The 56424-nt window shown below is 67.3% G+C and carries 52 protein-coding genes (1 of these 52 only partly in view); 35 read left to right on the forward strand and 17 right to left on the reverse strand.

Annotated features, from left to right (window positions below):
• Window positions 1-112 precede the first annotated feature (112 nt).
• The 11 genes from PI990_RS17345 (at window position 113) to PI990_RS17395 (ending at window position 13958) form a co-directional block, all read left to right on the forward strand.
• Complete coding sequence (locus PI990_RS17345) at window positions 113-2209, forward strand: hypothetical protein (protein ID WP_271657870.1); 2097 nt, start codon at window positions 113-115, stop codon at window positions 2207-2209.
• Window positions 2210-2273: 64 nt separating this feature from the next.
• Complete coding sequence (locus PI990_RS17350) at window positions 2274-2573, forward strand: hypothetical protein (RefSeq protein WP_265168784.1); 300 nt, start codon at window positions 2274-2276, stop codon at window positions 2571-2573.
• Window positions 2574-2751: 178 nt separating this feature from the next.
• Window positions 2752-4245: a flavin-containing monooxygenase gene (locus PI990_RS17355; protein ID WP_333945550.1), complete on the forward strand. Its 1494-nt coding sequence runs from the start codon at window positions 2752-2754 to the stop codon at window positions 4243-4245.
• A 101-nt stretch (window positions 4246-4346) separates the two neighbouring features.
• On the forward strand, window positions 4347-5183 hold the full coding sequence (locus PI990_RS17360) for a hypothetical protein (protein ID WP_271657871.1): 837 nt from the start codon (window positions 4347-4349) through the stop codon (window positions 5181-5183).
• A 138-nt stretch (window positions 5184-5321) separates the two neighbouring features.
• Window positions 5322-5996, forward strand: coding sequence for a nitroreductase family protein (locus PI990_RS17365; protein ID WP_271657872.1), 675 nt, complete (start codon window positions 5322-5324; stop codon window positions 5994-5996).
• A 73-nt stretch (window positions 5997-6069) separates the two neighbouring features.
• The gene (locus tag PI990_RS17370) at window positions 6070-6792 is read left to right on the forward strand and encodes a response regulator transcription factor (RefSeq protein ID WP_271657873.1); all 723 of its coding nucleotides are present in this window, start codon (window positions 6070-6072) and stop codon (window positions 6790-6792) included.
• A complete protein-coding gene (locus tag PI990_RS17375) occupies window positions 6792-8144 on the forward strand; it encodes a HAMP domain-containing sensor histidine kinase (protein ID WP_271657874.1) in 1353 nt (450 codons plus the stop codon). Before PI990_RS17370 ends, PI990_RS17375 begins: the two co-directional genes overlap by 1 nt.
• 467 nt (window positions 8145-8611) lie before the next feature.
• Entirely contained in the window at window positions 8612-10864 is a 2253-nt protein-coding gene (locus PI990_RS17380) for a TonB-dependent siderophore receptor (RefSeq protein WP_271657875.1), read from the forward strand.
• Window positions 10865-10880: 16 nt separating this feature from the next.
• Entirely contained in the window at window positions 10881-11804 is a 924-nt protein-coding gene (locus PI990_RS17385; RefSeq protein ID WP_271657876.1) for an alpha/beta hydrolase, read from the forward strand.
• A 150-nt stretch (window positions 11805-11954) separates the two neighbouring features.
• Entirely contained in the window at window positions 11955-13019 is a 1065-nt protein-coding gene (locus tag PI990_RS17390; RefSeq protein ID WP_271657877.1) for a PAAR-like domain-containing protein, read from the forward strand.
• A gap of 15 nt (window positions 13020-13034) precedes the next feature.
• Window positions 13035-13958: a hypothetical protein gene (locus tag PI990_RS17395; protein ID WP_271657878.1), complete on the forward strand. Its 924-nt coding sequence runs from the start codon at window positions 13035-13037 to the stop codon at window positions 13956-13958.
• A 124-nt stretch (window positions 13959-14082) separates the two neighbouring features.
• On the opposite strand, the gene PI990_RS17400 is transcribed toward PI990_RS17395, so the two are convergent.
• From PI990_RS17400 to PI990_RS17410, 3 genes are all read right to left on the reverse strand, one after another.
• Window positions 14083-14307: a DUF2188 domain-containing protein gene (locus tag PI990_RS17400; protein WP_021217713.1), complete on the reverse strand. Its 225-nt coding sequence runs from the start codon at window positions 14305-14307 to the stop codon at window positions 14083-14085.
• Between the two features lie 11 nt (window positions 14308-14318).
• The gene (locus PI990_RS17405; protein WP_271657879.1) at window positions 14319-14657 is read right to left on the reverse strand and encodes a hypothetical protein; all 339 of its coding nucleotides are present in this window, start codon (window positions 14655-14657) and stop codon (window positions 14319-14321) included.
• A gap of 211 nt (window positions 14658-14868) precedes the next feature.
• Window positions 14869-16008, reverse strand: a complete 1140-nt coding sequence (locus tag PI990_RS17410) for a hypothetical protein (RefSeq protein ID WP_271657880.1) — start codon at window positions 16006-16008, stop codon at window positions 14869-14871.
• Between the two features lie 908 nt (window positions 16009-16916).
• Between PI990_RS17410 and PI990_RS17415 the strand changes: the two genes are divergently transcribed.
• Window positions 16917-18953, forward strand: a complete 2037-nt coding sequence (locus PI990_RS17415) for a TonB-dependent receptor (protein ID WP_271657881.1) — start codon at window positions 16917-16919, stop codon at window positions 18951-18953.
• Window positions 18954-19002: 49 nt separating this feature from the next.
• Here the strand turns inward: PI990_RS17415 and PI990_RS17420 are convergent, their stop codons facing one another.
• Window positions 19003-19929 carry a LysR family transcriptional regulator gene (locus PI990_RS17420; RefSeq protein ID WP_271657882.1) on the reverse strand — a complete coding sequence of 309 codons (927 nt, stop codon included), beginning with the start codon at window positions 19927-19929 and terminating at the stop codon, window positions 19003-19005.
• A 141-nt stretch (window positions 19930-20070) separates the two neighbouring features.
• On the opposite strand from PI990_RS17420, the gene PI990_RS17425 reads away from it, so the two are divergent.
• The gene (locus PI990_RS17425) at window positions 20071-20475 is read left to right on the forward strand and encodes a RidA family protein (protein WP_184489876.1); all 405 of its coding nucleotides are present in this window, start codon (window positions 20071-20073) and stop codon (window positions 20473-20475) included.
• Window positions 20476-20484: 9 nt separating this feature from the next.
• On the opposite strand, the gene PI990_RS17430 is transcribed toward PI990_RS17425, so the two are convergent.
• Window positions 20485-21465, reverse strand: coding sequence for a DMT family transporter (locus PI990_RS17430; protein WP_271657883.1), 981 nt, complete (start codon window positions 21463-21465; stop codon window positions 20485-20487).
• A 102-nt stretch (window positions 21466-21567) separates the two neighbouring features.
• On the opposite strand from PI990_RS17430, the gene PI990_RS17435 reads away from it, so the two are divergent.
• Window positions 21568-22455 carry a LysR family transcriptional regulator gene (locus PI990_RS17435; RefSeq protein WP_271657884.1) on the forward strand — a complete coding sequence of 296 codons (888 nt, stop codon included), beginning with the start codon at window positions 21568-21570 and terminating at the stop codon, window positions 22453-22455.
• Between the two features lie 21 nt (window positions 22456-22476).
• Here PI990_RS17435 and PI990_RS17440 read toward each other — a convergent pair whose 3' ends face one another.
• Entirely contained in the window at window positions 22477-24330 is a 1854-nt protein-coding gene (locus tag PI990_RS17440; protein ID WP_271657885.1) for a diguanylate cyclase, read from the reverse strand.
• 241 nt (window positions 24331-24571) lie between these two features.
• Between PI990_RS17440 and PI990_RS17445 the strand changes: the two genes are divergently transcribed.
• Window positions 24572-24823 (forward strand): hypothetical protein, encoded by a 252-nt coding sequence (locus PI990_RS17445; RefSeq protein WP_271657886.1) that lies wholly within the window; start codon window positions 24572-24574, stop codon window positions 24821-24823.
• A gap of 464 nt (window positions 24824-25287) precedes the next feature.
• Here the strand turns inward: PI990_RS17445 and PI990_RS17450 are convergent, their stop codons facing one another.
• Entirely contained in the window at window positions 25288-26250 is a 963-nt protein-coding gene (locus PI990_RS17450) for a GlxA family transcriptional regulator (protein ID WP_271657887.1), read from the reverse strand.
• Between the two features lie 114 nt (window positions 26251-26364).
• Between PI990_RS17450 and PI990_RS17455 the strand changes: the two genes are divergently transcribed.
• From PI990_RS17455 to PI990_RS17470, 4 genes are all read left to right on the forward strand, one after another.
• Window positions 26365-27141 carry an MBL fold metallo-hydrolase gene (locus tag PI990_RS17455; RefSeq protein WP_333945563.1) on the forward strand — a complete coding sequence of 259 codons (777 nt, stop codon included), beginning with the start codon at window positions 26365-26367 and terminating at the stop codon, window positions 27139-27141.
• A gap of 193 nt (window positions 27142-27334) precedes the next feature.
• Window positions 27335-28546, forward strand: coding sequence for a serine hydrolase domain-containing protein (locus PI990_RS17460; RefSeq protein ID WP_271657889.1), 1212 nt, complete (start codon window positions 27335-27337; stop codon window positions 28544-28546).
• 17 nt (window positions 28547-28563) lie between these two features.
• A complete protein-coding gene (locus tag PI990_RS17465) occupies window positions 28564-29592 on the forward strand; it encodes a helix-turn-helix transcriptional regulator (protein WP_271657890.1) in 1029 nt (342 codons plus the stop codon).
• Between the two features lie 32 nt (window positions 29593-29624).
• Complete coding sequence (locus tag PI990_RS17470) at window positions 29625-30077, forward strand: GNAT family N-acetyltransferase (RefSeq protein WP_271657891.1); 453 nt, start codon at window positions 29625-29627, stop codon at window positions 30075-30077.
• A 10-nt stretch (window positions 30078-30087) separates the two neighbouring features.
• Here PI990_RS17470 and PI990_RS17475 read toward each other — a convergent pair whose 3' ends face one another.
• The 5 genes from PI990_RS17475 to PI990_RS17495 all read right to left on the reverse strand — a co-directional run bounded on the left by PI990_RS17475 (window position 30088) and on the right by PI990_RS17495 (window position 33262).
• On the reverse strand, window positions 30088-30852 hold the full coding sequence (locus PI990_RS17475; RefSeq protein WP_184489867.1) for a CHAD domain-containing protein: 765 nt from the start codon (window positions 30850-30852) through the stop codon (window positions 30088-30090).
• A gap of 141 nt (window positions 30853-30993) precedes the next feature.
• The gene (locus tag PI990_RS17480) at window positions 30994-31860 is read right to left on the reverse strand and encodes a DMT family transporter (protein ID WP_271657892.1); all 867 of its coding nucleotides are present in this window, start codon (window positions 31858-31860) and stop codon (window positions 30994-30996) included.
• Window positions 31861-31993: 133 nt separating this feature from the next.
• Window positions 31994-32206, reverse strand: a complete 213-nt coding sequence (locus tag PI990_RS17485; protein ID WP_021220251.1) for a DUF3079 domain-containing protein — start codon at window positions 32204-32206, stop codon at window positions 31994-31996.
• A gap of 120 nt (window positions 32207-32326) precedes the next feature.
• Window positions 32327-32644 (reverse strand): DUF7693 family protein, encoded by a 318-nt coding sequence (locus PI990_RS17490; RefSeq protein WP_271657893.1) that lies wholly within the window; start codon window positions 32642-32644, stop codon window positions 32327-32329.
• A gap of 258 nt (window positions 32645-32902) precedes the next feature.
• On the reverse strand, window positions 32903-33262 hold the full coding sequence (locus tag PI990_RS17495; RefSeq protein WP_021220249.1) for a histone-like nucleoid-structuring protein, MvaT/MvaU family: 360 nt from the start codon (window positions 33260-33262) through the stop codon (window positions 32903-32905).
• Window positions 33263-33636: 374 nt separating this feature from the next.
• On the opposite strand from PI990_RS17495, the gene PI990_RS17500 reads away from it, so the two are divergent.
• A complete protein-coding gene (locus PI990_RS17500) occupies window positions 33637-33999 on the forward strand; it encodes a DUF5064 family protein (protein ID WP_184489863.1) in 363 nt (120 codons plus the stop codon).
• Window positions 34000-34062: 63 nt separating this feature from the next.
• Here PI990_RS17500 and PI990_RS17505 read toward each other — a convergent pair whose 3' ends face one another.
• Window positions 34063-34698, reverse strand: coding sequence for a TetR/AcrR family transcriptional regulator (locus PI990_RS17505; protein ID WP_043243951.1), 636 nt, complete (start codon window positions 34696-34698; stop codon window positions 34063-34065).
• Between the two features lie 122 nt (window positions 34699-34820).
• Between PI990_RS17505 and PI990_RS17510 the strand changes: the two genes are divergently transcribed.
• The 13 genes from PI990_RS17510 to PI990_RS17570 all read left to right on the forward strand — a co-directional run bounded on the left by PI990_RS17510 (window position 34821) and on the right by PI990_RS17570 (window position 49580).
• Window positions 34821-35657, forward strand: coding sequence for an enoyl-CoA hydratase-related protein (locus PI990_RS17510; RefSeq protein ID WP_184489862.1), 837 nt, complete (start codon window positions 34821-34823; stop codon window positions 35655-35657).
• A gap of 88 nt (window positions 35658-35745) precedes the next feature.
• The gene (locus PI990_RS17515) at window positions 35746-37266 is read left to right on the forward strand and encodes a phytoene desaturase family protein (RefSeq protein ID WP_271657894.1); all 1521 of its coding nucleotides are present in this window, start codon (window positions 35746-35748) and stop codon (window positions 37264-37266) included.
• Window positions 37259-38422 (forward strand): FAD-binding oxidoreductase, encoded by a 1164-nt coding sequence (locus tag PI990_RS17520; protein ID WP_271657895.1) that lies wholly within the window; start codon window positions 37259-37261, stop codon window positions 38420-38422. Before PI990_RS17515 ends, PI990_RS17520 begins: the two co-directional genes overlap by 8 nt.
• A 50-nt stretch (window positions 38423-38472) precedes the next feature.
• Window positions 38473-40143, forward strand: a complete 1671-nt coding sequence (locus tag PI990_RS17525; protein WP_271657896.1) for an AMP-binding protein — start codon at window positions 38473-38475, stop codon at window positions 40141-40143.
• Between the two features lie 51 nt (window positions 40144-40194).
• Window positions 40195-41304 carry a YheT family hydrolase gene (locus PI990_RS17530; RefSeq protein WP_271657897.1) on the forward strand — a complete coding sequence of 370 codons (1110 nt, stop codon included), beginning with the start codon at window positions 40195-40197 and terminating at the stop codon, window positions 41302-41304.
• A 135-nt stretch (window positions 41305-41439) separates the two neighbouring features.
• Window positions 41440-42360, forward strand: coding sequence for an ABC transporter substrate-binding protein (locus PI990_RS17535; RefSeq protein WP_271657898.1), 921 nt, complete (start codon window positions 41440-41442; stop codon window positions 42358-42360).
• On the forward strand, window positions 42357-43511 hold the full coding sequence (locus PI990_RS17540) for a phosphotransferase enzyme family protein (RefSeq protein WP_271657899.1): 1155 nt from the start codon (window positions 42357-42359) through the stop codon (window positions 43509-43511). Before PI990_RS17535 ends, PI990_RS17540 begins: the two co-directional genes overlap by 4 nt.
• Before the next feature lie 10 nt (window positions 43512-43521).
• On the forward strand, window positions 43522-44412 hold the full coding sequence (locus PI990_RS17545; RefSeq protein ID WP_271657900.1) for a sulfurtransferase: 891 nt from the start codon (window positions 43522-43524) through the stop codon (window positions 44410-44412).
• 110 nt (window positions 44413-44522) lie between these two features.
• The gene (locus PI990_RS17550) at window positions 44523-46691 is read left to right on the forward strand and encodes a TonB-dependent siderophore receptor (protein ID WP_271657901.1); all 2169 of its coding nucleotides are present in this window, start codon (window positions 44523-44525) and stop codon (window positions 46689-46691) included.
• Window positions 46692-46701: 10 nt separating this feature from the next.
• Window positions 46702-47535 carry a 5'-nucleotidase, lipoprotein e(P4) family gene (locus PI990_RS17555; protein ID WP_271657902.1) on the forward strand — a complete coding sequence of 278 codons (834 nt, stop codon included), beginning with the start codon at window positions 46702-46704 and terminating at the stop codon, window positions 47533-47535.
• A gap of 19 nt (window positions 47536-47554) precedes the next feature.
• Entirely contained in the window at window positions 47555-48151 is a 597-nt protein-coding gene (gene pnuC, locus PI990_RS17560; protein WP_184489854.1) for a nicotinamide riboside transporter PnuC, read from the forward strand.
• 65 nt (window positions 48152-48216) lie between these two features.
• On the forward strand, window positions 48217-48942 hold the full coding sequence (locus tag PI990_RS17565; protein ID WP_271661315.1) for a UTRA domain-containing protein: 726 nt from the start codon (window positions 48217-48219) through the stop codon (window positions 48940-48942).
• Window positions 48939-49580 (forward strand): HAD family hydrolase, encoded by a 642-nt coding sequence (locus PI990_RS17570; protein ID WP_271657903.1) that lies wholly within the window; start codon window positions 48939-48941, stop codon window positions 49578-49580. The genes PI990_RS17565 and PI990_RS17570 overlap by 4 nt, the downstream gene beginning before the upstream one ends.
• Here the strand turns inward: PI990_RS17570 and PI990_RS17575 are convergent.
• The 3 genes from PI990_RS17575 to kynU all read right to left on the reverse strand — a co-directional run bounded on the left by PI990_RS17575 (window position 49535) and on the right by kynU (window position 53613).
• On the reverse strand, window positions 49535-50944 hold the full coding sequence (locus tag PI990_RS17575) for an amino acid permease (RefSeq protein WP_184489853.1): 1410 nt from the start codon (window positions 50942-50944) through the stop codon (window positions 49535-49537). The genes PI990_RS17570 and PI990_RS17575 overlap by 46 nt on opposite strands.
• 13 nt (window positions 50945-50957) lie before the next feature.
• Window positions 50958-52268 carry an OprD family porin gene (locus tag PI990_RS17580; protein WP_271657904.1) on the reverse strand — a complete coding sequence of 437 codons (1311 nt, stop codon included), beginning with the start codon at window positions 52266-52268 and terminating at the stop codon, window positions 50958-50960.
• Between the two features lie 94 nt (window positions 52269-52362).
• Window positions 52363-53613: a kynureninase gene (gene kynU, locus PI990_RS17585; protein ID WP_184489851.1), complete on the reverse strand. Its 1251-nt coding sequence runs from the start codon at window positions 53611-53613 to the stop codon at window positions 52363-52365.
• Window positions 53614-53750: 137 nt separating this feature from the next.
• On the opposite strand from kynU, the gene PI990_RS17590 reads away from it, so the two are divergent.
• On the forward strand, window positions 53751-54224 hold the full coding sequence (locus PI990_RS17590) for an Lrp/AsnC family transcriptional regulator (protein ID WP_184489850.1): 474 nt from the start codon (window positions 53751-53753) through the stop codon (window positions 54222-54224).
• Here PI990_RS17590 and PI990_RS17595 read toward each other — a convergent pair.
• Window positions 54214-55218 (reverse strand): AraC family transcriptional regulator, encoded by a 1005-nt coding sequence (locus tag PI990_RS17595; protein WP_021220231.1) that lies wholly within the window; start codon window positions 55216-55218, stop codon window positions 54214-54216. The two genes, PI990_RS17590 and PI990_RS17595, sit on opposite strands and share 11 nt — an antisense overlap.
• Before the next feature lie 182 nt (window positions 55219-55400).
• On the opposite strand from PI990_RS17595, the gene antA reads away from it, so the two are divergent.
• Window positions 55401-56424: the 5' portion of an anthranilate 1,2-dioxygenase large subunit gene (gene antA, locus PI990_RS17600; protein WP_162164731.1), read on the forward strand. The gene runs 371 nt beyond the window's last position; only the first 1024 of its 1395 coding nucleotides appear in the window; the start codon lies at window positions 55401-55403; the stop codon falls past the right edge of the window.

Here is a 56424-nt window from a genome sequence, read left to right on the forward strand (position 1 = left end):
ACACGACCCTAAAAAGGAACCTTCCAGGGGTGTCGTACCGGCGTCATGCAATGGCTCGCGTGGTTCGGAGTACGGGCAGGGTGCGCCCCTTGTTGAATAGGAGTGTTCAACGATGTCCAGCCTCGACAAAACCCCACCCATGCCTGATGTATTGCCGCCCGAGCAGGAAGACGCCCGAACGGCCAGCGCCCTCCCCCCTATCAGCGAACTCCCCAGGCAAGTGCCCGGCCCGATCATCGTGCCGCCGCTGCGCAGCATCCGCCCCGGTTGCTGGCTGCTCAACTACAAGCCCACCGGCGCGCCGCTGGTGTCCTATGACGGCACCCTGCGCGTGGAATCCCACAGCGCCGGCCGCACCGCCAGCGGCGACCTCTACCAGCGGCCAACCCTCTTCCTGCCGCTGCCCATCGCCTCGCCGATCCCGCTGCTCGGCAGCCGCCCGGAAACCAGCCTGAAGCCCATCCTCCTGGCAGGTCCCAATCCCGCCTCGGGCATCCCGATCCTGTCGCGCTCGCGCTACCGCTACTACATCCGCGTCACCTCGCTGCCGGAGAACTTCTACCTGGGCAACAGCTTCAACCTCGGCTTCGAGCTGTGGCGCTTCACCGCCCCCAACAGCTGGGCGCTGGACTCCAAGCTGACCACGCAGATGGTGCGCATGGCAGGGCCGGCGGGCTATCCCTCGCCCTCCGACTACGCCGAGGGTGATGTGAAGAACGCCGCCAACGCGGTGATCGGGCGCATGACCATGGGCTGGCTGTCGAGCTACTACCGCCGTTGCACCGTGGAAATCGACACCGTCTCCGGCTCCGAACAGCCGACCAACAGCGGCCTCGGGCACACCTGGCAAACGGTGATGGACGCCGTGGGCTGGCAGGTGGCGGTAAACCTCAGCGACACCAACGTCGCCGAGGCCAGCGGCAATTCCTGGTCCGACGCCGAGATGCACGCGGCGATGCTGGCGCGGCGTGCGGTGGTCAACCTCGACACCGAATGGCGCTACCACGTGCTGGCGGTGAAGAACATCGATTCCACCCCGCGCGGGATCATGTACGACAACGGCGGCACCGACTCCAACAACGTGCCCCGCGAGGGCATCGGCATCGCCTCCCACTGGACCATCGCAGCCGGCTGGGGAACGGTCAGCGGCAAGCGCTTCGGCACCGCCGCAGCGCCCTACTTCCGCACCGCCGTGCACGAGATCGGCCACGCCATGGGCCTGTACCACAACTCGGCGGACTTCGGCTTCATGTGCACCAGCGACGTGATCGCCGCCGCCGGCACCCCAGCCACGCCCTTCCCCAGCAACATCCAGTGGTCCTTCCACCCGGACAACCTCAAGCAGCTGCGCCATTACCCCGACCCCTTCGTGCGCCCCGGCTCGGTGGCCTTTGGCAGCGCCTCCACGGCGATGCCGAGCATCACCCCGACGGACCTCGAAGCCGAGGTGCTGGGCCTGGACCTGGACGTCACCCCGCTGCTCGGCGAAGTGCCCCTGGGCGCGCCGGTGCGGGTCGGCATCGCCCTGGTCAACCGGGGCGACCAGCCGGTGCGGGTACCGGCCAACCTGAGCCTGAAGAGCGACTTCGTCAGTGGCAGCGTGATCGACCCCGCCGGCACCCCGCGCAGCTACCGCACCCTGGTGCACTGCGTCGAGGACCAGCCCTACGCCCTGCTGCAGCCGGGTGAGCGCATCAGCGAATCCATGACCCTGATGCGCGGCGCCGAAGGCGCGCTGTTCGGCGTCCCCGGCGTGCACGAGGTGAAGGTGGAAGTGCACTGGGAGATCGACGGCATGGTCGCCCATGCCGCCGGCAGCGCCACAGTGATGGTCACCGCGGCGGTCGAGGCACGCCACGCCGAAGCCGCCCACCGCGTGCTCTCGACGCCCGACGCGCACCTGGTGTTAGCCATCGGCGGCGACCACCTCACCGAGGGCCTGGACGCCATCCAGGCGGCGCTGGATTCGCCGGTGCTCAAGCCGCACTTCGCCGCCATCGCGGCCAAGCGGCTGGCCAAGCGTTTCCACAAACGCAAGGCCGATCCGAAGAACGCCAGCGCATTGCTTGACTACGATACGGTGATGAGCGACGCCGAACGCAGCAAGCTGACCACCCTCATCAGCGATGCCGGTGGTGTGCTCAAGGACCTCGGCAAGGCGCCGAAGGCCCGAGCCAGGCCCACCAACCTGGCGGCCGGCGCCAAGTAGGGGCGACAGGACCGGTGCGAGGTGCCCCCCAGGCACCCCGCACCGGCAACCACCGGAGCACGACATGACCGACCTGGAAAACCAACTGCTGGGGCAATGGCGCAAGAGCCAGTCCCCACCCTGCGCCACCAAGTACGCCAGCAGCCTGCGCTTCGACGCCAACGGCCTGTACAGCGGCACCCCCGACGCCCCCGGCGGCTTCACCTGGTGGGACAGCGGCACCTGGCACATCGAGAGCCCCGGCCGCGTCACCCTCTCCACCGCCAACGATGCGCTGGTGAGCTACGGCTACAGCCTCGACGCCGACGGCCTCACCTTCACCGATCCCAGCGGCTGTCGCTTCAGCTACCGACGCGAGCATTGAGCGGCGCCGCATCTTCCTGTAGCCCGGGCTTCAGCCCGGGAACGGCGCCCTGCAAACCCCGGGCTGAAACCCCGGCCTCAACGCGCATGCGGAAAACCCGCCTAAGGGCCGGCGAGCAGCGGCGGCAAAGCCTGCTATGACTTGCACAACACAAGAACAACAAGAAGGAAGGCCGACCTTGAACGACCATCACGACGTGCTGATCATCGGCGCCGGGCTCTCGGGCATCGGCATGGGCTGCCACCTGGTGCGCGAGGCACCGCAGATGGACTTCGCCATCATCGAGCGGCGCCAGGCGGTGGGCGGCACCTGGGACCTGTTCCGCTACCCCGGCATCCGTTCGGACGCCGACATGTTCAGCTTCGGCTTCGCCTTCCGCCCCTGGGACCAGCTCAAGACCCTGGCCGACGGCGACACCATCCGCCAGTACATCGAAGACACCGCCCGCGAGCACGGCGTCGACCGCAGGATCCGCTTCGGCCAGGCCTGCACCGAGGCCTCCTGGTCCAGCCGTGAGCGGCTGTGGACGGTCAAGACCCGTGACGAGGCCAGCGGCGCGCAGCGGGTGTTCACCGGGCGCTTCCTGGTCTCCTGCGTCGGCTACTACGACTACGACCAGGGCTACCAGCCCGACTTCCCCGGCATGCAGCGCTTCCAGGGCCGCCTGATCCACCCGCAGCACTGGCCGGAAGACCTCGACTACAGCGGCAAGCGCGTGGTGGTCATCGGCAGCGGCGCCACCGCCGTGACCCTGGTGCCGGCCATGGCCGAACGCGCCGGCCACGTCACCATGCTGCAACGCTCGCCCAGCTACATCATCAGCGTGCCCGGCAAGGACGTGGTCTCCGCCGCCCTGCGCCGCGTGCTGCCCGAGCGCTGGGTCTACGCCATGGCGCGCACGCGCAACATCTGGCTGCAGCGGGTCATCTACAAGGCCGCGCGGCGCTGGCCGGAGAAGGTCCGCGCCTGGCTGCTGGGCAGCGTGAAAAGGCAGCTCGGCGGCAAGGTCGACATGCGCCACTTCACCCCCAGCTACATGCCCTGGGACGAACGCCTCTGCGCGGTGCCCGACGGCGACCTGTTCGCCGCCCTGCGCCAGGGCCGCGCCTCGGTAGTCACCGACCGCATCGCCACGTTCACCGAGCAGGGCATCGCCCTGGAATCCGGCGCCGAGCTACCGGCGGACATCATCATCAGCGCCACCGGCCTGCAACTGCGGGCCCTGGGTGGCATCGACATGGTGGTGGACGGCCAGCGCAAGAGCCTGTCCGACCGCCTCACCTACAAGGGCGTGCTGGCCCACGGCATCCCCAACATGGGCTCGATATTCGGTTACACCAACGCGCCCTGGACGCTCAAGGCCGATATCGCCTCCAGCTACCTGTGCCGCCTGTTCAACCACATGGGCAAGCACGAGCTGGAGGTGTGCACACCCCGCGCGCCGGAGGGCGAGATGGAGCCGGGCAGCGTCATGGGCGCCCTGCAGTCGGGCTACGTGCAGCGCGGCGGGGACCTGCTGCCGCGCCAGGGCCGCCACCTCCCCTGGCGGGTGCTCAACCACTACGAGCGCGACCGCGAGATGCTGCTGCGCCAGCCCATCGCCGACCCGGCCCTGGAGTTCGAGCCCGCCCGCGAACCGGTCGGCGCGCCCCTGGCCGCCAACGCTGGCTAGGCCTGCAACGGCCAATCGGCAGAAATGCGAACCGGTCAGCCACTCCGCCCCCCGCAGCGGCGGCTAGAATGTCGGCCTTTCCCCCACACGGAACCGTCGACATGGAGCGTTACCGCCGCCTCGCCTCCTGGGCTCCCCGCCTCGCCCTGCTCGCCTGCGCCTGCCTCGCCGGCCAGGCCCAGGCCCAGGCCCGCGACCCGCAACCCTGCCCCGCACCGCTGATCGACGCGCTGGCCAAGCAACTGGGCCAGCACGATTGGGCGATGCCCGACGCCTACAACGAAGGCCCATTGGTGGCCGCCGCCTGCAAACCCTGGCCGGACGACAAGGCCCGCTCGGTGGTCGCCCTCGCCTACGTCCGCCCGGGCGATGAAGGCATCTCCGCCGGCGAACGCAGCCTGGCCCTGCTGGTGGCCAAGGTGGACGGCAAGAGCGGCGCATTCCTGGAACGCTACGACGCGACCCTGGACGAAGACGCCGTCACCGAGGTGAGCGCCGGCAGCCTGTGGCTGGACACCGCCCGCTACCACCTGGCGCCGGGCGTGCGCGCCTTCGGCCTGGTGTTCGACAGCACCGCCCGCGGCGCCAGCTGCCCGGACGGCGGCTCGGACCAAGAGCTGACCCTGTTCGCCCCGGACGGCAAGGCCCTGCGCCCGGTGCTCAGGGCCTACCTCAGCGAATGGACCACCATCAAGGGCACCCTCTGCGTCAACGACCCGGACTTCATGACCGAAAGCGCCAAGGTCACCCTCGACATCGCCAAGACCCGCAGCAACGGCTTCGCCGACCTGGTGCTGGCCGCCAAGGTGACCGGCGACTCGGCCGCCGGGGAGAAGTACCTGCGCACCGAGCGCAAGACCCTCAAGTACGACGGCAAGCAGTACCCCCACGAAACCTTCCCGCGCTTCTGGGAGCAGCCGGCCAGCACCGCGCAGTAACCGGCGCCATCACCCGGGCTGGCGTCCGGGTGATGGTTCTTGGCAGTTCTGCCTGTGGCGTCAAGGACGGGCTTTTCGCTAAGTTCGCCCGGGTCCGCACGGCCCCGGCCGCGCCATCACCCGCCAAGGAGCGCCGTCATGTCCGTAGCCGAAACCCTCAAGCAACGCATCTCCGTCCGCGCCTTCACCGCCGAGCCCATCGACGCCGCCACCCTGCGCGAGCTGCTGGACACCGCGCGCTGGTCGCCCTCCGGCGGCAACCTGCAACCCTGGAAGGTCATCGCCGTGAGCGGCACCGCCAAGGCCGCGGTGGAGCGCGTCGCCCTGGAAACCCTGATGAAGAACCCCGTGGGCGAAGCCGGCGACCACCCCATCTACCCGGAAGGGCTGACCGAGCCCTACCGCACCCGCCGCTACGCCATCGGCGAGGCGCTCTACGCCAAACTCGGCATCCCCCGCGAAGACAAGGCCGCGCGCCTGCGCGCCATGTCGCGCAACTTCCAGTTCTTCGGCGCGCCGGTGGGGCTGTTCTTCGTCATCGACCGCTCCATGGGCCACGGCCAGTGGGCGCACCTGGGCATGTTCATGCAGTCCCTGGCGCTGGTGGCCGAGGAACGCGGCCTCGCCACCTGCATGCAGGAAGCCTGGGGCATGGTGCGCCAGAGCCTGCACGCCCACTTCGAGCTGCCCGAGCACGAGCTGCTCTATTGCGGCATGGCGCTGGGCCACGCCGACCGCTCCGCGCCGATCAACCAGTTGCGCTCCGAGCGCGCCCCGGTGGACGAGTTCGCGGTGCTCAAGGGCTTCGACTGAGGTCGCCGAGCGGTAGCCCCTGCGACCATCGCGCGATTGTCAGGCACCCCCGGGGAATGAGATATTTCCAAATGTGAAATATTCTCAAATCGAATTCCCCGCCTCCTCCCCCCGCCTGCTGCTGGTCGAAGACGACCCCCGGCTGCGCGAGGACCTGGACGCCCACTTCCGCCAGCGCGGCTTCGCCGTCACCACCTGCAGCACCGGCACCCTGGGCCTGGATGCAGCCGAGACCGGCCACTTCGACCTGGTACTGCTGGACATCATGCTGCCCGGCCTCGACGGCCTGCAGCTGCTGGAAGCCCTGCGCAGCCGCCAGGACACCCCGGTGATGCTGATGTCGGCGCTGGGCGCCGAGCAGGACCGCATCACCGGCTTCACCCGCGGCGCCGACGACTACCTGCCCAAGCCCTTCAGCCTTGCCGAACTGGACGCCCGCACCGACGCCCTGCTGCGCCGCGTGCGCCTCGACCGCCGCCAGCCAGTGCAGCGTGCGGAAACCCCGCTGCAGTTCGACGATCAGGCCCAGGACGTCCGGCACCAGGGCCGCAACGCCGGGCTGACGCCCTCCGAGTACCGCCTGCTGGCCACCCTGCAGGCACACCCGGGCGAGGCCCTGAGCAAGCCCTTCCTCTACCGATGCGTGCTACACCGCGCCTACACGCGGCTGGATCGCGGGCTCGACGTGCATGTCTGCAACCTGCGCCGCAAGCTCGCCGATATCGGCCTGCATAGCCTGCAGATCCAGGCCGTGCGCGGCCAGGGTTACCTGCTGGTCGAGACGGACCGCTCCTGATGCGCCGCCATCCCCTGCTGTGGAAGCTGGCGCTTCTGCAGGTCGGCTTCTGCCTGCTGCTCACCTGGCTCATCTACACCTGGGGCCTGTCGGTGGAGCGCAGCACCTACTTCCTGGCCCCGGCCGACCGCGACTACCTGGCCCAGTACGCGCTGCAGGCCGAGCAGGCCTGGGAGAACGAAGGCGCGGCCGGCGTCGCGCGCTTCCGCCAGGACCTGGCCAGCCGCGAAGACACCTGGGTGGCGGTGCTCGGCCCGCGCCTGGAAAGCCTCGACGGCACGCTGCTGAACGCCGAGGAATCCAGCCACCTGACCTTCATGCGCAAGCTCGACTGGCCCATGAGCCGGCGCCTGCAGGACGAGCTGCCCTACGTCAGCATCGAGTTCCCCGAGCACCCGGAGAACGGCCGCCTGGTGCTCCAGCTGCCCGAACGCCTGCTGCCCAGCGGCCTCACGCCCTGGACCCACCTCTTCACCCACGGCGTGGTACCAACGCTGCTGGCGGCCCTGCTCGGCCTGCTGATCTACCGCCACCTCGTGGTGCCGCTGAACCGCTTGCGCGACCGCGCCGATGCCCTGCGCGCCGACGAACTGGACACCGCGCCCCTGGGCACGCCCCTGGCCGACCGCCGCGACGAGCTGGGCGAGCTGGCCGAGGCCCTGGAGCACATGGCCGAGCGCCTGCGCCTGAGCCTGGGCCAGCAGCGCCTGCTGCTGCGCACCCTGTCCCACGAGATGCGCACCCCGCTGGCCCGGCTGCGCATCGCCCACGACAGCGAGCTGCCGCCCGAGCAGCTGCGCCAGCGCCTGGACCGCGAAATCACCGATATGCAACGCCTGCTGGAAGACACCCTCGACCTGGCCTGGATGGACACCGAGCACCCGCAGCTGCCCACCGAAGCGGTGCAGGTGCTTTCGGTCTGGGAAGCCCTGCGCGAGGACGCCTGCTTCGAAAGCGGCTGGGACGCCGCACGCCTGCCCTGCACCCTGGATGCCGACTGCCGCGTGCAGGTGCACCTCGACAGCCTCGCCCAGGCCCTGGAGAACCTGCTGCGCAACGCCATCCGCCACTCCCCTGAAGGCGGCAGGGTAAGCCTCGACGGCGAGCGTGAGGGCGACTGCTGGCACCTGCGCCTGCGCGACCAGGGCCCCGGCGTCGCCGAGGAAGACCTGGAACGCATCTTCCTCCCCTACCAACGCCTGGAAGGCGGCACCGGCGAAGGCTTCGGCCTGGGCCTGGCCATCGCCCGCCGCGCCATCGAACTGCAGGGCGGCCAGCTCTGGGCCAGCAACGCCCACCCGGGCCTGTGCCTGCACCTGCGGCTGCCGGTGGCGCGATGCCCACTCATGTAGCCCGGGCTTCAGCCCGGGAGCGGCGCCGTGCAGAAACCCCTGGGCTGAAGCCCAGGCTACGGAACTGCCGGCCACATGACGCAATAGCCCTACGCTCGACCTGTAGGAGCGAATTCATTCGCGATGCTTTTTCGCGGTTGAAACCGCTCCCACACCCGGCGCCCCGCACGACCCAATCGCGGGTTTCACCCGCCCTACACCTTGAGTCTGCCGGCAGCCCGGTGCTCCCTCATGTAGCCCGGGCTTCAGCCCGGGAGCGGCGCCGTGCAGGAAACCCTGGGCTGAAGCCCAGGCTACGGGGCTCAATCGCAGGTTTTGCACCCCGCCGTAGGAGCGAGCTCTGCTCGCGAATCCCCCCAACACGGACCCTCACGAAGTGTTTAGAAAGTTAATGCGCTTTACTCTCAAATAACAATTAATATCATTCGTGATCTTCGCGCATCCCAAGGCATTACCGGAGATCGTCCATGTCGCCTCGCCCGTCTTCCACCGCCATCCCCTTCCTGCTGCTGTCCAGCTGCCTGCTGTCGTTCGCCGTGCACGCGGCCAACATCGACGCCAGTGCCCCCGGCATCGAGCTGGAAGCCCAGAACGTCATCGCCACCGCCGAGGAAGAGACCAAGCAGGCGCCAGGGGTTTCGGTGATCACCGCCGAAGACATCAAGAAGCGCCCGCCGGCCAACGACCTGTCGCAGATCATCCGCACCATGCCGGGCGTGAACCTCACCGGTAACTCCACCAGCGGCCAGCGTGGCAACAACCGCCAGATCGACATCCGCGGCATGGGCCCGGAGAACACCCTGATCCTGGTGGACGGCAAGCCGGTGAGCAGCCGCAACGCCGTGCGCTACGGCTGGCGTGGCGAGCGTGACAGCCGTGGCGACACCAACTGGGTGCCAGCCGACCAGGTCGAGCGCATCGAGGTCATCCGTGGCCCGGCGGCCGCGCGCTACGGCAACGGCGCGGCAGGCGGCGTGGTCAACATCATCACCAAGAAGGCCGGCGCCAAGACCCACGGCAACGCCACCGTCTACACCTCCTTCCCCACCCACAAGGACGAAGGCGCCAGCCAGCGCCTGAGCTTCGGCCTCAACGGCCCGCTCACCGACACCCTCAGCTACCGCGTCTACGGCAACGTCGCCAAGACCGAGTCGGACGACTGGGACATCAACTCAGGCCACGAATCCGCCCGTACCGGCAACCAGGCCGGCACCCTGCCCGCCGGCCGCGAAGGCGTGCGCAACAAGGACGTCAACGGCCTGCTCAGCTGGAACTTCACCCCCGAGCAGACCCTGGAGCTGGAAACCGGCTTCAGCCGCCAGGGCAACCTCTACACCGGCGACACCCAGAACACCAACAGCAACGCCACCGTGAAGAAGATGCTCGGCCACGAGACCAACCGCACCTTCCGCGAGACCTACGCCCTCACCCACCGTGGCGACTGGGACTTCGGCAGCTCCCTGGCCTACCTGCAGTACGAGAAGACCCGCAACAACCGCATCAACGAAGGCCTGGCCGGCGGCACCGAAGGCATCTTCGCCAACAGCGGCTACTACACCGCCACCCTGCGCAACCTCACCGCCCACGGCGAGCTCAACCTGCCCCTGGATGCCGGCCGCCCGCAGACCCTGACCCTGGGCAGCGAATGGACCCGCCAGCAACTGGACGACCCGAGCTCCAACACCCAGACCACCACCGAAGGCGGCGCCATCGGCGGCCTCACCAACAGCGGCCGCGACACCACCTCCGAGGCGCAGATCTTCTCGCTGTTCGCCGAAGACAACATCGAACTGGCCCCCGGCACCATGCTCACCCCGGGCCTGCGCTTCGACCACCACGACATCGTCGGCAACAACTGGAGCCCGTCGCTCAACCTGTCCCACGCGCTCACCGACACCCTCACCCTGAAGGCCGGTATCGCCCGCGCCTACAAGGCGCCGAACCTGTACCAGCTCAACTCCGACTACCTGCTCTACAGCCGTGGCCAGGGCTGCTACGGCCAGACCACCAGCTGCTACCTGCGCGGCAACGAAAACCTCGACGCCGAAACCAGCGTCAACAAGGAACTGGGCATCGAGTACAAGAACGACGGCCTGGTCGCCGGCCTGACCTGGTTCCGCAACGACTACAAGAACAAGATCGAGTCCGGCATGGCCTCCATCGGCAGCGCCACCGGCGGCCAGGTGGTTGGCGGCGTGAACTACGCCAACGCCCGCATATTCCAGTGGGAGAACGTGCCCAAGGCGCTGGTGGAAGGTATCGAAGGCAACCTCACCCTGCCGCTGACCGAGCAGCTGAGCTGGACCAACAACCTCACCTGGATGCTGCAGTCGAAGAACAAGGAAACCGGCGACACCCTTTCCGTCACCCCGGCCTACACCCTCAACTCCATGCTCGACTGGCAGGCCCGCGAAGACCTGTCCTTCCAGGCCAGCGTCGCCTGGTACGGCAAGCAGAAGCCGAAGAAATACGGCTACCAGGGCAACCGCGTCACCGGCAACGCCAACAACCAGCTCTCCCCCTATGCACTGCTGGGCCTGAGCGGCACCTACGACCTGAGCGAGAACCTCAGCTTCACCGCGGGCGTCGACAACCTGCTGGACAAGCGCCTGTACCGCGAAGGCAACGCCCAGGGCGTGAACAACATCGACGGTGCCGGCGCCGCCACCTACAACGAGCCCGGCCGCACCCTCTACACCAGCATTACCGCCTCGTTCTGACCGTCGAGACCGCCTGATGAGACTGCCCCGCTTCACTTCTGCCCTGGCCTTCACCCTGGCAGTGGCACTTCCCGGAGTCGCGCCCCTGGCGCGACCCGACCCCAACGCCCTGATGGACACGCGCCTGCTGCAGCGCCAGGGCCTGCCCTACGCCTTCAGCAGCCTGAAACTCGACTCCGAGGACGGCCAGCGCCACTACCAGCTGTGGATCGCCAAGCCCAAAAGCCCGGCCCCGGCCGGCGGCTACCCGGTGGTGTGGATGCTCGACGGCAATGCCGCCTTCGGCGTGCTCGACGCGCCCCTGCTGCAGGGCCTGGCCAAGGGCGATGCGCCGCTACTGGTCGCCATCGGCTACCAGACCCCGCAACGCATCGAGCGCAACGCCCGCACCCTGGACTACACGCCCCGGCAGCCCGACAAGCCCGGCCAACGCGACCCGCTCACCGGCCAGCCCAGCGGCGGCGCCGACGCCTTCCTCGACCTGCTGCTGGTGAAGATGCGCCCGGCCGTGGCCGCGCAAGCGCCTTTCGACACCACCCGGCAAACGCTCTGGGGTCACTCCTACGGCGGCCTGCTGGTGTTGCATGCGCTGTTCACCCGGCCCCAGCAGTTCAGCCAGTTCGCCGCCGCCAGCCCGTCGCTCTGGTGGGGGGATGGCGTCATCCTCGGCGAACGCCCGGGGCTGGAGCAGCGCATCGCCGGCCACCCGGCGCGCCTGCTGCTGATGCGCGGCAGCGCGGAACCGGCCAATCCGCGCGGCACCGCCGAGCCCTACCCGGAACGCGCCGCCACCGAACTGGTGGACGACCTCGCCCAGGTTCCCGGCCTCGATGCCCGCTTCCAGTCCTTCGAAGGCCTCGGCCACGGCGAAGCCCTGGGCGAATCCCTGCGCTATCTGCTGCGCGAGCGGTTCGGCGCCAGCACTGCACCTGCGGAGTAATGCCCCACTACGAAGCGGCCTGGTGCCCCCCAGGCTGCTCGCCGAGGCTCTAGGCCGCTACTTCCCCAACCGCCGAGCGGCCCTGGCGCGTCACCGACCCGCTGCTAGATTGAAGCCAGTCCGGGAATGGATGAACGCTCAGGAGGAGAGATGGCTAATCAGGTGTTCGCGAACGGGCTGGAGATTTCCTGCAAGGCGGCCGAGGGGAAGTCCGTCGCCTGCTTCCCCGATGTGTGCTTCACCCCGCCACAAACGCCCGCGACACCACCCGGCGTCCCCATCCCCTACCCCAACACCGGAATGGCCAGCGACACCTCGAACGGGTCGCGCACCGTGAAGATCTCCGGCAAGGAAGTGATGCTCAAGGACAAGAGCTACTTCAAGACCAGCTATGGCGACGAAGCCGGCTGCGCCCCGAAGAAAGGCGTCATCACATCGAAGATCAAGGGCAAGGTGTATTTCACCGCCTGGTCCATGGATGTGAAGTTCGAAGGCCAGAACGTGGATCGCATGTCCGACCTGACGACCCACAACCACGGCTCGCAAGGCAACACCGTCCCCTGGCCCTACCTGGACGAAGTGGCGCTGGCCCTGGATGACCACCCCTGCGCGAAGTCCGGCGATGCCAAGAAGGTCAACGACAATTGCAAGAAACCCATCGCCAGCGACTGTTCCGATGACTGCTGCAAGGCCCGCCGCTGTGTGCTCGTGCCGTTCAGCCCGAACAGCTGCGTGGGCTGTGGAGACAAGACACCGCACCACCCCATTCCCGTCGCCGAGCTTTCCGAACAGCGCAAGGCCGGCGAGGCCCGCGGGCAACCGCGCTACCCCAAGTACTCCGAAGGCGCCGCCCCCTGCGTCTGCGTGGAAGGCAAGGACCATGACTCGCGCAACCCGGTCTCCACCGAGCTGGACGAGCATGGCCGGGTGGGCGCCAAATTTGCCCAGTTGCGCAACGATCGGATTCCCAAAAAGTCCAAACTGGGCGACCCATACGACTTCAGCATCGCCCTGGACTGCGGAGCGCAAGCCGTCTCGTCCGCCATGGGCTGCGACGAGGCCTGCGTACGCAAACAGCTGGAGGCAGGCCACACAAAGCTGGAGGTGAACCCCACCGACAAGGCCTTCAAAAGCAAGCAGAAGGCCAATGTTCCGCTGTTCAAGAAGCCGAAGATCGCCGCCGCGCCCCTGGCGACGCCGGCGCCCCCCAAATAGGACATGGATCGATCGATGACCCGCCAACCCGACTACTTCTTCCTCGATGGCGTGCCGCTGGGCTCGGGCGATGTGGCGCTTGCCGCGCAATACAACGCCTACCCGGATGTGGACGCCTCACGTGTCCTGCTGAAGCTGCAGGGCCAGTGGACCTACATTGATTTCGACGAAGACCTGATCCGCTCCCTGGCGTTCGACCCGGCCAGCGGCACCCTGTACATGCTTGGCAAAAGCGGCGTGATGTACAGCCTGGGCGGCAAGGGGCCCGACTTTTCCCCGGCAGCGATAGCCGGAACCTTTAGCCAGCAGGAGGTCGTCGACCCGGAGGAGCGCGGCGAGCTCTTCAGGGTTCGCGCGCTGGATGGCCGCGTGCTGGTGTGTGGCCTGGGAGGCCAGCTGCTCGAACTGAGGAACGGCAACTGGCTGGACCTGAGCTTTGCGGCCCCGATCGCCGAATCACCGGACTTCGAAGATGTCGGCCTGGATGCCCAGGGCCTGCCCATCGCCGTGGGCTGGGCGGGCGCGGCCTATCGCAGAACGCCTCGAGACTGGCAACGCATCGACTGCCCCACCAACGCGATCCTCTCCACCATCGTCGCCGACGGCCCCGGACGGCACCTGCTGTGCGGGAACAACGGGATCGTGCTGGAGATGGACGACAGCAGTATCTGGGACCTGTCCGTGGACGCGCCCCTGGGCAATCTCTGGTCGGTCACACGCCATGCGGACCTGATCTACGCCTGCGAACCCGGTCGCCTGCTGGTGCGTGACCGGGACAAATGGCAGCCGGAAATCGTCAGCCAGACCATCGCCTCCCCCTCGTTCCATCGCCTCATTTCCACCGGCTCGGAGCTGTGGTCATTCGGCGCCGACCATGTCTTCGTGAAACGAGCGGACGGCACCTGGGAGCAGTTCCCGGTCTTGGGCAACGAGCTGTAGCAGCACGCCTTTGTAGCCCGGGCTTCAGCCCGGGCACAGACCGTAGGTTGGCGCCGAGCGCAGCGAGGCCCAACGCCGCCCGGTGCTACCGGGTGATGAGGCGTTGGGCCTCGCTTATCGCGCGTCAGAGATACCGCAGCGGATCGCCACTGAGCAGCGGGTAGATCCGCTCCTCTTCCAGCGAACCGTCCTCGCCGTGGATCTTCACCGACGATTGCAGGTGCCCGACCTGGGCGGCGGCCATGCAGATGACGTCCGCCTTGCTGTCGGAGCTGAACAGGTTGTCCAGGCTGCCGAAGCGGCGGCACGCCCATTCCTGGTGGTCCTTGACGATAAGGAAGTGTTCCATGGCATGGGCCCTCAGCAATAGGCGCGCGTGGAGCGCGGGTCGTCGCCATGGGCGGTGAGCGCCCGTGCGGCGAAAGGGGAAGCGAGGTCGTGAACCGGCCGTTCACGGGCGAGCCAGCTGGCGCCCTGCCCCGGCTGACGATCACCGCTGGCCTGCACATCGTGCACCAGCTCGCGGATCAGACCGCCGACCTGAGCCCGCGACAGCACGCTCTCGCAATCGATGACCCGGTGGAAGGCCGGCTGGGCCTCGCCGCCGATGGTCAATGACAGGCGACCGTCCGGGCGGGTGGTGAGGGACACTTCCCGACCGGGAAAGGCTTCGATGATTTCTCTGACACAGACATTCATGGGCGTTCTCCTTCTTGTAGCGAGAGAAAGAGCACGCAACATGCCAGCTTGGCCTTTTCGTAAAGGCCCTTTTAAAACAACGAGTTGCCAAACAATCCTGTGACGGGGCGAATTGCAATCTGCAAGATCGCCCCGTACAGCCCTCGGCATTTTGCATTGGCCACCGGGGCCGCCAGGAAAACCCCGGGCCCACCGGCCCGGGGCGCAGCCATCATGTGATGGTTTCGTTCCCCAGACCCAAGGCCAACGCGGCGTTCAGGGCGTCCTGCCCGGCGGTCTGCAGGATCAGGTCGCACAGTTGTGGGTCCTTGCCAGAGAGGGTCTCGGGCTCCCAGACACCGGGGCGGCGGCTCCAGTTGAACCTGAACTGGCAAGCGCCACCACTGCCCTGGGTGGCCGTGGCCCAGACGGAAGCGGCGTTGTTCCTGACGAAATCCTTGTAGACCGCGCTGCCTCCCGACGCACCGTAGAGGCCCTGCATGCAGCGCATGAAGACGCCCTTCCCGGTAGCATAGTCGGCAATGAACTCTCCCAGCGCACCGCTGATCTCGTACTCGTGGAGGATGCCGTCGTTGTCGATCATCCGCTTCAGCACGGCGGCCGCTACCTTGTGGGAAACCTCACTCCCCGACCCCATCGCCAGGACGAATTGCCCCTGGTCGCCAGTCCAATGCCACTCAGGGTTGACCACATTCCCACGAGGCCGCTCCAGCACCAGGTCCTGCGCGGTCCGCAGCGACCCGGGGATACCGAGCCACTTGTCGAACCACTGGAATTCAGCCGTCGCCATCTCCGCATACTTTGGCGCGTCGGGATCGTTCGGGTTCAACAGGGCCAGGCCCCGGGAGAGCAGCAGGAACCCCAGGTTGGTGACGGTATTGCGACCCGACATGGGTTGGTCGGGGTCCTTGAGGTTGAACGTGCCACCCCTGATAGGCGCACTGCCCGCCGCATGATCCTCACCGCCCTCGTTGTAGCTGTCATCCGACCAATGCCCGGCGAGCTTGTCCCAGCAGTGCTTCGTGGCGCTGATGATGCCGTCTCGCAGTTGATCGTCACGGGGGGCTTGGTAGCCCAGCGCTTCCCAGTTGTACAAGGCGATAAGGAATGCATTTCCCCACCAGCCGTAGTCGTCCACCCACCAGTCGACCCTGGCGTTCAGGTCCTGGTAGATGCCATAGGCCTTGCGCAGGATCCCGCCGTCGTCGTGCTGCTTCGAATTGACGAGATAGTCGAGGCAGCAATGCAGCGTGTTGCCGGCGAACCAGAAGTTCCCCGGGAAGACCTCGGGCTGGTAGAGGTTCAGCAGGCTTTTGTAACCGGCCGAAGCGGCCTCGTTGAATGTGGTCATGACGCTTTCCTTGCATGAGATGGGATGGGAGCCGGCGACTCCCGTGCCCTCCAGCGGCGCACCACTCCCCCGCGGGGGAGCACTCCTTGCACTTCGCGGGGCATGGGGGAAATACGACTCGAACGGCGACCAGGCACGGCAGAAAGAAACGAAGACGAGCGCTGCCGCAGGTTGCGGACAGGCGCCTTCCTGCCGGGTACGGGGATCGAAAGAACGTCGAAAGCATCCGCCAGCCTGAGCAGCGTAGATCAGCCGGCCGCCCCGCAAGGGCCGCTTCCGCATAAGCACGGCGGGCGTTATCTCCGGCTCTGTCTGCGTTAAGTGTTGCTAGAGGATTTGAGCCCAGCTGATTGCCGAGTTCTGGTGATGCTTCTGGTTTCGCCCACCCGGGCGAGTCCCTTTTAACAATCGCCTTAAAAGGAACCAAAAGGGCTTGCCCCATCATCCGGCCCCGGCTTCGCCGGGGTTCCCTCACTCCATCGTTGCTCTGGGGGCCGGCGCGATGGGCCATCCATGGCCTGGCGCGCCTCTCGCGGCATCCATGCCGCTCGTCCCCCGGCGCAACGACTGCGTTCGGCCTCCTGGAGGGGCGTTGGCGGCTGCCCCACCTTTCTTCGTCCAGCGCATCACCACAGGTGCGCACAGGCTTTCGTAGGATGGGTCGGGCGGCGTTCCGCGAGCGAAGCGAAACCCATGCGGTGGAGGTGGTACGAACTCTTGGACGCACGGAAAGGGCCTTGCTTGAGCGCTTGCTTTAAAACCACAACAGCTAACGCAGACAGAGCCTTATCTCCGGCCACGCAGAACGCCCCATTCCTACGGAGCGCTCTACACCGGGCTTATAAAACTGTGGCGCATGAATTGTTATGTTGTAACATTACAATTCAACTCCATAGGAACCGCCTCCGATGTCCGCTCGCTTCCTCCGCCTCCACACCCCCATCGCCGCGGCCTTGCTCATGGCGCAGCATGCGTTCGCCGCCCAGCCCATGGTCCTCGAGCAGCAGGTGATCACTGCCAACCCGCTGAAAAGCGAAGCCCTGGCCTCGCCCACCAGCGTGGTGGAAGGCGACGAGCTGAGCCTGCGCAGCGCCGCGCAGCTGGGCGAAACCCTCAACGGCCTGCCCGGCGTCTCCTCCACCTATTTCGGCCCGGCCGCCAGCCGCCCGGTGATCCGCGGCTTCGACGGCGACCGCATCCGCATCCTGCGCAATGGCGTTGGCGCGCTGGACGCCTCCTCGCTCTCCTACGACCACGCCGTGCCCTATGACGCGGCCAACGCCGAGCGCATCGAAGTGGTACGCGGCCCGGCGGCGCTGCTGTACGGCGGCAGCGCCGTGGGCGGCGTGGTCAACACCTTCGACAACCGCATCCCCAGCGAGGCGGTGGATGGCCTGCACGGTGGCGGCGAGCTGCGCTACGGCGGCGCCGACACCACCCGCAGCGCAGCCGGCAAGCTGGAGGCCGGCGACGGTAACTTCGCCCTGCACCTGGACGCCAACTCGCGGCAGTTCAACGACACGCGCATCCCCGGCTACGCCCGCTCCCGCGACCAGCGCGCCCAGGACGGCGACGACAGCAAGCACCGCGTCAACAACAGCGACGGCCGCCAGGACGGCGGCGCGGTGGGCGGTGCCTACCACTGGGACCACGGCTACGTCGGCCTCTCCTACGACGAGTACGACAGCAACTACGGCTCGCCCGCCGAAGACGCCGTGCGCATCGACATGGAGCAGCGCCACTACGCCATGGCCTCGGAGATCCGTGACCTGGAAGGCCCCTTCAGCTCGCTGAAGCTGGACTTCGGCCACACCACCTACGAGCACCGCGAGATCGAGGACGGCGAAGTCGGTACCACCTTCAAGAACGACGGCTACGAGGCCCGCCTCGAAGCCCGTCACGCGCCCATCGGCCCGCTGGAAGGCGTGGTCGGCGTGCAGGTGGCCAGCAGCCGCTTCGAGGCCCTGGGCGAGGAAGCCTTCGTGCCGCAGACCGACACCGACAGCGGCGCCCTCTTCGCCCTGGAAAGCTGGCAGGCCACCGAGCGCCTGGAGCTCACCCTCGGCGGACGCCTGGAACACACCCGCCTGCGCCCGGACGCCGCCGGCAACGAGCGCTTCGAAGGCGCCGACGACAGCCACAGCTTCACCGCCGGCAGCCTGTCGTTCGGCTCCATCTACCGCCTCACCGACATCTGGTCCCTGGCCGGCACCCTCAGCTACACCGAGCGCGCGCCGACCTTCTACGAGCTCTACGCCAACGGCCCCCACGCCGCCACCGGCACCTACGAGGTGGGCGATGCGAATGCCGAAAAAGAGAAATCCTGGTCCACCGACCTGGCCCTGCGCTTCGACGACGGCACCCACAAGGGCAGCGTCGGCGTGTTCTACAGCCGCTTCTCCAACTACATCGGCCTGCTGGGCAGCGGCCGCTACCTCGACGAGGACGGCCAGGAAGTCGCCCCGAGCGACGACGATGCCCTGCCGGAATACCTCTACAGCGGCGTGAAGGCCGACTTCTGGGGCGTTGAGGCGCAGGACCACTGGCGCCTGGCGCAGACCCCGTACGGCGAGTTCGCCCTGCAGAGCTCCGCCGACTACACCCGCGCCAAGAACAAGGAGACCGGCGAACCGCTGCCGCGCATCTCGCCCCTGCGCCTGAACAGCGCCCTGCTGTGGAATTACCAGAGCTGGCAGGCCAGCGTCGGCGTCGAGCACGCCAGTGCCCAGCGCCGGGTCCCGGACGAGGAGCGCGGCACCGACGGCTACACCACCCTCAACGCCAGCCTCGGCTACCGCTTCGACCTGGCGGAAAGCGAGTGGCTGGTGTTCCTCAAGGGCGACAACCTCAACGACCAGACCGTGCGCTACGCCAGCTCGATCCTGCGGGATCAGGTGCCGGCGGCCGGCCGCAGCGTCGAGGCCGGGGTACGGGTCGCATTCTGACCTACAGGCGACGGGGCCGTTGCGGCCCCGTTGTCATGCCTTCATCGCGTCACGCGCCCGAGTGGGTCATCACCGGCGCGTGGCGCTTCATCAGTTCGGCGACCCAGTCGATGAACACCCGCAGCTTGGCGCTGATGTGCCGGTTCGGCGGGAAGGCCACGTACATCGGCATCGGGTCCAGGCGCCAGTCCTCGAACAAGGGCACCAGCGCGCCGCTGGCCCGGCTGGCAAGGGCCATGTATTCCGGCAGCCAGAGCACGCCCAGGCCCGCCAGCCCGGCGGCGAGGTAGGCGTTGCCATCGTCCACCGCCAGCACGTAGCGGCCGTTCACGCGGAGTTCCTCATTGCCTTTGCGCATGGCGTAGGGCACCGGCTTGCCGGTGCGCGCCCAGAGGAAACCGACGATGCGGTGGGGCGAATCCTCCGGCTCGCGCGGGTGCGCCGGCACGCCGAGGCGCGCGAGGTAATCCGGCGCTGCATACACGCCCAGGCGCAGGTCACCGACCCGCCGCGCCATCAGCGACTGGTCGCGCAACTCGCCGCCGCGCACCACGCAATCGACGTTCTCGCCGATCACATCGACGATGCGGTCGCTCACACCCATGTCGATCTGGATGTCCGGGTGCCGCGCGTGGAACTCGGGCAGCGCCGGCACCAGGATCATGCTCGCCAGCGGGCTGGGCACATCCACCCGCAGACGGCCCCGGGGCGAAGCCGAGGCGCTGGAAAGGCTGGTCTCGGCGTCGTCCATATCGGCCAGCAGGCGCACCACCCGCTCGTAATAGGCGGCGCCATCGGCGGTCAGCGCCACCCGCCGCGTGGTGCGGTTGAGCAGCTTCACCCGCAGGCGCGCTTCCAGCTGCTGCACCAGTTGGGTGACGCTGGTCTTGCTCATGTGCAGGGTGTCGGCGGCGCGGGTGAAGCTGCCGGCCTCCACCACCCGGGCGAAGGCCTGCATCGCATCGAAACGGTCCATCGGCGCTCCAGATTCCAGCGGATTGTTTGGGATTCACAAACAGTGAAGGACAAGCTTGCGCGTTTATCGCCCCCGCGCAAGCTCCTACAGTCGCCTCCATCGTTGATCCCGGGTCCCATCGACCCACCTTGGAGGTATCGCATGACCCAGCGCGACGTCGTTTTCCCGCCCGGCCGCCAGGCGCTCTATGAGCGCAACCGCTACTCGCCGGCCATCCGTTCCAATGGCTTCCTGTTCGTCTCCGGGCAGGTGGGCAGCAACCCCGACGGCTCCCCCGAGCCGGACCTCAAGGCCCAGGTGCGCCAGGCCTTCACCAACCTCAACGCGATCCTCGGCGAGGCCGGCTGCAGCTTCGACGACGTGGTCGACGTCACCGTGTTCATGGTCGACCCGCAGGCGAAGTTCGAAGCCATCTGGGAGGTGGTGCCGGAGTTCTGGGGCGCCGCGCCGCACCCGACGCTGACCGCCGTGGGCGTGACCTGGCTCTATGGCTTCGACTTCGAGATCAAGGTGATCGCCCGGTTGCCCCAGGGCGACCCCCGCTGATCATCCGCCTCAGGCCGGCCCGGACCCCACGGGGTTGCGGGCCGGCGCTGCCTCCTCGGCCGCAACGGCCTTGGGCGGCGCCGCCTTGAGCCGCGACACGCCGAACAGCACCAGCACCAGCCCGACCAGCTGGTAGGCCGAGATGGCCTCGTTCAGCAACGCCCAGGACGCCAGGATGGTCAGCACCGGCCCCAGGTTGCCCACGGCGGCGGTGTGGGTGGTACCCAGGCGCTGGATCGCCAACGCCATCCAGTAGATCGGCAGCACGGTGGAGAGCAGCGCCATCAGCGCGGTGTACAGCCACACCGAAGCCGGCAGCGTCGCCAGTTGGGTGAAGTCGGCCGCCACGCCATAGTGCGCCAGCACCATCAGCGCCGAGGCACCCCCGGCCAGGCCGGCCAGGCGCATGGAGCCGATGCGTTTCACCATCACGCCGGTGCCCAGGTAATAGAGCGCATAGGTCACCGCGCTGGCGAACACCCAGGCGGCGCCGATCATCACCTGCGTGCCCATGTCGGTGCTGCCGATGTCGTGCATCAGCGCGACCCCGAGCCCCAGGTAGCACAGGCCCATGGCGAGCAAGGTGCGCCCGCTCGGCCGCTCGCGGAAGATCAGCGCCTGGAACACCAGCACCAGCGTCGGGTAGGTGAACAGGATCAGCCGCTCCAGGCCGGCGCTGATGTATTCCAGCCCGTAGAAGTCGAACAGGCTGGACAGGTAGTAGCCGAACATCCCCAGCAGCAGCACGCGAAACCAGTCGCGGCCGGACAAGGCCACCTCACCGGTACCGCGGCTCAGCCACAGCAACCAGGCGAACAGGGGCAACGCCAGGCCCATGCGCATCGCCAGGAGGGTCACCGCCTCCACGGGCGCAGCCGCATAGGACAGCTTGACGAAGATCGCCTTGAGGCTGAAGCCGGCGGCCGAGAGCACGGCGAAGAGGCTGCCGTTGGCGGCGCTGCGTTTATAGAGGGAGAGCAAGGCGTTCATCAGGTATCCGGTTTGCAAGGTGGCTACCGTTATTCTGAAGCGAAGGCGCCAGCGCTAGAATCGCTTTTTACCGAACGGCCCCTTCGTCAAAGGAGAACGCCCTTGCACTTCGACCTCGCCGACCTGCGCCTGCTCACCGCCATCGCCGCCACCGGCAGCCTGAGCAAGGCCGCCGCCACCTTCCCCGTGGCCGTCTCGGCGGCCAGCGCCCGGCTGCGCCAGTTCGAGGAACGCTGCGGGCTGGCCCTGTTCGTGCGCAAGGCCGATGGCATGAGCCTGACACCCGCGGGGCGGCTGGTGCTGGAAGGCTGCCACGGCGTGCTGCACGAGGCGCAGAAGCTCAAGGACACCCTGCAGGAGCTCGCCGGCCAGCGCCGCATCACCCTGCGCCTGGCGGCCAGCACCGTGGCCAACAGCACCTTCCTGCCCGCCACCCTGGGGCCCTTCCTCGCCGACTACCCGGAAGTGGACCTGCAGCTCACCGAACTGAACAGCCGCGACGTGCTGCGTGGCGTGCAGGCCGGCGAATTCGACATCGGCGTCTACGACGGCAACCTGCCCACCGGTGGGCTGGTCTCCATGCCGTTCCGCGACGACCGCCTGGTGCTGCTGGTGCCCCGGGACCACCCGCTGGCCGGCCGCCGCCAGGCGCACATGCGCGAGGCCCTGGGCTTCGCCTTCGTCTGCCTGCCGCCGGAACGCGCCATGCAGCGCTTCATCGAGGAGATGGCGCTGAACTACGCCGTGCCGCTGAAGGTGCGGGTGCGTGCGCCGAGCTTCGACGCCATCGCCCAGTTGGTGGCCCAGCGCGCCGGCATCGCCATGCTCCCCGAAGCGGGCGCCACACGCCTGGCGCAGGAACTGCCGGTGGCCATCGTCAGCCTGGAGAACACCTGGGCGACACGGGAATTGCGCTTGTGCATCAGGGGCCAGGAGGCGCTGTCATCCCATGCACGGCAGCTGCTCGCCCACCTGGCCACGCCTGCCTAGCAGGCCCGCAGAAGGCGCGCCCTAGATGAAGCGCCCGACGCGGTTGCGCCCGGCCTTCTTCGCCTCGTAGAGCGCCGCATCGGCGCGTTGCAGCAGGGTTTCGGCGGCCTCGCCCTGCCCCGGCACCATGGCGGCGACACCGATGCTGACGGTGACCCGGCCGAAGGTGGAGAGCTCATGGGGCAAGGCCAGCTCCTCGATGGCCTGCACCAGACGCTGGGCGATGCCCTGGGCGCCGGCCGCATCGGTCATGGGCACGAGGAAGACGAACTCCTCGCCGCCATAACGCGCCACCAGGTCGCTGGAACGGCTGAGGGTGCTGGCCAGCACCTGGGCGATGCGTTGCAGGCAGGCGTCGCCCGCCGGGTGGCCATAGTGGTCGTTGTAGCGCTTGAACCAGTCGACATCGAGAATCGCCAGCGCCAGGGGCTCGGCCGTGCGCTGGGCGCGGTGCCATTCCTGCTGCAGCACCTCGTCGAAGTGGCGGCGGTTGGCGATGCCGGTCAGGGCGTCGGTCAGGCTCAGGGTCTCCAGCTTGCTGTTGAGCGCCTGCAGCTCATCGGTACGCTGGGCCACGCGCAGCTCCAGCTCGCGCTCCGAGCCCTGCAGTGTCTCCACCAGCTTTTCCTGGGCCTGCAGCAATGCCTCCTGCACCCGCGCCTTGTCGCGGCGCATCACGTTGAAACGGTCCGCCAGGGCGAAGGCCAGCACGATCATCTCCATGGCCGAGCCCAGCTGGATGCCGTCCACCGTGAACATGTTGGTGGGCACCAGGCCCATGGCCCGCAGCGTGGTCATGGCACCGCCGAACATCAGCAGGGCGAAGGCCGCGAGGAAGAACCAGGCGCTGCGCTGGCGCTTGATCACCCCGGCCAGGGCCACGCCCAACACCACCACGGCCGTGGCCAGGTTGAAGTACACCGCCAGGCGCGAGAACAGCGGCAAGGCGATGGCGTAGAGCAGCGGCGTCGCCAGGTAGAGGGCGACCATCGCCAGCAGCAGCCGGTCCACCCTCGGCATCAGCTGGTCGGTGCGCAGCATGCGCCGGGTGAACAGCAGCATCGCGCTGAGAGCCAGGGACACGCCCGAGTAGTAGGCGACGTTGGAATTCAGCGGCAGCCCGGCGATGGCCCAGTCCGGCGCCAGGCCGTTCTTGATCGCCAGGGTGAAGGCGGTGCAGGAAACGAAGGCCACGTAGAGCAGGTACACCCGGTCCCGCAGCGCCACGAACAGCATCAGGTTGAACAGCACCATGGCGGTGGCGATGCCGAAGTACCAGACCTTGCTCACGTAGTCGTCGCGCTCGTAGGCGTGGAAGGCCTCCACCGGCCACAGCTGCAACGGCACCAGCAGCCCCACGCTGGACGCCACGCGCAGGTAGATCACCTGCTCGGAATGCGCCGGCAGCAGCAGCGGGAAGACGAAGTTGCGGTTGGCGTACGCCTTGCTCGACGGCGCCACGTCACAGCCGGTGGCGGTGGCGTGGTAGACGCCCTGAGCATCCGGGATGTGCGCCTCGACATGGGAGATGCGCGGGTTCTCCACCACCAGCATGCGCCGCAACGGCGTATCACCGGGGTTGTGCAGCACCAGGCGCAGCCAGAAGGCCGAGCGGGTGAAGCCCAGCGCCAGGGCATTGCCGGGCGGCTGGTCACCCTGGAAGCGCGCCGCCAGTGCGGGGGCCTGTACATCGGCCAGGGTGAAGGACCGCTCCGGGTCTTCCAGCAGCGAGACGAAAGGCGTCAGGGATAGCGCGGCCTTGTCCACCGCCGCCGCATCGACCACCCGCTCGCCCGCGCCGGCCGGCAACGCCAGCAGGGTCAGTACGAACAGAAGCCAGGAAAACAGCTGACGGGAAAGGCGGATGGCATGCATGCGGCCAGGTACCAGCAGAGCCCAGGGGAGCCAAGGATGGCGGCCGCATCGAACGCAGACCGTCGCACCGTGACAGGGAGGAAGTCTACAAGACAACCCTCGAACCCGGCGAGTACCGGGCCGGAGCCGCCTCCCCTCCACGAATGTGCAGGGGGTCTCAGCGCGGTATCACGGAGGCGCGGCGCCTGGTCCCGAGCCTGTATGTTCGCTGGCAGAACCACCTTGGAACGGAGAAGAACCCATGAAGGAACTGGAAGCCTGCCCTGCCTGCTCGGCGCTCTTCACGGCGCGCAAGGCGCTCGTCGCCAGTGGCGTGGGCGTCTACCAGAACGCCTTCGCCGCCAGGATGCAGGTGCGCTGCCCCGAGTGCCGGCACGTGTTCACCGCCCGCACCCTGCGCCTGTTCGGCTTCCTCTCGCCCAACGGCCTGCGCTGGGTGGTGCTGGGGCTCGTGGTGACCTGCGTGGTGTTGGCGAAGGTGCTGCCTCACTGACCCCTTCCCGGACTGAAGTCCGGGCTACGGCACCCCCTACCCGGTAGCCCGGGCTTCAGCCCAGGGGGTAGTGACCGGTAGCCAACGCTGCACTCACTTGAGGTGCGCACGGCACACCCTACGACCGAGCCGCGTGCATCGGGCCGAGCCCGTGCATCAATGTGCGTTGCAATGCACACGGTCGAGCCTCGTGCGCCGATCTGTTCTTGTAGGGTGTGCTGCGCGCACCGGTCCCGAGCTCGGTACTTCCGGCGAGCTCCGAAAGGCTCCGTGCCACTCCCACCTTTGAGGTGCGCACACGGCACACCCTACGGCACGCGCTCACCCCGGTCCTTCTCCCGCGGTGTCGGCTCCGCCTCCCGCCGCTCACGGTTCAGCTCATCCATCACCTGCGGGAAGATCGGGTCCTGTTCGGTGCAGGCCGGGTCTCCATGGCATAGCGCACCTCATCCGCATCGCCTTCTTCATCCCTGCACCCGCCCGAAGCGCTGCCGGTATTGCGCAGGCGTCAGCTCGGTCAGCTCCTTGAACATGCGCGTGAGGTTCGAATCGCTGCTGAAGCCCAACTCGTCGCTGATGGTCTTCAGCGGGGCGGAGGTCAGGGTCAGGCGCTCGCTGACCTGGCTCAGCTTGATGCGCCGCGCATAGGTGGCCGCAGCGACACCGGTCTCATCGCGCACCTTGCGGGCCAGGGTGCGCTCCGACATGCCCAGTTCGGCCGCCAGCTTCTGCACCGTGATCTGCTCGGCCGGCAGCCCCTGCACCAGGCCATGCAGGCGGCGCAGCAACGGGCTGGGCTGCTCGATCAGGCTGAGGGACTGGAAGGCATCGTGTACCTGGGCCGGGCGTGGCAACACCATCAAACGATCGAGGTCGTGGAACACGCTCTGGCTCACCTGCCGCTCGATCAGGGCCTGGGCCAGCGGCAGGTAACCGTTGACACCACTGGCGGTGGCGCTGCGCGCGTTGAAGATGCAATTGCTCTCGCTTTGCCAGCGCACCTTGGGGTAGCGCTTGAGCAATGCATCCGCCAGCCACCAGGTCACGGTGGCGGGCTGCCCGTCGAGGCGGCCACTGGCGGCGACCAGGCACACGCCCGTGCAATAACTCCACAGCTGGCAGCGCTTGTGCAGCCGAGCCAGGGCGCCCAGCAATGCGCCGTTGCCGGCCAGCATCGCCTCGACCTGTTGCGGAGACTCCGCCCAGAAGCCCGGAATCAGCACGGCATCCAGCTCGCCCTCGGCGATGCCCTGGCTCGCCGCCAACACCAGCCCATGGGCGCACTCCACCGGGCCGCCGTGCATACCCACGAAACAGGTTTCGAACAACTCTCCCCCGGCCAGGCGGTTGGCGGCGTGGAGCATGTCGCCAAAAGCCAGCAGCCCGGCGGGCATGCAACCGGGAAACAACAGCAGGCCGATCTTCATAGGGCACCCGGGGGAAATGAGATGACTGGAAATGAATGGATTATGTCCATTCCCGCCATTATCGCCAGCCCCGGACCTCGGCACCATGGCGCCATACCCGAGGAGGGACACATGATGAAGATCCAGCAACTCCGCAACGCAACGATCATTCTCGACCTGGGCCAGCAGTGCATCCTGGTGGACCCCATGCTGGCGCGCAAAGGTACCCTGCCCTCGCTGCGCATCTTCGCCGGGCGGCAGCGCAACCCCACGGTCGAGCTGCCCGAATCGGCCCCGCAGGCGCTGGAGTCCGTCACCCATTGCCTGATCACCCACTGCCAGAAAGGCCACTTCGACCACCTGGACCGCGCCGGTACGCGCTGGCTGCGGGAACGGCAGATCCCGGTCATCTGCACCCCGCACGACGCGCCCTACCTGATGCGGCTGGGTTTGAACGTGCAGCCGCTGCCGGAGGGGCACGCGGAGCCGGTGCCCTTTTTCGGCGGGACCCTCCGCACCGTGCGCTGTACCCACGGCAGGGGCCTGGTCGGGCGCCTGATGGAGCACGGCGTCGGCTACCTGATCGAACTGCCCGGCGAACCCAGCCTGTACCTGGCCGGCGACACCATCCTCACGCCCGGGGTGCGCGACTTCGTGCTGCGCCATCAGCCCCAGGTGTGCGTGGTACCGGCCGGTGGCGCGCGCTTCGATATCGGCGACGACATCATCATGGGCCTGGACGAGGTGCTCGAATTCACCCGCCTCAGCCGGGGCATCGTGGTCGCCAACCACCTGCAGGCCATCAACCACTGCCCGGTCACCCGCGAGGAGCTCGCGGAGGCAGCGCACGCCAGCGGCCTGGCCCAGCGCCTGCTGATTCCCGCCGACGGCCAGGTGCTGGAGCTGGCCTGAGGCAGCAAGCCTGTCCGATTTCCATCGTTTTTTGTCCGGAGCGCTTCTCGCGCTCCACGCCTGGCGGCTGGTTCACTGCACCCCGGTGAAACACCTTCCACCCGGCAGAGAAAACAATGAGAAGAACCGCTGCGTATCGCCCCACCTTCATCTACATCCCCGACTGCCAATCGCTAGATGCCGAGGTCGCCCGATGAGCCGCCTCTCGGTAAAACGCCTGCTGCTGGCAGCCGCCCTGCTGGTGGGCGGCATCGTCCTGGTGCTCGCCACGCAACTGGGCATGCGCCTGTGGCACTTCCACACCCTGTTCGACCCCGAGCGGATCACCCAGAACTTCCGCTCCATGCCGACGATCTTCCAGGCGCGCCCGATCCCCAAGGGCCCCGTGAGCGTCCCCCTGCAGACGGCACCCAAGGCGCTGGTGGAGCGCTTCCACTTCCAGGGCCGGGACCAGGCCCTGGGGGACTGGCTGGTGACCTCGGGCACCACCGGCATGCTGGTCATGGCGGCCGACCGGGTCGTCTTCGAGCAGTACTTCCGGGGCAACCGCGAGGATTCCCGGGCCATCTCCTGGTCGGTGGGCAAGTCCTTCGTTTCCGCCCTGGTGGGCATCGCCCTGAAGGAAGGTGCGATCCGCGATATCCGCGACCCGGTCAGCGACTACGCGCCCGCGCTCAAGGGCAGCGGCTACGACGGCGTGCCGCTGCAGGACGTGCTGGAAATGGCCTCCGGCATCGCCTTCAACGAGGACTACGCCGACCCCGAGGCGGGCATCAACCAGCTGGGCCAGACCATCGCCCTCGGCGGCTCGGTGGACGCCTGGGTGGCGCAGCTCAAAAGCGCCGGCGCCTCCGGCACCGAGCACCACTACGTGAGCGTGGACACCCAGGTGCTGGGCATGGTGCTCAAGGGCGCCACCGGCCGCGACCTGGCCGACTACATGGCCGAGAAGCTGTGGTCGCCCCTCGGCGCCGAGTGCGACGGCCAGTGGCTGACCGACAACGACGGCGCGGAGATCGCCTTCGGCGGCCTCAACCTGTGCCTGCGCGACTACGCCCGCTTCGGCCTGCTGTACCTGCACGAGGGCCGCAACCTGGCGGGCGAGCAGATCGTGCCGCGGCAGTGGGTGCAGCAATCGGTCACCCCCGCGAAGGATTTCCTCCGCCCCGGGCGCTATAAGGAGCAGGGCCAGCCGAACCTCGGCTACGGCTACCAGTGGTGGGTGCCGCAGGGCGACGAGGGCGAGTACATGGCCGTGGGCGTCTATGGCCAGTTCATCTACGTCAACCCGACGCGCCGCGTGGTGATCGCCAAGACCTCCGCCTATGCACGCTATAACGAGGACGGCACGCGCATGGAATACGAATCGCTCGAAGCCTTCCGCGCCATCGCGCGCAACCTGTGATCCCTGAGGAGCCCGGCATGCCGCCGTCAGCGCTGACCTTCGACTTCGAGTGGCGACCGCTGCAGAACTACCTGCACGGCCGGGGCCTGGAGGCGCCGCAACTGCTGCTCGCCGACAGCCCCGACGAGCAGCCACCCAGCCACGCCCTGTACGACTGGATCGTGCGCAACCACGGCGACGCCATCGACGGCCTGAGCCTGGGCGAGCACTACCGCGCCACCGATTACGGCATGGCCGGCCTCGCCCTGATGAGCGCGGAAACCATCGCCGACGCCCTGAAGGTGGTCCGCGCCTACATGCTGCTGTTCAACCCGGACATCGCCGACATCCTGGTCGAGGCGCAAGGCCAGGGGGATGTCCGCGTCACCACCCGCTTCCGCATCCGGGCGGGCTGGGACACCCGGCAGCGCCAGTTCCACGCCAACGTGCTGGCCTCCGCCGCTTACCACCTGTTCAACCAACTGATGGGCCGCCCGCTGCAGGGGCTCGGCCTGACCCTGCCCGCCGGGCTGGAGAGCACCCAGCCCTACCTTGCCTACTTCGGCATGCCGGTGCGCTCCCGTGGCAGCGACATCGTCTTCCTCCTGCCGGCGGGCCTGCTCGAATCGGCGATCCCCACCGCCAACCCGGCGGTGTTCCAGGCGGCCCTGGCGCTGGCCAGCGAGGGCTTCAACAAGCTGCTGGAGAGCGAGATGGGCGGCACCCGCCAGCGCGTCACCGCCCTGCTCGCCTCGCTGCCGGACCGCTACCCGGACATCGGCCAGATCGCCCAGCACCTCAAGCTCACCGAACGCACCCTGCGCCGGCGCCTGGCCGACGAGGGCTGCAGCTACCGGCAGATACTCGACCAGGCCCGCCTGCAGCGGGTGCGGGAACTGCTGGGGCGCACCCAGCTGACCACCGAACAGATCGCCGAGCTGCTCGGCTACAACGACGGCTCCAGCCTGCGCCAAGCCTTCCGCCGCTGGACCGGGATCACGCTCAACCAGTACCGCCAGGGCCTTCGCCAGGAGGCGCCGGAAGACGGAGGGAAAGCCGGCGGTTAGACTGGCCGCCCCTTCCCAGGCACGAGCCGACCATGACGCGCCCCACCGTGCGACGCGCCCGCAGCGCGGATACCGATGCCCTCGTGGCACTGGACCCCATCGCCCGCGAGCAGCCGGGCCGCAAGGCCTTCATCGCCCAGGCGATAGCGGCCGGCCACTGCTGGGTAGCGGTGGAAACCCACGATGATTCGACGCTGCTCGGCTACGGCGTGCTCGACCGCTCCTTCTTCGAACACGACTTCATCGCCCTGGTGATGGTGAAGGACGGGGCACGCCGCCGAGGCGTCGCCTCCGCGCTGATGGACGAACTGGAGCGGCAGTGCACCGGGCCCAAGCTGTTCACCTCGACCAACGCCTCCAACGCACCGATGCTCGCCCTGCTGGCCCGCCACGGTTTCACCCCCAGCGGCCGCATCGACAACCTGGATGAGGGCGACCCCGAGCGGGTGTTCGTCAAGTTCACCGCTCACGCCGGCAACGGTTGATCGCCGGTTTTCAGTTTCCTTCGAGGCGCTCCAGCAGGTTCTGCAGCTCTGCTTCCGCTGCCTTCAACGAGGCCTCCATGGCGATCTCCCAGGGGCGGCGCAAGGGCTCCAGGTCACGCTCGCTGTCGACCTTCAGGCACCACTGGAAGTGGTCGTGCCAATCCCCCAGCGCGCCCTGCACCGCCTTGAGGGAGGCGGCGGCCTTGGCCGAAATCGGCGACAGGCTTGGGTAGGCGTCGTGGGCGTAGCGCATGCGCTTGACCAGGATGCGCAAGGCGTGGCGGTCGTAGGTCGGGTCCTGCAACGCCGCCACCAGCGTGTCGCGCTGCTTCTTCAGGCGCTTGCGGATGAAGTCGCGCAACGCCCGCAACTCGCCCGCACGCTGGGCATCACGGAACTGCTCCGGCCAGTCATCGAGGCTGGCCATCAGCGTGCGGAGGGTGGGGCTGTCCTCGACCACGCGGTAGCCCTGCTCCAGGCGCTGGCGACGCAGTTGCGCCAGGTCGGGCAGCCCCTGGCGCTCCAGCTCGATGATCATCACTTCCAGGTCGCGGATCGGCGTGGTCAGCCGCCCCACCTCCGCTGCTGCGGTATCCAGCTCACGCACCGACTCCAGGTTGCGAATGGGCCGCAGCAGACTGCGCAGCCGCCGCAGGCCGATGCGCAGGTCATGCAGGGCTTCACCATCGGTACGGCACAACAGGCGCACGCTGCTGTGGTGAATCCCCAGCTCTATGCGCAACACCTGCTCAACGATCGAATCGACGAAGGACATCGGGCTCTCCAGGGGTGGGAAGGTCAGTGGCCAGGGGCAATTCCGCGCCGAGCATAAAGGTCGGGAGGGAGTGCCAGGAACACGGAATTCGTTAATCCATTTTTCATCCGGCGGATGCAGGCTACGCCGCCCACATGACCGTCATGCCTTCACATGCAGCACCATGGCGCCGAGCAGCACCAGGGTCACGCCGGTCACCTGCACGGGCGACAGCCGTTCCTTGAAGAACAGGTAGCCGAGGATGGCCGCGATCCCGCCGGACAGCGTGCTGATCACCGTGACCACCGACACCGAACCGGCCATGGCGCCGAACGCGAAGGCCGAGAAACCGCCCAGGTTCATCAGGCTGGTGCCCGCCAGCGCGAAGGCATGCCGGGGCGCGGGCGGCTTGAGGCTGCCACCGCGGCTCAGCATCAGTACCAGCAACAGGCTGACGCCCACCAGGTAGCCCAGCCAAAGCATGCCCACCGTGCCCAGGCGCGGCAGGGTGAAGTGCCCCTGCAACCACAGGCTGGTGCCGTACAGCAGCGCCCCGAGCAGTGCATAGGCGATTGAGCGGCGCGGCTCGACATGATGCGGCGTGTCGGACCCACGGGTGATGCTGGAGAGGATCACACCGACTACGCACAGGCCGATGCACGCCAGCTGCAACCCGCTGAGCCGCTCGCCACCCAGCCAGGCAAGCAGGGTGGTGACCACGCCATAGGAGGTAACCACCGGCGCGACGATCGACGCCTTGCCGATGGAGAAGGCCTTCGACAGCGCCAGCGCGCCGCACAGGGTGAAGCAGGCCGCCAGCACGCCCATGCCCCAATCCCCCGGCGCGGCGCCGGTCAGCTTGAGCAGGAAGGCGGGAAACACCACGAGCAGCAGGCTCATCAGCAGCAGCCCCAGGGTCTGGCTGAAGAACACCGCGCGCTGCACGCCGACGGCCCGGGCATTCAACCCGACCATGAAATCCGTTCCACCCCAAAGCAGGGCCGCAAGTAACCCCATGAGCACATCCATGCCCAGCCTCCGCTACCGTGCGCGTCGAGAAAAAGACTCCGACTATGCAACGGTGAACGGACGGCCAGCCAGTATCAGTTCGGGTGTTTCTGTCCATAGCAGTTTGCGCTGGCGGCCAGGGCGAGATAGCGCGTCACGGCTTCGCCTCCTGCACGGCATCCGGCCCCAGCACCGGCTCGATGCCCCACTCCCCCTGTTCGTGCCAATCCTCGCCGAAGGTCTCCACCGGGTGCATGGTGCGGTCCGCGCCATTGCCGCAGGCCAGGTCGCTCGCCGCGCAATAGCGGTCGCAGCCCCAGCAGATGCGCTCGGGATGCTTGGGGTTGAGGGGAAAGGGCTTGGCCATGTGGACGCTCGGGCTTCGGCTACGGGTTGCCCCAACGTTACCGCGCCCATCCGCGTGCGCCTTGACCGCGATCAAGCCTGTACCGTGCGGTTTCAACCGCGAAAAATATCCAGCGGCCGCCTAGAGCCTGTGCAGCAAGGCTTCCAACTGGCTGCGCTCCCACTGGCTCAACAGCTGAGTGGGGTCGGTGCCGAACCGCGCCCAGGCCTCGGGCGCGCCCTGCCGGCCGTCCGCCGAGGTGCAGGCGCTGCAGTGATCGAGGTGGCCGAATTCGTTGTACAGCGTCAGCCGCCAGCCATCGACCGCGAGCTCGACGTCGCCGCGATGGTCCCGGCTCCAGCCCTGCTCCGTGCCACGGCGCATAAGGCGCACGCCCAGGGCGATGTCCTTGAGCAGTTGGTAGACCTCGCGTGCACTGAGGGAGCCATCGGGTTTCATGGGGTTCTATCGTTTGAAGTGTTATTGAACGGTGCCGAGAGCGGAGCTTATCGCTGGCAAGTGATGGAGTGCGAGGTATCGCGGTAGCCAATAGCCAATCAATCCACCCCGGCATCCCACGCGCCTAACAAGAACAACGCCATGGCCTCTATGTGTTCGTTGCCTGTTCAATTTTGAATAGCCAGGCCGACGTTATCGCTCTTTCACCCGCAACAAAAAGCCCGCCGAAGCGGGCTGTTTGCAACTGGGCAGAAGCGCTTACTGCAGCCAGCTTTCCACGGTTTCAGCACCGTGTTCGGCTTTCCAGGCTTTCAATACGCCGTGGTTGCCGCCCTTGGTTTCGACGCGCTCGTTGGTCTTCGGGTTGATATAGACCTTCACCGCGCGCTCGCGGCGCTGACCGCCGGCTTTAGCGGCAACGGGGCTGCGCGAAACGCTCGGGTCGAGGATGGCGATCACATTGCGCAGCGAGAAGTTGTACTCGCCCAGCAGCGAACGCAGCTTCTGTTCGAATTCGATTTCACGCTTGAGTTCTTTATCGTTCTTGAGTGCATCGAGTTGAGCCAGTTGTTCGGCCAGCTTGGCTTCGAGAGCCTTGAATTCTGCAAGTTTGGACATGGAAAACCTTCGGGTGGGTTGTTTCAGTGATTCTGACAGGCAAGCGCACGCAGAGTTTACTGGATCCCAGAGTTTTATCGCTGTTATTTACACTCGCCGCGCCTCTTTTCTCATTGTCTTAGTTGGCGTTACTCCCGCCCGGCCTTTGATCGGGCCCTGATCATTAGGTGATCGGGCAGGCACCGCCATGGAACGATGGAAGCACATTGAATGACCGATGAGCAGGCGCGTCCAATACCCGCAGAACGCCCGTACCGGCGCTCCCGCAGGCTTTACAAACCCTGAAAAGGAACTAGTTTTCAGTGCCTCGCAGCTCTGCTTTATTCTTTGCGCGGACGCAGCTGATTCACGCTATTCATGAAGGAGAAAGAGCAATGGCGACATTCGAACCCGGCCACCTGCATATCGAGCGTCATGCGCTGAACGAGCACGACTTCAGTTACAACCTGTGCATCGACTACGAGGTCACCACGGACCCCAAGGAAGGCAAGGGCATGCTCTTCACCGTCCATGGCAGCATCTTCGACAAGGAACTGAAGGAGTCCTTCTTCCTGCCCAAGGACCTGGCCTATAACTTCGCCAGCAACATCACCAAGATCGCCGAAAAATACGGCATTCCCAAAGCCATGAGCAGCATTGGCTCGATGCACAAACACTACGATGCGATGTTCGAAGATGTGCGCGCGCAGCTGGACATGAAGTCCGGCGACCCGGTAAACCCCGAGCACCTGGAATAACCCCGCCTCCCTTCGCCGTGCCCTTGCCTCGCTGCAAGGGCCCGCGCCCCTGCCGCCAGCCCCTCAGGTTCCGGAACCCACGCCGCCGCCGGCATTGAACAGGTGTTCGAAGCCCTGCAGCGTGCTGTCGACGAAGCGTGCGTCGGTGGTGCCGGCCGGGAACTGCAACACGCCGTGGATCACCAGCGACGCCAGGCCATGGGTGTAGGACCAGCCCGCCAGCGCGGCGCGGCGGACCTCGGCGCTGTCCATGCCCTGGCCGAGGATCTCGGCGATGATCCGCCGCAGCTCGCCAAAGGCCCGGTCCCGCGCCTCGATGTAGTCGAGGGGCATCTCGCCGCTGGCCAGCTCCGGGCCGAACATCAACTGGTACAGCGCCGGGTTGGCCCGGGCGAAACTGAAGTAGGCCAGGCTGGCGTCACGCAGTTTCTGCAGGCCGGTGCTGCCGCCATCCTCGATACGCAGCACGGCGCCCAACTCGCGAAAGCCCTGGGCCGCCAACTGGCCCACCAGCTCGGCGCGGTTGGCGTAGTGGTGGTAGGCGGCCGTCGAACTCACCCCTACCCGCTCCGACACCGCCCGCAGCGACAGCTTGCTGGGGCCCACTTCCTCCAGCATCTCTCGCGCGGCATCGAGCAGTTGCGGGGCGAGATTGCCGACGTGGTAGGTGTCGCGGGCGCGTTGGGGTGTCTTGCTCATGGGCGGCGGGGCCTTGATTTCGTGGGCGGCGGGGCGTCGCGATCTTAGCACTCGGAAAAATCTTGACGCTGCAAAGATCAAATCTTAGCATCGCCAAGATTATCCGCCCCCGAGGTGTTTCCATGGCCCCAACCTATGAGTGTTTCGCCGTCAGCGTCGACAACGGCGTCGCCCACCTGCAGCTCAATCGCCCCGACAAGGCCAACAGCCTGACGCGCGCTTTCTGGAGCGAACTGCCCGCCGCCGTCGACCAGTTGAGCCGCTCGGGCACGGTACGGGCGCTGGTCATCTCCGCCCAGGGCAAGGTGTTCTGCGGCGGGTTGGACCTGCAGATGTTCTCAGCCGCCAAGGAATTCCACGCCAGCAACCCGCAGGAACGCGAGGTACTGCAGGTGAACCTGGAACGCATGCAGGGCGCGCTCAATGCCCTGGAGCAGGCACGCTTCCCGGTGATCGCTGCCGTCCAGGGCGCCTGTATCGGTGGCGGCTTCGACCTGATCGCCGCTTGCGATCTGTGCTTCGCCACCGAGGCGGCGAAGTTCCGCATCGAGGAAACCAACATCGGCATGATGGCCGACCTCGGCATCCTGCAGCGCCTGCCCCGCCTCATCCCGGCCGGCGTGGCCCGCTACCTGGCGCTGACCGGAGACACCCTCGACGCCGCCGAAGCCCACCGCCTGGGGCTGCTGGCCAAGGTCTTCGCCACCCCGGAAGCCCTGCTCGAAGGCGCCTTCGCCGCCGCCCGCCGCATCGCCGAGCGCCCGCCGGTGGCCATCAACGGCATCAAGCGCTCGATGCTCTACAGCCGCGACCACGGCGTCTACGAGTCCCTCCAGCACACCGTGCTGCTGCAGAGCGCCATCCTCAGTGGCCAGGACATCCTCCGCGCCGTTGGCGCACGGGCGACCGGCACCCCGGCGCAGTTCGACGACCTGCATGCATTGCAGGACCGCTTCTAAAAAGCGTCTGCGCTCGACGACTTTTCGTGCAAACCCTAGGCCCGCTTTTTTTGACCAAATCTTATCGTTGATAAGTTCGAGGTGAGCGATGACCCATTACGACGCCGTGGTGATCGGCGCCGGCAACGCCGGGCTGACCGCCGCAACCGCGCTGCAGCGCGGCGGTGCCCGCACCCTGCTGCTGGAGCGCCACAACATTCCCGGGGGGTGCGCCACCTCCTTCGTGCGCGGTGACTTCGAGTTCGAGGTGGCACTGCACCAGCTCAGCGGCCTGGGCACCGAGGACAAGCCCTTCGTGATGCGCAAGTTCTTCGACAAGCTCGGCGTGCTGGACAAGGTCGAGTTCATCCAGGAGCACGCTCTGTACCGCCTGGCCGTGCCCGGCGAACTGGACGTCACCCTGCCGGCCAGCTGGTCGGGCATCCGCCGCCTGCTGCAGGGCATGTACCCGGCGGAGAGCGAGGCCATCGAGCGCTTCATGCTGGTCTGCGAGAAGGTCACCCTGGAAAGCTTCATGACCCTGCCCCAGGCCAGCCGCGCCAACAGCGAGGCCATGCTCGAATCGCTCTGCCCCTACTACGTGAAGTACGGCTTCCGCCCCGCGCGGGAGGTGCTGGACGAGTTCTTCACCGACGCCAAGCTGAAGAACATCCTCGCCACCTACTGGCTCTACCTGGGCGTGCCGCCGACCATGCTGCCCTTCGCCGACCTGGCGACCATGCTCTACGCCTACGCGGTGTTCAAACCCTGGCACATCAAGGGCGGCTCACAGGCCATGTCCAGCGCCCTGGTGGAATCCTTCCTCGAAGCCGGTGGCGAGGTGCGCTTCAACTGCGGCGTGGAGCGCATCCACACCCAGGGCGGGCGCATCAGCGGCGTAAGCCTGGAAGGCGGCGAGCGGGTCGCCTGCAAGGCGGTGGTGTCCAACGCCAGCCCGCTGATCACCTTCAACGAACTGCTCGACCTCGAACGCCCGCCGCTGAAGGTCCAGCAGGACTTCAAATCCCGGCGCATGGGCACCTCGGCCTTCGTCATCTACCTCGGGCTGGATTGCACTCCCGAGGAACTCGGCGTCACCACCGCCTCCAGCTTCATCTACGAAACCCTCGACGAGGAGCAGATCCACGCGCGCATGGGCAGCCTGGAGCCACCGCTCGGCGGCATGCTCACCTGCTACAACCTCGAAGACCCCAGCGCCGCGCCGGCGGGCAAGAGCCAGGTGGTGCTGGTCTGCCTGCAATACGGCGAGGTGTGGAAGGCCGTGCCACCCGAGCGCTACGCGCAGACCAAGTACACATTCGCCGAGAAGCTCATCGCGGTGATCGAGAAGGTCTACCCCAAGGTCCGCCAGTACATCGAAGAGGTGGAAGTGGCCACGCCACTGACCATGATGCGCTACCTCAACACCCCCGGCGGCGCCATCTACGGCTTCCAGCAAAGCGCCCAGGACTCGGCCCTGCTGCGCGAACGCCTGGATGCCGTGCCCGGGCTCTACATGGCGGGTTCCTGGACCTCCATGGGCGGCTTCCAGCCCACCTACATGGCGGGCGAATCCACGGCCAGGGCCGTGCTCAAGCAGTTGAAGACCACGGAGGTGGAGCATGTCTGACCGCAACCCGATGAACCGCATCGCCGGCTACGCCGAAGCCCTCGCCGCCAAGCAGGCCCTGGAACTGAGCGGCAGCGACTTCGAGGAAGTGCGCGGCGAAGTGGGCAGCACCGTGGTGCAGCTGCACCCCAAGCGCCTGTCGCTGGAAGTGGTCGAGATCATCGACGACACGCCCAGCACCAAGACCCTGCGGCTGAAGGCGAGCGACCGCAAGCCGCTGCCGCCCTTCCAGGCGGGCCAGTACATCAACCTCTTCGTCGAGATCGACGGTGTGCTCACCGCCCGCCCCTACGCGATGTCCTCCCCGCCCGGCGAGCGTGGCCACTATGACCTCACGGTAAAGCGCGCCAAGGGCGGCTTCGTCTCCAGCTACCTGCTCGACCACGTGAGCGTGGGGCAGCACCTGACCAGCTCCGGGCCCATGGGCACCTTCCACCACAACCCGCTTTTCCACGGTGACGACCTGGTGTTCCTCGCCGGCGGTTCGGGCGTGGCCCCGGCGCGCAGCATCCTGCTGGACCTGCTCGGGCGCGACCTGCCGCAGCGCTTCCACCTGGTCTACGTGAACAGCCATGTGGACGACGTGATCTTCGAACACCAGCTGCGCGAGCTGGCCGCGCACCATGAAAACGTCCGCCTCACCGAGGTGATCTCGCGGCCGCCCGCCAGCTATCAGGGGCTCGCCGGCCGCCTGACCCGCGAGCTGCTGCAGGCGCAACTGGGCGCTGTCGACGGCAAGATGTTCTACATCTGCGGCCCCACCCCTTTCAACGAAAGCTGCGTCGCGCTGCTCACCGAGCTGGGCGTGCCCCGCCGGCGCATTCGCGTCGAAGCCAACGGCGCGCCCAAGTCCCCGGACCAGCAACCGGGCTGGCCCGCAGGCGTGGCGCTGGAAAACGAGGTGCAGGTCACCGTGCGCGGCCGTGGCAGCTTCCGCAGCCAGGTCGGCGAGCCCCTGCTCAACGCCCTGGAACGCAACGGCTACTTCGCCGAGAACGCCTGCCGCTCCGGCGAATGCAGCCTGTGCCGGGTCAAGCTGCTCTCCGGCCCGGTGTTCAACCCCCAGGAAGCGCACCTGCGCAAATCCGACCGCGACTTCGGCTGGATCTATTCCTGCGTGGCCTTCCCCACCGGCGATATCGAAGTCCTGCTCTAGGCGGGCACCGGCACCACCGCATCACCCATAACAACAACAGGAGACAAGGGATGACCACCGCACGTCGCTGGGAACAGCACTATCCATCGCAGCTGCGGGGCTACCGGCTCGGCGCCGAGGCGCTGTCGGGCAACCTCGCCGATTGCGCCCGTGACGGCGCCGAGCGTCATGGCGACGCACCGGCCTTCACCCAGGTGATGCCCAACGGACTGCATGCCGACCTGTCCTTCGCGGAGGTGGACGCGCTGTCCAGTGCCTTCGCCGCCTACCTGGTGCACGCGTGCGGTTTGCAGCCGGGTGAGGTGGTGGCCCTGCAGCTGCCCAATTGCCTGCATTACCCCGTCGCGGTCCTCGGCGCCTGGAAGGCCGGCCTGGTGGTCACCAACGTCAACCCGCTGTACACGGAGCGCGAGCTCGATGCGCAGCTGACCGACAGCGGCGCCAGGCTGCTGGTGGCCTGCGACCTGTTCGCCAAGCGCGCCCAACAGGTGGTCGCCCGGCACGGCATCGCCCTGGTGCTCGCCAGCCTCAGCGACTTCTTCCCCGAGCCGGTGGCCAGCGCCATCCAGCAGAAGCTCGAAGAACAGGCCGGCGGCGACCTCACGCCCGAGGTGGGCTTCCAGCGCTTCACCCTGGCCCTGGACATCGGCCGGCAAACGGCGCCGCTGGAACCGCTTCACCACGACGTCGCCCTCTACCAGTACACCGGCGGCACCACGGGCCGCAGCAAGGGCGCGGTGCTCACCCACGCCAACCTCAAGGCGGTGCTGCGCATGGCCGAGGACTACCTCAAGGGCTTCGACGCCGAGATCGAGCCGGGCGAGGCCATCGTCACCCTGCCGCCGCTCTACCACATCTTCGCCTTCAACTTTAATTTCCTGCTGTTCTTCGGCCGCGGCGCACGCAACCTGCTGGTGCCCAGCCCACGGCCGCTGAGCAACGCCCAGCCGGCCTTCGAGCGCTTCCCGGTGCGCTGGATGACGGGGGTGGACACCCTCTACGCCGGCCTGCTGGCCGAGCCCTGGTTCCAGGCCAGGCCGCCTGCGCTCAAGCTCGCCGTCTCTGGCGGCACCTCCCTGCGCCCGGTCACCGGCGAGCGCTGGCGTGCCGCCGTGGGGCAGATACTCGAAGGCTACGGCCTCACCGAAAGCAGCTGCTTCGTGGCCTTCAACCCGCCCGGCGCGAAAGAGCGCCCCGGCACCGTCGGCCTGCCCCTGCCGGGCAGCGACGTGCGCATCGCCGACGCCGAGGGCCGGGAACTGGCACCCAGCGCCCCCGGCGAACTGCTGGTGCGCGGGCCACACATCATCGAGCGCTACCTCAACCGCCCGGAGGAGAGCCACGAAGCCTTCGTCGACGGCTGGTTCCGCACCGGCGACATCGCGGTGATGGACGAGGACGGCTACCTCCGCATCGTCGACCGCAAGAAGGACATGGTCCTGGTCAGCGGCTTCAACGTGTACCCCAACGAAGTGGAAGCAGTGATCGCCGAACACCCGGACGTCAGCGAAGTGGCGGTGATCGGTGTGCCCGACGACACCACCGGCGAAGCCCTCTGCGCCTTCGTCGCCCTGCATGAACCGGGGCTCGACGGCGAGGCGATCATCCGTCACTGTCGCGAACGGCTCACCGCCTACAAGGTGCCCAAGCGCATCGAATTCCGCGAACAGCTGCCCAAGTCGCCCATCGGCAAGATCCTCCGGGCACAGCTGCGCACCTGACTCAACCCCGGGCGGGTCCAACCGGCCTGCCCTCCGACCCAAGGACGTTCGATGTCGACCTGGTTAACCGCCCTGCTTCCGCTCGCTGCCACCGGCCTGGGCTTCCATTACCTGCGCACGGCAGCGCGCAAGCCGCAGTTGATCTACCAGCGCAACCCCGACAACGACGCCCTCATCCAGCAGGTGCCGCGCCTCACCCGGCGCTTCTGGGCCACGCCCTGGCTGTTCAACGGTCACCTGCAACTGCTCGGCCTGGGCCTGAAGAAGGTCTTCTCCCCCGCCCTGCGCTACGACCGCGTCGACACCCTGCTCATGGCCGACGGCGGCACCACCGCCCTGCACTGGCTCGGCGCCGACCTGCCGCCGGAGGTGCCCACACTGGTGGTGCTGCACACCATCACCGGCTCGCCCCACAGCATGCGTGGCTTCGTCCGCGACCTGCAGCGGCTCACCGGCTGGCGCGTGGTGTTCTGCCAGCGCCGTGGCCATGGCGACCTGTCGCTGACCAGCCCGCGCTTCAACACCATGGGCGACACCGCCGACCTGCGCGAGCAGCTGCGCCAGATCGGCGAGCGCTACCCGCAGTCCGCGCTCTACGCGGCGGGCATCTCCGCCGGTACCGGGCTGCTGGTGCGCTACCTCGGTGAACAGGGCGACGACACGCCGCTACAGGGCGCCTTCGCCTACTGCCCGGGCTACGACATACGCGTGGCCTTCGCCCGCTCCCGCGCGCCCTACACCCGGCTGATGGCGCGCAAGCTGGTGCGCCAGTTCGTCACCCCCAACCGCCAGGCCCTGGCCCACCTGCCCAGCCTCGCCGCCCTGGAAGGCGCGCAGAGCCTGGACGAGTTCCACCGGCACCTCTACGAATGCGCGGGCTACCCCAGCCAGCAGGCCTTTCTCGATAACTGCAATCCAATCACCGTGATGGACCGCATCACCGTGCCGCTGCTGGTGCTCAACGCCGAGGACGACCCCGTCTGCGTGCTCGGCAATGTGCGCGACCACCAGCAGGCCATGGCGCGCATGCCCCACACACTGCTCGCCGTCACCACGCGCGGCAGCCACTGCGCCTACCTGGCAGGCCTCACCGCGCGCTCCTGGGCCCACCACCTGGCGGCCGACTTCCTCCGTGCGCTGCACGGGCAGACCGGCCGCTAGTTCCAAATCGAATCAATAGCCGACCTTTTATTCTTTCAGGAGATATCAATAGCGCGGAACGATATTGGTATATACCAGGGCGCCGCCCGTTAAATCCGCCCCCACAGGCCCAGTGGGCAATGCGGAGCACGATGGATGATCGCTGTACGGGTGGTGCTGGAATATTTTCATCCCTGGCCGAATTCGGCGGGTTTCTATGTGGCACGGGAACGTGGCTGGTACCGCGACGCCGGGCTCGATGTGCAGTTGCAGGTACCGGACCCCTATCGCGGCGACACCCTCGAACACCTGCTGCAAGGCGCCGCCGATGTCGGCGTGTTCCCCAGCAACCGCCTGCTGGTGCGGCGCGCCCTCGGCCAGCCGCTGCTGGGCGTGGCGGCCATCAACCATGCCGGCCTGGAATCCATCCAGACCCTGACCGACTTCGGCATCCAGCGCCCCCGTGACCTGGCCGGCAAGCGCCTGGCGCTCAACCCCACCCCGCGCGGCCTGGCCATGGTGCGCCACCTGGTGGCCGCCGACGGTGGCGACCCGGACGCGGTGATCATCGTCGACAGCCAGGTGCGCGAACTGCGCCCCGAGCAGCTGGCCGCCGGTATCGCCGACGCCAGCTTCGGCGGCTACTGGGCCTGGGAAGCGCTGATGGACAGCCCCATCCCCGCCGAGCGTCGCGTGGTCTGGCCGGTGGACGCGATCGGCGCGCCGCGCTACCACAGCTACCTGCTCGGCGGCCGCCAGGACTGGTTCGAGCACCACCCCGACAGCGCCCGCGCTTTCCTCGCCGCCACCGAGCGCGGCTTCCGTGCCGTGGCGGCCGACCCGCAAAGCGCCCTGCCCGCCTACGAGGCGGCCATCCCCTACTTCCCCACCGAGCTGCTCAGTCAGTCCCTGGAGCGCATCGCCCCCACCTGGCTGCACGCCGGCCGCTGGGGCCAGCAGCGGGAAGAACTGCTCGCCCCCTACGCCCACTGGCTGCGCAGCCACGGTGTGCTCGCCGACGCGGATGCCTGGCGCGGCGCCACCAGCAACCAGTACCTGACGGAGCAACGGCCGTGACCCAGCCGATACGCATCGCCCACGGCATGGGCGCGCAGCCGGTGGAGGCCGACTGGCCGGCCCTGCAGCAACGGGATGTGGAGCAGGTGCTGCAACGCTTCCCGCAGCTGGGCGCCGTGCAGCAGCTCGGCTGGCACAGCCCCCGGCCCTTCTCGGCCGCAGCCCAGGTGCACACCGATCGCGGCGAGGTTTTCGTCAAGCGCCACCACCGCAGCGTGCGCGAACCAGCCTGGCTGGAGGAGGAACACCGCTTCGTGCGCTACCTGAAGGACCGTGGCGTACCGGTCACCCCGGCCCTGCGTGACCGCGACGGGCACAGCGCGCTGGCCCTGGGCGAATGGACCTACGAGGTGCTGCCCCGCGCCGCCGGTGACGACCTCTACCGCGAGGCCCTGTCCTGGACGCCCTTCCTCGACCGCCACCACGCCCATTCGGCAGGTGACGCCCTGGCCCGGCTGCACCGCGCCGCAGAAGGCTTCTACGCCGCCCCCCGGCAGGCACCGGTGCTGGTGGCCAACCTGCGCTTGTTCAGCCAGCCCGACCCGCTGCGGGCCATCGAGCAGGCCCTGCTCGGGCAACCGGCCCTGGCCCGCTACCTGGCCGGGCACGACTGGCGCCATGCTCTCCGCGAACTGCACCTGCCCTTCCACCGCCAACTGCTGCCGCTGCTGGCCGCACAACCGGCGCTCTGGACCCACAACGACTGGCACGCCTCCAACCTGCTGTGGCGCGGGCAAGGTGGCTCGGCGGAGGTTGAGAGCGTCCTTGATTTCGGCCTGAGCGACCGGACCTTCGCCCTGTTCGACCTGGCAACGGCATTGGAGCGCAATTGCATTCCCTGGCTGGAACTGGATGATGGCGGCCGTGCAACGGCCGATCTCGATGCGGTCGACGCACTGCTGGCGGGCTACGCCAGCCAGCGCCCCCTCGGCCGCCACGACCTGCTCACGCTCAAGGCCCTGCTGCCCCTGGTGCACGCCGACTTCGCCCTCAACGAAGTCGACTACTTCGAGGGCATCGTCGGCTCGCGGGCCAGCGCAGACATCGCCTACCACGCGTTCCTGATCGGCCACGCCCGCTGGTTCGGCGACAGCGAGGGCGCCCGCCTGCTCGACCACCTCGAGCGGCTCGCCCGCACCCATAACAACTAGGAAGACCGCCATGCCCCCGCTTCACGCTGCCACCCTCGTCTCGCCCCAGGCCCTGCACCAGGCCCTGCAGGCGCCCGGCCTGCTGCTGCTCGATGCCAGCGTGGAACTGGCCGCCGCGCAGTTCGACGGCGACTACCGGGTGGCCAGCGGGCACGCGGCCTGGCAGGCGGAGCACATCCCCGGCGCCCGCCACGCCGACCTGCTGCATGACCTGGCGGACCCGACTGCCGGCTTCAGCTTCGCCCTGCCGACGCCCTCGGCCCTGCAGGCGCCCCTGGCACGCCTGGGCCTCGGCGCCGCCCGGGAGATCGTGCTCTACGACCGCCACGACGGCTTCTGGGCCGCGCGCCTGTGGTGGATGCTGCGCAGCCTCGGCATCGCCGCCCGTGTGCTGGATGGTGGCCTCAAGGCCTGGCGGCACGCCGGCCTGCCCATCGCCTCGGGTGACCAACCCGCCGCCGTCGACACCACGCCCCTGGCACCGCTGCAGGCCCGAGCGGGCTTCTGGGCCAACCGGCAGGAGGTGCTCGCCGTGGTCGAGGGCCGCGCCCCCGGCACCCTGGTCTGCGCCCTCTCCGCCGGCCTGTTCGACGGCAGCGCGGTGACCCGCTACGCCCGTCGCGGGCGCATTCCCGGCAGCCTCAACAGCCCGGCCCGCAGCCTCTTCGACGAGCAGGGCCGCTACCTGCCGCCCGCCGAACTGGCCCAGGCGCTGGGCGCCCCGCTGCTCGATGGCGGGCAGCCGCTGATCCTCTATTGCGGCGGCGGTATTTCCGCCGCCGCCACCGCCCTGGCGCTGACCCTGCTGGGCCGCCAACAGGTCTCGATCTACGACGGCTCGCTGCAGGAATGGGCAGCCGATCCAGCCTTGCCAATGTCCACCGGAGCAGCTCCGGCCTGAGATTCAACCGCCTTCTTTCGTCTTTCAGCAGTAGGCACGCCAGCGCCGCCCGCCGGGCCCTCCCGTCGCGCGGTTCACTCAGCAGCCGGCGTCCATCAAGGAGTTCGTTCATGGTCCCTTCCCTGTTCCTGCAGCACCGCCACGGCTTCGCACTGGCGCTCCTGGCCCTGTCACTGAGCCCGTCCCTGGCCCGGGCCGCCGACACCGTCACCCTGGATGCCGTCACCGTGCACGGCGACGAGGGCGACGGCTACCAGGCGAAAAGCGCCTCGGTAAGCGGCTTCGACGACGCCCCGCTGCTGGATACCCCCGCCTCCGTCTCGGTGTTCACCGAACAACTGATCAAGGACCGCCAGGCCAAGCTGCTCAGCGAAGTGCTGCGCAACGACGCCTCGGTCGGCGACAGCTACGCGCCCATCGGCTACTACGAAAACTTTGTCATCCGCGGCTTCTCCCTCAACGCCGCCAGCAGCTACAAGATCAACGGCCGCACCATCACCGGCGAGCAGAACGTCGCCCTGGAGAACAAGCAGCGCGTGGAGGTGCTCAAGGGCCTTTCCGGCCTGCAGAGCGGCGTGTCCGAGCCCGGCGGGCTGGTCAACTACGTCACCAAGCGCCCGGAAGACGTGCGCTCGGTGACCCTGGCCACCAACGAGGAAGGCGAGCGCTACATCGCCACCGACGTCGGCGCCTGGCTCGACGCCGAGCAGCGCTTCGGCCTGCGCGCCAACCTCGCCCACGAGGACATCCGCTCCTACGTCGACAACTCCGACGGCACCCGCGACTTCGTCTCCCTGGCCGCCGACTGGAACATCAGCGACGCCGCCCTGCTGCAGCTGGACGCCGAATACCAGACCCGCGAACAACGCTCGGTGCCCGGCTACCAGCTGCTCGGCGGCAACGGGGTGCCCAGCGGCATCGACCCCAAGGACCGCCTCGCCGACCAGAGCTGGTCCAAGCCCGTGGGCATCGACTCGCTCAACCTCACCGGGCGCTTCGAGTACCGCTTCGACGACGTCTGGACCGGCAGCCTCAGCGCCGCCCGCAGCCGCGTGGTGATCGACGACTACAGCTCCTTCGCCTGGGGCTGCTACGGCTCCGCCAGCTGCGCCAGTTCCGCCGTGCCCAACTACTTCAGCCCGGAAGGCGACTACGACGTCTACGACTTCCGCAACCCCGGCGACACCCGCCGTAACGACGAGCTGCAGGCGGCCCTCGCCGGCCGCTTCGACAGCGGCCCGTTCAGCCACGAGCTGACCGTCGGCACCAGCGCCTTCCGCCGTCTGCTGGACCGCCGCAAGTCCACCAACGAATGGGTCGGCACCGGCAACATCCATCAGCCCACGCCCGCCTTCGCCCCCACCGACGTGCCCCTCGGCCACACCTACCGCCGCCTGGACAGCCGCCAGTACGGCCTGTTCGCCACCGACCGCGTGAGCTACGGCGAACACTGGCAGGCGGTGATCGGCGGGCGCCAGGTGCGCTTGGATGAAGAAGCCTTCGACAAGAACGGCGACACCACCCGCCACACCGAGCGCTGGGAGTTCCTGCCCAACGCCGCGCTGATCTACAAGCCGCGCGCGGACATCTCCCTCTACGGCAGCTACAGCAAGGGCCTGTCCCTTGGCGGCGAAGCGCCCTGGTTCACCACCAACGCCGACGAAATCCTCGCGCCCACCACCTCGCGCCAGCTGGAGCTGGGCATCAAGCGTGACTGGCAGCGCCTCAGCCTCACCGCCGCACTGTTCCAGATCACCAAGGCCTACCAGTATTCGCGCCCCAACGGCGACCAGACCTTCACCTACGTGCAGCAGGGCGAGCAGAAGAACATCGGCCTGGAGCTTTCCGCCACCGGCTGGGTCACCGACCGCCTGCAGGTCTCGGCCAGCGCCGCGGCCATCCGCGCCCGGGTCGAAGGCACCGCCACCGCCGCCTACGAAGGCCACCAGGCGATCAACGTGCCCACCCTGCGCGCCAGCCTGCATGGCGACTACGCCATCCTCGGCGTGCCCGGCCTGGCCCTGCTCGGCGGCGTGCAATACAGCGGCAGCAAATACGCCAGCCAGGCCGGCAACGTGAAGGTGGACGACTACGCCGTGTTCGATATCGGCGGGCGCTACAGCCTGGCGATCGAGGGCTACGAAACCGTGCTGCGCCTGACCGTCGACAACCTCTTCGACACGCGTTACTGGCGCGATGCCGGCGAGTACATGGGCGACGGCTACCTGTTCCAGGGCGCCCCGCGCACCGCACGGCTGTCCGCCACCGTCAACTTCTGAGGAGCCCGCCATGCGCATTCCCGCCCTGCCCTGCATCGCCCTGCTCGCCGCCCTGCTGGGCGGCTGCCAGCAGCACCCGCCGGCCAACGACCAGCTGGACGCCGTGCTCTGGACCCAGACCTCCATCGAGCACGACCTGCTGTTCCGCCAGGTGTACGCCAACGCCACCCGCCAGTTGGACAAGGCTTTGGCCGACCCCGCCTGGGACGCCCTCGCCGAAACGCCGCGCAACCTCCAGGGGCTGCCACCGGCGCTGATCGTCGACATCGACGAGACCCTGCTCGACAACGTGCCGCTGAACGCCCGCGCCATCCTCGCCGACGCCCCCTACGACTACGCCCAGTGGTACCAGTGGGTGGACCGTGCCGAAGCCCCGGCCCTGCCCGGTGCCGTGGCCTTCATGCAGGCGGCGGCCCAGCGCGGCATCACCCCCTACTACCTGACCAACCGCGAGCCCGGGCAGGAGCAGGCCACCCTGGCCAACCTCCGGCGCGCCGGCTTCCCCATCGACAACACCGCGCACATCCTCACCGCCGGCACCGCCATCGGCGGCTGCGCCGACGCGGGTTCGGACAAGACCTGCCGGCGCAACTGGGTCGGCAGCCAGGCCCGCGTACTGATGCTGGTGGGCGACAGCTTCGGCGACTTCATCAGCGCCAAGGGCAGCCAGGCCGAGCAACAGCAAGCCGCCGCGCCCTACCTCGGCTGGCTCGGCGAGCGCTGGTTCCTGCTGCCCAACCCCACCTACGGCCATTGGTACAGCGCCCCCTACCAGGGCCGCGAAGACCTGCCGGACGCTCAGAAGCGCGCCCTCAAGCACCAGGCGCTGAAACCGCAGTACTGAACCCGCCGAGGCCATCGCCATGTCAACGCTGGAAATCGTCGCCGTGCTCATCAACATCCTCGGCGTCTGGCTCACCGCCCAACGCATCCGCTGGTGCTGGCCGGTGAGCGTCGTCGCGGTGCTGCTCTACGCCTGGATCTTCTTCGGCGTGAAGCTCTACTCCGACATGCTCCTGCAACTGATCTTCGCCCTGCTGCAGGGCTACGGCTGGTGGCGCTGGAGCAGCGGCCAGAGCGTGGCCGGCAAGGTCCGCGTGGAGCGCCTGCCGCCGCGTGTGGCCCTGGTCAGCCTGCTGGCCGGCCTGCTCGGCGCGGTGCTGCTGGGCAGCCTGATGCACCACTTCACCGACGCGGCGGTGCCCTGGGTCGACGCCCTGCTCACCGCCTTCAGCCTGGTGGCCAGCTTCTGGGCCGCGCGCAAGTACCTGGCCAGCTGGGGCCTGTGGATCGTGCTGGATATCGCCTACGTCGGTCTGTTCCTCTACAAGGACCTGCAACTCACTGCGGCGCTCTATGCCGGTTTCGTGATCCTCGCCGCCTACGGACTGCACGCCTGGCGCAAGGACCTGGACGCCCAGGACCGCGCCCTGCCCCAGGGCGCCGGGGCCACCTCGTGAACCTCAACCCGGCGCGCCCTTCGTTCGTCAGCGAGTCCCTGCCCCCGGGCGCCTGGCGCGCCTCGCTGCCGCACTACCTGCGCATCCGCGACCAGCTGGTGGCCGACCTCGCCGCCGGCCTTCTCCCCGGCGACAGCAAGCTGCCGGCGGAGCGCGAGCTGGCCGAGCGCTTCGCCTGCACCCGCGTCACCCTGCGCCAGGCCCTGCAGCTGCTGGAGCGCGACGGCCTGATCTACCGGCAGAACCGCCGTGGCTGGTACGTCAGCCCGCCGCGCATTCGCTACGACCCCACCGGCATCATCGGCTTCATGGAGTACGTCGCCCGCCAGGGCCGCGCGCCACGTACCGAATGCCTGCACGCCGAGCGCCGCCCGGCCGGTGCCTGGCTGGCCAAGCGCATGGGCCTGGAGCACCCCGAGGAGCCGGTGTTCGTCCTCCAGCGGCGGCGCTGGGTCGACCAGCGCCCGGTGCTGCTGGAATGCAACGTGGTGCTGGTGGACTGGTGCCCGGAGTTGCTTTCCGCCGACCTCGACACCTCGCTGACCACCCTGCTGCGCGAGCGCTTCGGCCGGGTGCAATCACGCAGCGAACTGCTGATGCATGCCGAAACCATGAACGAGGCCCAGGCCGGCCTGCTGCAGGTATCCCCGGGCTCCAGCAGCTTCTACCTGGAACGGCTCAATTTCGGCGAGCAGGGCCAACCGGTGGAGTTCGACCAGGAGTTCTGGCGCCCGGACGCCCTCGCCGTGGTGCTGGAGACCCACTACCCGGGGGAGCCGGCCCAGCCATGATCCCGCTCGACGCACTGCTGCAGCGCGCCGAAGGCTTGATCTTCGATTGCGACGGCACCCTGGTGGACAGCCTGCCGCTGTATGCCAGCGCCTGGAATGCCGGCTTCGCCGCGTGCGGCAAGGCCATGGACCCGGCCTGGCACGCCGCACGCTGCGGGCTCTCCGAAGCACTGCTGATGGACGCCTTCGAGCACGAACACGGCGTGACGCTGCACCGCGAACAGGTCTCGGCACGGATGCGCCAGCACTACCTGGCCCACCTGGACACGCACCTGCGGGAAATCACCCCGATCACCGCCATCGCCCGCCGCTTCGCCGGACTCAAGCCCATGGCGGTGGCCTCCAGCGGCTCGCGGGCCATCGTCACCCGCTCCCTGGCCGCCCTGGGCCTGGCGCCGCTGTTCGACGCCGTCGTCACCCTCGACGATACCGGCCAGGCCAAGCCCCACCCGGCCATCCACCTGGAGGCGGCCCGACGCCTCGGCCTGCCGCCACAACGCTGCCTGGTATTCGAAGACAGCGCCCAGGGCATCGAGGCCGCCCTGCGCGGCGGCCTGCCGGTGGTGGATGTGCTGCCGTTGATCGGCTCGGGCTACAAAGGATCGACGCACTTCTCAGACGCACCACTCGCCCTCTGAGGCCGCACGAACACCGCGTACCCAATGGCCAGCAACACCAGGAAAGGCGCACCGAACAGCAGCGTCATCCGGAACGCCTCGGTGAAGACGGTCGTAACCAGCACCAGCGCCATCAGCACCAGCCCTATCAGGGTCCCGTAGGGGTAGAGCGGCAGCTTGAACGTCAATGCCTGCTGCTTGCGGGCGTAGTAACGGCGGAAGAACAGGTGGGTCACGAAGATCATCAGCCAGGTGAAGATCGCGCCGAACATCGAGATGGCCATCATCAGGCTGAAGGATTCCTCCGGGTAGAACACGCTGAGCACGGTCGCCACCGCAATCCCCACGCATGACAGCAGCAGCGCATTGAGCGGGATGCCGGTGCGGGTCAGGCGACCCAGGCCGGCCGGCGCCTGGCCGGCGCGAGACAGGCTGAACATCATGCGGGTGGTGATGTACAGCTGGCTGTTCATGGCCGACAGCGCCGCCACCAGGATCACGAAGTTCATCACGCCGGTGGCCCCGGGAATGCCGATGTACTGCATCACCGTGACGAACGGGCTCTGGGTCTTCCCAGCCTCGTCCCAGGGCACGATGGCCAGCATCAGGGCCAGGGTCAGCAGGTAGAAAACCACCAGCCGCACGATGGTCGCGCGGAACGCCTGGCGCACCGCACGCTCCGGGTCTTCGGCTTCGCCAGCGGCCACGGCGATCATCTCCACGCTCAGGTAACTGAAGATCGAGATGATCACCGCCACCCACATGCCGCTGAAGCCGTGGGGCATGAAACCGCCATGGTCGGTGTAGTGGTGGAGGCCGTACTCCCCGCTACTGGAGCCGAACACCAGCCAGACGGCGAGCAGGATGAAGGCCGCGATGGCCGCCAGCTTGATCGCCGAGAACAGGTACTCGACCTGGCCAAAGGTCTTCACGCTGACGGAGTTGAGCGCCACCAGCGCACTGGAGAACGACAGGATCCAGATCCAGGCCGGCACGTCCGGGAACCAGTACTTCATATACAGCGCAATCGCGGTGACCTCGGTGCCCACGGCCAGCACGATGGCCGCCCAGTAGGCATAGCGCACCAGGAAGCCCGCCATCGGGCTGACGTAATACTCGGCGTACGCGCCGAACGAGCCGGACGTGGAATGGGCCACGGTCATCTCCGCCAGGCAGCCCATCAGCAGCAGCGTGATGAAGGCGCCGATGGCGTAGCTGAGCAGCACGCTGGGGCCGGCGTAGCCGATGGCGAATGCGCTGCCCATGAACAGCCCGGTACCGATGGCACCGCCGATGGCGATCATGCTCATCTGCCCAGCACTCAGCTGACGGTGAAGGCCCTGTTCACGTTTGGAGATCGAAGCAAATCCAGATGGTTGAGTCATGTGTGCAGTCCCTTCAGAAGATGCTCAGGGGGTATTCGATGATCAGCCGCACTTCGTCGTTATCGACGGTGTCGGCCTTCGCCACCTGCTGGCTTGAGCGCAGGGTCGCCTGCCGCAGGCGCAACGAGAGGTCGCGCGCCTTGCCGGATGGCACCACGTAGCGCACTTCGATATCGCGTTCCCAGCGTTGGCCGTCGTCGCCGTAACGGCCATAAGCGGCATGGGCGCCGCCCCGGTAATGACTGTCGTCGATGCCATCGCTGGATATGTAGCGGGTCATGAAGCTCAACCCGGGCACACCGAAGGTCGCTAGATCCAGGTCGTAGCGGAGTTGCCAGGAGCGCTCGTTAGGCGCATTGAAGTCGACGATCTGCACCGAGTTGGCCAGGTAGATCGACGTGCCCGGTTGCTGATCGAAGCCCAGGTAGTCGAAGGGCTCGTCGCCATCCACCCGCTGGTACGCGAGGGTTATGCCATGAGGGCCGTTCTGGTAACGGGTCGCCAGTGACCAGGTGGTGTTGTCGATCTCCCCCGCCAGGCGCTTGCCGTGGTCGGTGGTGCGATAGACGTTGAGGTCCAGCCCCAGGCTTTGCGTGTCCGCCAGGGGCCAGCGGTAGTTGGCGTTGCCGTAGTACTGCTGCCAGATATCGGCAAAGCGAGAGCCATAGAGGCTGACGCTGAAGCGGTCACTGAAGGTGTATTGGCCGCCGACGTAATCCACGCTGCGCGCGTCGACACCGGCGAACAGCGCCTTGATCGAGCCACTGTCGTTGGTCGATGCGCCGTCGTTGCCGGAGGTGAAGTGGCCCGCATCCAGGTGCAGCCCGGCCAGGTCGTCACTGGTCAGTTGGAAGCCGTTCGCCTGCATGGTGAACAAGCGCGCCGAGCCGGTGCCGAACACCGGGTTCATCGGCGTGAGGTTGCCGAATTTGAGCACCGTCTGCGACAGGCGCGCCTTTACCGCGCCACCCGCCTCGGAGTACTCCGCCTGCGCCCGCCCGTCATCGCCGATGGGCAACAGGCCGGTGCCACTGGTGCCCTTGCCGCTGTCCAGCCTGATCCCCAACTGGGCATAAGCATCGACGCCGACACCGATCAGCCCGGCGGTATAGCCGGAGCTGAAGTTCAACGACAGACCCTGCGCCCACTCCTTCCGGTAGTTCTGTCCATCGGGGTTATTCAGGTTGTTTCGATAAAAGAAGAAGTTGATCGCATTGAGCGTCAGGTGACTGTCTTCGACCAGGTCAGCCTGCGCATAGGGCGCCAGGCTGCCGGCCAGCGCCAAACCCAGCAGCCGCTGCCTTGGGGAGAGCGTTGATTTCATCTTCGAGTGATCCACTGTAATTGTTATTGGTGAGGTTCATGGCTCGCACAACAACCCACCCCTCGGACGAGGGGCGGGATGAGTCTTGGAAAAATCAGGTCACCTGGTGGCGGACTTGGTACTGCGGTTCGGCCCATGCGTTGCTATCGAGGATTTCGCCCAGTATCTGAGCCGCGTCCCAGGCATCGACGAAGCGGGTGTAGAGGGGGGTGAAACCGAAGCGCATGATGCCCGGCTCGCGGTAGTCGCCAATCACGCCGCGGGCTATCAAGGCCTGGATCACCTCGTAGCCATGGGCATGCTCGAAGCTCACATGGCTGCCACGCTGAGCGGGGTCACGCGGGGTGACCAGCTTCAGCCCGTGCCCGGCGCAACGGTCCTCCACGATCGAGATGAACAGGTTGGTCAGCGCCAGGGACTTCTTGCGCAACGCGGCCATATCGGTACGCGCGAAAACATCCAGGCCGCACTCGATCATGGCGAGCGAGACGATGGGTTGGGTGCCGCACAGGTAGCGAGCGATGCCTTGTTGCGGCATGTAGGAGCTGGCCATGTCGAACTGGCGCGCGTGACCGAACCAGCCTGACAGCGGCTGGCTGACCTCGTCGCACAGCGCAGGGTTGACCCAGACGAACGCCGGCGAGCCCGGGCCGCCATTGAGGTATTTGTACGTACAGCCGATGGCGTAGTCGGCCTTGGCCTGGTGCACATCCACCGGCACGGCGCCCGCCGAGTGGGCCAGGTCCCAGATCGCCAGCGCACCACAGGCGTGGATCTGCGCAGTCATTGCGGCCATGTCATGCATGTGGCCGGTCTTGTAGTTGACATGGGTAAGCATTACCACGGCGGTATCACTGCCGATGGCGGCGATCACCGCCTCCGGGCTATCGACCAGGCGCAGCTCATACCCCTGCTGGAGCAGGCCGATCAGGCCTTCGGCGATATACAGGTCAGTGGGGAAGTTGCTTGCTTCGCTGACGATCACCCGGCGCTGCTCATCGCGACGGGCTTGCACCGTCAGCGCCGCAGCCAGCACCTTGAACAGGTTGATGGACGTGGTATCGGTGATCACCACCTCGTTCCTGCCAGCGCCGATCAGGCCCGCCAACTGGTCACCCAGGCGCTGGGACAGGCTGCGCCAACCAGCGGTGTTCCAGCTGCGGATCAGGCCCTCCCCCCACTCCTGTTGCACCAGTTGCATGGCGCGCTCAGCCGAGGAGAGAGGCCTTGCACCCAGTGAATTGCCATCGAGATAGATCACATCACCCGGCAGAGCGAAGTGCTCCCGTAGTGCAGCCAAAGAGTCGTTCTGGTCCATTGCCAGGCACATTTCGCGGGTCATCACAGGTCCTTGCCGTTGTTCATCTACCGAAAAATCATGAACCAACCGAGGCATAATTTTCCTGCAAAGTCGCGCCCTTTAAACCAGAAAACAGCATAAAATTCTAAGAATCAGAGAAATAACAGAAGGAAATTGCATTGATGAATTTGGATGCCACCGACCTGCGCATTCTTCAGGTTCTGCAATACGACGGGCGCATCAGCAACCAGGACCTGGCCGAGAAGGTCGCGCTCTCGCCGTCGGCTTGCCTGCGTCGTCTGCGGCTGCTGGAGGAGGAAGGCATCATCAGTGGATACCGCGCGGAACTGAACGCCGAACGATTGGGGGTCGAGTTCGAGGCGATCGTCCATGTGTCGTTGCGCCAGGACCAGGACGACTGGCACGAGACCTTCATCAAGCGCGTGCAGGAGTGGCCCGAGGTGGTTTCCGGCTATGTCGTCACGGGCGTCAGCAACTATGTGCTGCGGGTCCAGGCGCGGAACCTCAAGCACTTTTCCGACTTCGTGGTGAACACGCTGAACCGCACCGCAGGCATCACCGACATCCGCTCGGAGATCGTGCTGCAGCGGATCAAGGACAGTAATACCCTGCTCGACCTGATGCTCAGGAAGTGAAGGAAGCCTTGCCGCGTGCCAGGCTCTGCGAGGGCTGTTCGCCAAAGGCCTGCTGATAATCGCTGGCGAACCGGCCCAGGTGGGTAAAACCCCAACGGGTGGCCGTGGCGGCAACCGTGTAGACACCGCGCTCCTCCAGCAGATCGCGACGCACGCCGTTCAGGCGCAAGCGCTTCAGATAACCCAGCGGCGACACCCCGAACCGGCGCTTGAAGCCCTCATGCAGCCGCTGTGGCGATACACCGGCTACCGCCTGGATCTCCATCAGGGTCAGCTCATTCTGGGCATTGCGCTCGATGAACTCGCGAGCCCTGCCCACGTATGCGGGGCAACGGGGCTCACCGACCTGGGCCAGTGCAGCGGAATAGTTATTGGGTTGCGACAGAAGCAGGCCCTTGATCAGGCTACTCTCCAGGTCGCGGGCCAACAGCAACTGACTGGTGATCGGGCTGGCCTGCTCCAGCTCATCGGCCAGGTAACGCACCATTCGCCACCAGCCGGCGGTCGCCCCCTGCTCGGCATCGACGCGGGCATCGAAATGCACCGGTGCTTCGACCGGCTGCTGCAGCAAGTGCTCGAGCACCTGCTGCATCGATTGGCAAGGAATCACCACCTGCAGCTTGCGGCAGTCAGCGGCGATGGTCAGGCGTTGCTGCTCACGGGGGCAAACGATGATCCCGGTCTGGGTATCGGAACCATGCACCTGCCGGCCCTGGCGGATTTCCTGCTCGCCATCCAGCGGCAGGCTGATGCTGTAGCTGGCAAACCCCTCGCGCGCCTCCACGCCTATCACCACCTCGGTGCCGTAGTGGATGCGCCCGATAACGGTGGACAGCGGCCCCAGCCGACTGGCGGCATGCTCGAAGGCCAAGGGGTGCTCGGCACTCACCGACAGGCTGTGGGGGCCGGCGATCGCCGTCATCCAATCACGGGCACCGCCGATGTCGCGCAGGCTGGCTTTGAGTCCCGAAGCACAGGGGTGAGAAAACGGCATAGTCAGTTCCTCAAGGCAGAGCGGCTTATCGTTGTTATGCCGCAAAGCATAGGGCGGCCGGGCGCTCTTTCGCCATAGGCGCCACGAAAACCGGCCAGGGTTGGATGCAAAAGCGGATAGAAGCCGGGACAGGGGCTGGGTCTAATTCGGTGGCATCGGACCACAACAACAAGGTACGCCTGATGACCTCCCGATCCCCCGCTCAATGGCAACGTTTCGTCGAAGGGTGCCTGGACTTCCGCCCCGTGGAAGGCATTTACCGCATCGCCCGCGACATGTTTACCGAACCCGAACTGTTCGACCTCGAGATGGAACTGATCTTCGAGAAGAACTGGATCTACGCCTGCCACGAAAGCGAAATCGCCAAGCCCCATGACTTCGTAACGATCCGCGCGGGCCGCCAGCCGCTGATCATCACCCGCGACGGCGAAGGCCGGCTCAATGCCCTCATCAACGCTTGCCAGCATCGCGGCACCACCCTCACCCGGGTCATGAAGGGCAACCAGAGCACCTTCACCTGCCCCTTTCATGCCTGGTGCTACAAAAGCGACGGGCGCCTGGTCAAGGTCAAGGCGCCGGGGGAATACCCGGCCGACTTCGACAAGGCCAGCCGCGGCCTGAAGAAGGCACGCATCGAAAGCTACAAGGGCTTCGTGTTCGTCAGCCTCGACACCGAAGGTGTCGACAGCCTCGAGAGCTACCTGGGCGATGCCAAGGTGTTCTTCGACATGATGACCGCCCAATCCCCCACTGGTGAGCTGGAAGTGTTGCCTGGCCGCAGCAGCTACACCTACGAGGGCAACTGGAAGCTGCAGAACGAAAACGGCCTCGACGGCTATCACGTCAGCACCGTGCACTACAACTACGTGGCCACCGTGCAGCACCGGCAGCAAGTCAACGCCGAAAAAGGACACGCCGCTGGCGACACCCTCGACTACAGCAAGCTCGGCGCCGGAGACAGCGCCACCGACGATGGCTGGTTCGCCTTCGACAACGGCCACAGCGTGCTCTTCAGCGAAATGCCCAACCCCTCGGTACGCCCCGGCTACGCGAGCATCATGCCGCGCCTGGTGGAGGAATACGGCCAAGGCCGCGCCGAATGGATGATGCACCGCCTGCGCAACCTCAACGTCTACCCGAGCATGTTCTTCATCGACCAGATCAGCTCGCAGCTGCGCATCGTCCGCCCCCTGGCCTGGAACAAGA

Origin of the sequence: Pseudomonas sp. TUM22785, from assembly GCF_028198105.1 — a bacterium.
Lineage (GTDB): Bacteria > Pseudomonadota > Gammaproteobacteria > Pseudomonadales > Pseudomonadaceae > Metapseudomonas > Metapseudomonas solani.

What these genes read in the sequence shown, in the direction of transcription:
- PI990_RS17345 (WP_271657870.1), top strand. Translation starts at nt 113, where the DNA reads ATGTCCAGCCTCGACAAAACCCCACCCATGCCTGATGTATTGCCGCCC.
- PI990_RS17350 (WP_265168784.1), top strand. Translation starts at nt 2,274, where the DNA reads ATGACCGACCTGGAAAACCAACTGCTGGGGCAATGGCGCAAGAGCCAG.
- PI990_RS17360 (WP_271657871.1), top strand. Translation starts at nt 4,347, where the DNA reads ATGGAGCGTTACCGCCGCCTCGCCTCCTGGGCTCCCCGCCTCGCCCTG.
- PI990_RS17365 (WP_271657872.1), top strand. Translation starts at nt 5,322, where the DNA reads ATGTCCGTAGCCGAAACCCTCAAGCAACGCATCTCCGTCCGCGCCTTC.
- PI990_RS17375 (WP_271657874.1), top strand. Translation starts at nt 6,792, where the DNA reads ATGCGCCGCCATCCCCTGCTGTGGAAGCTGGCGCTTCTGCAGGTCGGC.
- PI990_RS17380 (WP_271657875.1), top strand. Translation starts at nt 8,612, where the DNA reads ATGTCGCCTCGCCCGTCTTCCACCGCCATCCCCTTCCTGCTGCTGTCC.
- PI990_RS17385 (WP_271657876.1), top strand. Translation starts at nt 10,881, where the DNA reads ATGAGACTGCCCCGCTTCACTTCTGCCCTGGCCTTCACCCTGGCAGTG.
- PI990_RS17390 (WP_271657877.1), top strand. Translation starts at nt 11,955, where the DNA reads ATGGCTAATCAGGTGTTCGCGAACGGGCTGGAGATTTCCTGCAAGGCG.
- PI990_RS17395 (WP_271657878.1), top strand. Translation starts at nt 13,035, where the DNA reads ATGACCCGCCAACCCGACTACTTCTTCCTCGATGGCGTGCCGCTGGGC.
- PI990_RS17400 (WP_021217713.1), bottom strand. Translation starts at nt 14,307, where the DNA reads ATGGAACACTTCCTTATCGTCAAGGACCACCAGGAATGGGCGTGCCGC.
- PI990_RS17405 (WP_271657879.1), bottom strand. Translation starts at nt 14,657, where the DNA reads ATGAATGTCTGTGTCAGAGAAATCATCGAAGCCTTTCCCGGTCGGGAA.
- PI990_RS17410 (WP_271657880.1), bottom strand. Translation starts at nt 16,008, where the DNA reads ATGACCACATTCAACGAGGCCGCTTCGGCCGGTTACAAAAGCCTGCTG.
- PI990_RS17415 (WP_271657881.1), top strand. Translation starts at nt 16,917, where the DNA reads ATGTCCGCTCGCTTCCTCCGCCTCCACACCCCCATCGCCGCGGCCTTG.
- PI990_RS17420 (WP_271657882.1), bottom strand. Translation starts at nt 19,929, where the DNA reads ATGGACCGTTTCGATGCGATGCAGGCCTTCGCCCGGGTGGTGGAGGCC.
- PI990_RS17425 (WP_184489876.1), top strand. Translation starts at nt 20,071, where the DNA reads ATGACCCAGCGCGACGTCGTTTTCCCGCCCGGCCGCCAGGCGCTCTAT.
- PI990_RS17430 (WP_271657883.1), bottom strand. Translation starts at nt 21,465, where the DNA reads ATGAACGCCTTGCTCTCCCTCTATAAACGCAGCGCCGCCAACGGCAGC.
- PI990_RS17440 (WP_271657885.1), bottom strand. Translation starts at nt 24,330, where the DNA reads ATGCATGCCATCCGCCTTTCCCGTCAGCTGTTTTCCTGGCTTCTGTTC.
- PI990_RS17445 (WP_271657886.1), top strand. Translation starts at nt 24,572, where the DNA reads ATGAAGGAACTGGAAGCCTGCCCTGCCTGCTCGGCGCTCTTCACGGCG.
- PI990_RS17450 (WP_271657887.1), bottom strand. Translation starts at nt 26,250, where the DNA reads ATGAAGATCGGCCTGCTGTTGTTTCCCGGTTGCATGCCCGCCGGGCTG.
- PI990_RS17455 (WP_333945563.1), top strand. Translation starts at nt 26,365, where the DNA reads ATGAAGATCCAGCAACTCCGCAACGCAACGATCATTCTCGACCTGGGC.
- PI990_RS17460 (WP_271657889.1), top strand. Translation starts at nt 27,335, where the DNA reads ATGAGCCGCCTCTCGGTAAAACGCCTGCTGCTGGCAGCCGCCCTGCTG.
- PI990_RS17465 (WP_271657890.1), top strand. Translation starts at nt 28,564, where the DNA reads ATGCCGCCGTCAGCGCTGACCTTCGACTTCGAGTGGCGACCGCTGCAG.
- PI990_RS17470 (WP_271657891.1), top strand. Translation starts at nt 29,625, where the DNA reads ATGACGCGCCCCACCGTGCGACGCGCCCGCAGCGCGGATACCGATGCC.
- PI990_RS17475 (WP_184489867.1), bottom strand. Translation starts at nt 30,852, where the DNA reads ATGTCCTTCGTCGATTCGATCGTTGAGCAGGTGTTGCGCATAGAGCTG.
- PI990_RS17480 (WP_271657892.1), bottom strand. Translation starts at nt 31,860, where the DNA reads ATGGATGTGCTCATGGGGTTACTTGCGGCCCTGCTTTGGGGTGGAACG.
- PI990_RS17485 (WP_021220251.1), bottom strand. Translation starts at nt 32,206, where the DNA reads ATGGCCAAGCCCTTTCCCCTCAACCCCAAGCATCCCGAGCGCATCTGC.
- PI990_RS17490 (WP_271657893.1), bottom strand. Translation starts at nt 32,644, where the DNA reads ATGAAACCCGATGGCTCCCTCAGTGCACGCGAGGTCTACCAACTGCTC.
- PI990_RS17495 (WP_021220249.1), bottom strand. Translation starts at nt 33,262, where the DNA reads ATGTCCAAACTTGCAGAATTCAAGGCTCTCGAAGCCAAGCTGGCCGAA.
- PI990_RS17500 (WP_184489863.1), top strand. Translation starts at nt 33,637, where the DNA reads ATGGCGACATTCGAACCCGGCCACCTGCATATCGAGCGTCATGCGCTG.
- PI990_RS17505 (WP_043243951.1), bottom strand. Translation starts at nt 34,698, where the DNA reads ATGAGCAAGACACCCCAACGCGCCCGCGACACCTACCACGTCGGCAAT.
- PI990_RS17510 (WP_184489862.1), top strand. Translation starts at nt 34,821, where the DNA reads ATGGCCCCAACCTATGAGTGTTTCGCCGTCAGCGTCGACAACGGCGTC.
- PI990_RS17515 (WP_271657894.1), top strand. Translation starts at nt 35,746, where the DNA reads ATGACCCATTACGACGCCGTGGTGATCGGCGCCGGCAACGCCGGGCTG.
- PI990_RS17520 (WP_271657895.1), top strand. Translation starts at nt 37,259, where the DNA reads ATGTCTGACCGCAACCCGATGAACCGCATCGCCGGCTACGCCGAAGCC.
- PI990_RS17525 (WP_271657896.1), top strand. Translation starts at nt 38,473, where the DNA reads ATGACCACCGCACGTCGCTGGGAACAGCACTATCCATCGCAGCTGCGG.
- PI990_RS17530 (WP_271657897.1), top strand. Translation starts at nt 40,195, where the DNA reads ATGTCGACCTGGTTAACCGCCCTGCTTCCGCTCGCTGCCACCGGCCTG.
- PI990_RS17535 (WP_271657898.1), top strand. Translation starts at nt 41,440, where the DNA reads ATGATCGCTGTACGGGTGGTGCTGGAATATTTTCATCCCTGGCCGAAT.
- PI990_RS17545 (WP_271657900.1), top strand. Translation starts at nt 43,522, where the DNA reads ATGCCCCCGCTTCACGCTGCCACCCTCGTCTCGCCCCAGGCCCTGCAC.
- PI990_RS17550 (WP_271657901.1), top strand. Translation starts at nt 44,523, where the DNA reads ATGGTCCCTTCCCTGTTCCTGCAGCACCGCCACGGCTTCGCACTGGCG.
- PI990_RS17555 (WP_271657902.1), top strand. Translation starts at nt 46,702, where the DNA reads ATGCGCATTCCCGCCCTGCCCTGCATCGCCCTGCTCGCCGCCCTGCTG.
- pnuC (WP_184489854.1), top strand. Translation starts at nt 47,555, where the DNA reads ATGTCAACGCTGGAAATCGTCGCCGTGCTCATCAACATCCTCGGCGTC.
- PI990_RS17570 (WP_271657903.1), top strand. Translation starts at nt 48,939, where the DNA reads ATGATCCCGCTCGACGCACTGCTGCAGCGCGCCGAAGGCTTGATCTTC.
- PI990_RS17575 (WP_184489853.1), bottom strand. Translation starts at nt 50,944, where the DNA reads ATGACTCAACCATCTGGATTTGCTTCGATCTCCAAACGTGAACAGGGC.
- PI990_RS17580 (WP_271657904.1), bottom strand. Translation starts at nt 52,268, where the DNA reads ATGAAATCAACGCTCTCCCCAAGGCAGCGGCTGCTGGGTTTGGCGCTG.
- PI990_RS17590 (WP_184489850.1), top strand. Translation starts at nt 53,751, where the DNA reads ATGAATTTGGATGCCACCGACCTGCGCATTCTTCAGGTTCTGCAATAC.
- PI990_RS17595 (WP_021220231.1), bottom strand. Translation starts at nt 55,218, where the DNA reads ATGCCGTTTTCTCACCCCTGTGCTTCGGGACTCAAAGCCAGCCTGCGC.